57 protein-coding genes, 3 tRNA genes and 8 pseudogenes (2 of these 68 running past the window's edge) are annotated in these 57,436 nt (G+C 39.8%); 29 read left to right on the top strand and 39 right to left on the bottom strand.

Going from position 1 to position 57,436, the window contains the following annotated elements; genetic code table 11:
• The 3 genes in view from rbsC to rbsD are tightly spaced (at most 15 nt apart) and all read right to left on the bottom strand, a layout consistent with a single transcriptional unit that may run on beyond the window.
• Nucleotides 1-533 carry the 5' portion of a ribose ABC transporter permease gene (rbsC, locus tag QQS40_RS06485; RefSeq protein WP_273403741.1) on the bottom strand. 433 nt of this gene lie to the left of the window's left edge, so only the first 533 of its 966 coding nucleotides appear in the window; it begins with the start codon at nt 531-533; the stop codon falls past the left edge of the window.
• Nucleotides 534-548: 15 nt separating this feature from the next.
• Nucleotides 549-2,045 (bottom strand): ribose ABC transporter ATP-binding protein RbsA, encoded by a 1,497-nt coding sequence (rbsA, locus tag QQS40_RS06490; protein WP_289901267.1) that lies wholly within the window; start codon nt 2,043-2,045, stop codon nt 549-551.
• 9 nt (nt 2,046-2,054) lie between these two features.
• Entirely contained in the window at nt 2,055-2,474 is a 420-nt protein-coding gene (gene rbsD, locus QQS40_RS06495) for a D-ribose pyranase (RefSeq protein ID WP_285266986.1), read from the bottom strand.
• A 226-nt stretch (nt 2,475-2,700) separates the two neighbouring features.
• Here rbsD and recO point away from each other — a divergent pair.
• The 3 pseudogenes from recO (at nt 2,701) to QQS40_RS06510 (ending at nt 4,308) form a co-directional block, all read left to right on the top strand.
• Nucleotides 2,701-3,417 (top strand): annotated as a pseudogene (gene recO, locus QQS40_RS06500) (DNA repair protein RecO).
• Nucleotides 3,417-3,566 (top strand): annotated as a pseudogene (locus QQS40_RS06505) (TRAM domain-containing protein); the annotation flags it as partial. The pseudogenes recO and QQS40_RS06505, both read left to right, overlap by 1 nt.
• A 95-nt stretch (nt 3,567-3,661) precedes the next feature.
• Nucleotides 3,662-4,308: pseudogene (locus QQS40_RS06510) on the top strand (IS1595 family transposase).
• 101 nt (nt 4,309-4,409) lie between these two features.
• On the opposite strand, the gene QQS40_RS06515 reads toward QQS40_RS06510, so the two are convergent.
• The 5 genes from QQS40_RS06515 to dnaQ all read right to left on the bottom strand — a co-directional run bounded on the left by QQS40_RS06515 (nt 4,410) and on the right by dnaQ (nt 8,382).
• Entirely contained in the window at nt 4,410-5,498 is a 1,089-nt protein-coding gene (locus QQS40_RS06515) for a tetratricopeptide repeat protein (protein ID WP_329504408.1), read from the bottom strand.
• A gap of 222 nt (nt 5,499-5,720) precedes the next feature.
• A complete protein-coding gene (gene der / locus QQS40_RS06520) occupies nt 5,721-7,241 on the bottom strand; it encodes a ribosome biogenesis GTPase Der (RefSeq protein ID WP_329504410.1) in 1,521 nt (506 codons plus the stop codon).
• A 111-nt stretch (nt 7,242-7,352) separates the two neighbouring features.
• Nucleotides 7,353-7,429: transfer RNA gene (locus QQS40_RS06525), tRNA-Asp, on the bottom strand.
• Nucleotides 7,430-7,456: 27 nt separating this feature from the next.
• Nucleotides 7,457-7,533, bottom strand: a tRNA-Asp gene (locus tag QQS40_RS06530).
• Nucleotides 7,534-7,620: 87 nt separating this feature from the next.
• Entirely contained in the window at nt 7,621-8,382 is a 762-nt protein-coding gene (gene dnaQ, locus QQS40_RS06535) for a DNA polymerase III subunit epsilon (RefSeq protein WP_329504412.1), read from the bottom strand.
• A gap of 59 nt (nt 8,383-8,441) precedes the next feature.
• Between dnaQ and rnhA the strand changes: the two genes are divergently transcribed.
• Entirely contained in the window at nt 8,442-8,903 is a 462-nt protein-coding gene (gene rnhA / locus QQS40_RS06540; protein ID WP_005699219.1) for a ribonuclease HI, read from the top strand.
• 23 nt (nt 8,904-8,926) lie between these two features.
• Here the strand turns inward: rnhA and tesB are convergent, their stop codons facing one another.
• The 3 genes from tesB to pth form a co-directional block, all read right to left on the bottom strand.
• Nucleotides 8,927-9,787: an acyl-CoA thioesterase II gene (tesB, locus tag QQS40_RS06545; RefSeq protein ID WP_297568581.1), complete on the bottom strand. Its 861-nt coding sequence runs from the start codon at nt 9,785-9,787 to the stop codon at nt 8,927-8,929.
• Between the two features lie 57 nt (nt 9,788-9,844).
• Nucleotides 9,845-10,936, bottom strand: coding sequence for a redox-regulated ATPase YchF (gene ychF / locus QQS40_RS06550; RefSeq protein ID WP_329504418.1), 1,092 nt, complete (start codon nt 10,934-10,936; stop codon nt 9,845-9,847).
• 67 nt (nt 10,937-11,003) lie between these two features.
• The gene (gene pth / locus QQS40_RS06555; RefSeq protein WP_329504421.1) at nt 11,004-11,588 is read right to left on the bottom strand and encodes an aminoacyl-tRNA hydrolase; all 585 of its coding nucleotides are present in this window, start codon (nt 11,586-11,588) and stop codon (nt 11,004-11,006) included.
• A 394-nt stretch (nt 11,589-11,982) separates the two neighbouring features.
• On the opposite strand from pth, the gene QQS40_RS06560 reads away from it, so the two are divergent.
• The gene (locus tag QQS40_RS06560; protein ID WP_295742513.1) at nt 11,983-13,347 is read left to right on the top strand and encodes a diaminobutyrate--2-oxoglutarate transaminase; all 1,365 of its coding nucleotides are present in this window, start codon (nt 11,983-11,985) and stop codon (nt 13,345-13,347) included.
• A 97-nt stretch (nt 13,348-13,444) separates the two neighbouring features.
• On the top strand, nt 13,445-14,980 hold the full coding sequence (ddc, locus tag QQS40_RS06565) for an L-2,4-diaminobutyrate decarboxylase (RefSeq protein ID WP_329504426.1): 1,536 nt from the start codon (nt 13,445-13,447) through the stop codon (nt 14,978-14,980).
• A gap of 44 nt (nt 14,981-15,024) precedes the next feature.
• On the opposite strand, the gene QQS40_RS06570 is transcribed toward ddc, so the two are convergent.
• Nucleotides 15,025-15,441: an EamA family transporter gene (locus tag QQS40_RS06570; protein ID WP_329504428.1), complete on the bottom strand. Its 417-nt coding sequence runs from the start codon at nt 15,439-15,441 to the stop codon at nt 15,025-15,027.
• A gap of 81 nt (nt 15,442-15,522) precedes the next feature.
• On the opposite strand from QQS40_RS06570, the gene QQS40_RS06575 reads away from it, so the two are divergent.
• From QQS40_RS06575 to QQS40_RS06615, 9 genes and pseudogenes are all read left to right on the top strand, one after another.
• Complete coding sequence (locus QQS40_RS06575; protein ID WP_329504430.1) at nt 15,523-15,849, top strand: RnfH family protein; 327 nt, start codon at nt 15,523-15,525, stop codon at nt 15,847-15,849.
• A 3-nt stretch (nt 15,850-15,852) separates the two neighbouring features.
• Complete coding sequence (locus QQS40_RS06580) at nt 15,853-17,064, top strand: ribosomal protein uL16 3-hydroxylase (RefSeq protein WP_329504432.1); 1,212 nt, start codon at nt 15,853-15,855, stop codon at nt 17,062-17,064.
• On the top strand, nt 17,064-18,383 hold the full coding sequence (gene xseA / locus QQS40_RS06585; protein ID WP_329504434.1) for an exodeoxyribonuclease VII large subunit: 1,320 nt from the start codon (nt 17,064-17,066) through the stop codon (nt 18,381-18,383). The genes QQS40_RS06580 and xseA overlap by 1 nt, the downstream gene beginning before the upstream one ends.
• Before the next feature lie 160 nt (nt 18,384-18,543).
• Nucleotides 18,544-19,167 (top strand): ADP-ribose diphosphatase, encoded by a 624-nt coding sequence (gene nudF, locus QQS40_RS06590; protein WP_329506737.1) that lies wholly within the window; start codon nt 18,544-18,546, stop codon nt 19,165-19,167.
• A gap of 7 nt (nt 19,168-19,174) precedes the next feature.
• Nucleotides 19,175-19,999 carry a 3',5'-cyclic-AMP phosphodiesterase gene (gene cpdA / locus QQS40_RS06595; protein ID WP_329504436.1) on the top strand — a complete coding sequence of 275 codons (825 nt, stop codon included), beginning with the start codon at nt 19,175-19,177 and terminating at the stop codon, nt 19,997-19,999.
• A gap of 150 nt (nt 20,000-20,149) precedes the next feature.
• Nucleotides 20,150-21,574 (top strand): tRNA (N6-isopentenyl adenosine(37)-C2)-methylthiotransferase MiaB, encoded by a 1,425-nt coding sequence (gene miaB, locus QQS40_RS06600; protein WP_005698299.1) that lies wholly within the window; start codon nt 20,150-20,152, stop codon nt 21,572-21,574.
• 314 nt (nt 21,575-21,888) lie between these two features.
• Nucleotides 21,889-22,209 (top strand): annotated as a pseudogene (locus tag QQS40_RS06605) (DNA N-6-adenine-methyltransferase); the annotation flags it as partial.
• A gap of 56 nt (nt 22,210-22,265) precedes the next feature.
• On the top strand, nt 22,266-22,451 hold the full coding sequence (locus QQS40_RS06610; RefSeq protein ID WP_149785882.1) for a type II toxin-antitoxin system HicA family toxin: 186 nt from the start codon (nt 22,266-22,268) through the stop codon (nt 22,449-22,451).
• A 150-nt stretch (nt 22,452-22,601) separates the two neighbouring features.
• Entirely contained in the window at nt 22,602-23,009 is a 408-nt protein-coding gene (locus tag QQS40_RS06615; RefSeq protein WP_128787541.1) for a type II toxin-antitoxin system HicB family antitoxin, read from the top strand.
• An 18-nt stretch (nt 23,010-23,027) separates the two neighbouring features.
• Here the strand turns inward: QQS40_RS06615 and QQS40_RS11225 are convergent, their stop codons facing one another.
• Together QQS40_RS11225 and QQS40_RS11230 are read right to left on the bottom strand one after the other, a co-directional pair.
• Entirely contained in the window at nt 23,028-23,159 is a 132-nt protein-coding gene (locus QQS40_RS11225; RefSeq protein ID WP_420485566.1) for a hypothetical protein, read from the bottom strand.
• Nucleotides 23,160-23,183: 24 nt separating this feature from the next.
• Nucleotides 23,184-23,270: pseudogene (locus QQS40_RS11230) on the bottom strand (hypothetical protein); the annotation flags it as partial.
• Here QQS40_RS11230 and QQS40_RS06625 point away from each other — a divergent pair.
• Nucleotides 23,232-23,690, top strand: a pseudogene (locus tag QQS40_RS06625) (hypothetical protein); the annotation flags it as partial. The pseudogenes QQS40_RS11230 and QQS40_RS06625 sit on opposite strands and share 39 nt — an antisense overlap.
• 548 nt (nt 23,691-24,238) lie before the next feature.
• On the opposite strand, the gene QQS40_RS06630 reads toward QQS40_RS06625, so the two are convergent.
• Nucleotides 24,239-24,314 (bottom strand) — tRNA-Lys (locus QQS40_RS06630).
• A gap of 291 nt (nt 24,315-24,605) precedes the next feature.
• Here QQS40_RS06630 and QQS40_RS06635 point away from each other — a divergent pair.
• Entirely contained in the window at nt 24,606-25,382 is a 777-nt protein-coding gene (locus tag QQS40_RS06635; RefSeq protein WP_005653466.1) for a hypothetical protein, read from the top strand.
• Here QQS40_RS06635 and QQS40_RS06640 read toward each other — a convergent pair.
• Together QQS40_RS06640 and mobH are read right to left on the bottom strand one after the other, a co-directional pair.
• Complete coding sequence (locus tag QQS40_RS06640; protein ID WP_005653468.1) at nt 25,377-26,189, bottom strand: tyrosine-type recombinase/integrase; 813 nt, start codon at nt 26,187-26,189, stop codon at nt 25,377-25,379. The genes QQS40_RS06635 and QQS40_RS06640 overlap by 6 nt on opposite strands.
• Before the next feature lie 90 nt (nt 26,190-26,279).
• Nucleotides 26,280-28,187: a MobH family relaxase gene (gene mobH / locus QQS40_RS06645; RefSeq protein ID WP_012564951.1), complete on the bottom strand. Its 1,908-nt coding sequence runs from the start codon at nt 28,185-28,187 to the stop codon at nt 26,280-26,282.
• 236 nt (nt 28,188-28,423) lie between these two features.
• Here mobH and QQS40_RS06650 point away from each other — a divergent pair, with 236 nt between their 5' ends.
• Nucleotides 28,424-29,128, top strand: coding sequence for a phosphoribosyltransferase (locus QQS40_RS06650; protein WP_020910024.1), 705 nt, complete (start codon nt 28,424-28,426; stop codon nt 29,126-29,128).
• Between the two features lie 328 nt (nt 29,129-29,456).
• On the opposite strand, the gene QQS40_RS06655 is transcribed toward QQS40_RS06650, so the two are convergent.
• The 4 genes from QQS40_RS06655 to QQS40_RS06670 form a co-directional block, all read right to left on the bottom strand.
• Nucleotides 29,457-30,137 (bottom strand): helix-turn-helix domain-containing protein, encoded by a 681-nt coding sequence (locus tag QQS40_RS06655; protein ID WP_223877905.1) that lies wholly within the window; start codon nt 30,135-30,137, stop codon nt 29,457-29,459.
• Nucleotides 30,138-30,444: 307 nt separating this feature from the next.
• Nucleotides 30,445-30,732: a hypothetical protein gene (locus QQS40_RS06660; protein WP_044509710.1), complete on the bottom strand. Its 288-nt coding sequence runs from the start codon at nt 30,730-30,732 to the stop codon at nt 30,445-30,447.
• 581 nt (nt 30,733-31,313) lie between these two features.
• Entirely contained in the window at nt 31,314-31,616 is a 303-nt protein-coding gene (locus QQS40_RS06665) for a type II toxin-antitoxin system YafQ family toxin (RefSeq protein WP_239496027.1), read from the bottom strand.
• The gene (locus tag QQS40_RS06670) at nt 31,564-31,908 is read right to left on the bottom strand and encodes a type II toxin-antitoxin system RelB/DinJ family antitoxin (RefSeq protein ID WP_112080958.1); all 345 of its coding nucleotides are present in this window, start codon (nt 31,906-31,908) and stop codon (nt 31,564-31,566) included. The genes QQS40_RS06665 and QQS40_RS06670 overlap by 53 nt, the downstream gene beginning before the upstream one ends.
• A gap of 633 nt (nt 31,909-32,541) precedes the next feature.
• Here QQS40_RS06670 and QQS40_RS06675 point away from each other — a divergent pair.
• Nucleotides 32,542-33,132 carry a recombinase family protein gene (locus QQS40_RS06675; protein ID WP_112080959.1) on the top strand — a complete coding sequence of 197 codons (591 nt, stop codon included), beginning with the start codon at nt 32,542-32,544 and terminating at the stop codon, nt 33,130-33,132.
• Between the two features lie 73 nt (nt 33,133-33,205).
• The gene (locus QQS40_RS06680; protein WP_112080960.1) at nt 33,206-33,652 is read left to right on the top strand and encodes a hypothetical protein; all 447 of its coding nucleotides are present in this window, start codon (nt 33,206-33,208) and stop codon (nt 33,650-33,652) included.
• 35 nt (nt 33,653-33,687) lie between these two features.
• Here the strand turns inward: QQS40_RS06680 and QQS40_RS06685 are convergent, their stop codons facing one another.
• The 6 genes from QQS40_RS06685 to QQS40_RS06710 form a co-directional block, all read right to left on the bottom strand.
• On the bottom strand, nt 33,688-34,449 hold the full coding sequence (locus QQS40_RS06685) for an N-6 DNA methylase (RefSeq protein ID WP_329504457.1): 762 nt from the start codon (nt 34,447-34,449) through the stop codon (nt 33,688-33,690).
• A gap of 103 nt (nt 34,450-34,552) precedes the next feature.
• A complete protein-coding gene (locus tag QQS40_RS06690; protein WP_020910028.1) occupies nt 34,553-35,506 on the bottom strand; it encodes an ArdC family protein in 954 nt (317 codons plus the stop codon).
• A 130-nt stretch (nt 35,507-35,636) separates the two neighbouring features.
• Complete coding sequence (locus QQS40_RS06695; RefSeq protein ID WP_005667862.1) at nt 35,637-35,795, bottom strand: hypothetical protein; 159 nt, start codon at nt 35,793-35,795, stop codon at nt 35,637-35,639.
• A 3-nt stretch (nt 35,796-35,798) separates the two neighbouring features.
• Nucleotides 35,799-36,047, bottom strand: a complete 249-nt coding sequence (locus QQS40_RS06700) for a hypothetical protein (RefSeq protein WP_005687602.1) — start codon at nt 36,045-36,047, stop codon at nt 35,799-35,801.
• Between the two features lie 2 nt (nt 36,048-36,049).
• Entirely contained in the window at nt 36,050-36,283 is a 234-nt protein-coding gene (locus tag QQS40_RS06705) for a hypothetical protein (protein WP_005653503.1), read from the bottom strand.
• Nucleotides 36,284-36,367: 84 nt separating this feature from the next.
• Nucleotides 36,368-36,724 (bottom strand): hypothetical protein, encoded by a 357-nt coding sequence (locus tag QQS40_RS06710; protein WP_044509376.1) that lies wholly within the window; start codon nt 36,722-36,724, stop codon nt 36,368-36,370.
• 380 nt (nt 36,725-37,104) lie between these two features.
• Between QQS40_RS06710 and QQS40_RS06715 the strand changes: the two genes are divergently transcribed.
• From QQS40_RS06715 to QQS40_RS06730, 4 genes are read left to right on the top strand one after another with little or no spacing between them, the layout of a single operon-like run.
• Complete coding sequence (locus QQS40_RS06715) at nt 37,105-37,542, top strand: TIGR03757 family integrating conjugative element protein (RefSeq protein ID WP_005687600.1); 438 nt, start codon at nt 37,105-37,107, stop codon at nt 37,540-37,542.
• A complete protein-coding gene (locus QQS40_RS06720; RefSeq protein WP_011271853.1) occupies nt 37,539-38,480 on the top strand; it encodes a TIGR03756 family integrating conjugative element protein in 942 nt (313 codons plus the stop codon). Before QQS40_RS06715 ends, QQS40_RS06720 begins: the two co-directional genes overlap by 4 nt.
• A 14-nt stretch (nt 38,481-38,494) precedes the next feature.
• A complete protein-coding gene (locus tag QQS40_RS06725; protein WP_005687597.1) occupies nt 38,495-40,495 on the top strand; it encodes an integrating conjugative element protein in 2,001 nt (666 codons plus the stop codon).
• A gap of 15 nt (nt 40,496-40,510) precedes the next feature.
• A complete protein-coding gene (locus QQS40_RS06730; RefSeq protein WP_005667853.1) occupies nt 40,511-40,918 on the top strand; it encodes a hypothetical protein in 408 nt (135 codons plus the stop codon).
• A gap of 44 nt (nt 40,919-40,962) precedes the next feature.
• Here QQS40_RS06730 and QQS40_RS06735 read toward each other — a convergent pair whose 3' ends face one another.
• The 3 genes from QQS40_RS06735 to QQS40_RS06745 form a co-directional block, all read right to left on the bottom strand.
• Entirely contained in the window at nt 40,963-41,142 is a 180-nt protein-coding gene (locus QQS40_RS06735) for a hypothetical protein (RefSeq protein WP_005667851.1), read from the bottom strand.
• Nucleotides 41,143-41,365: 223 nt separating this feature from the next.
• Nucleotides 41,366-42,226, bottom strand: a complete 861-nt coding sequence (locus tag QQS40_RS06740) for a broad-spectrum class A beta-lactamase TEM-1 (protein ID WP_000027057.1) — start codon at nt 42,224-42,226, stop codon at nt 41,366-41,368.
• Nucleotides 42,227-42,273: 47 nt separating this feature from the next.
• Nucleotides 42,274-42,831: a recombinase family protein gene (locus tag QQS40_RS06745; RefSeq protein ID WP_001235713.1), complete on the bottom strand. Its 558-nt coding sequence runs from the start codon at nt 42,829-42,831 to the stop codon at nt 42,274-42,276.
• Nucleotides 42,832-42,994: 163 nt separating this feature from the next.
• On the opposite strand from QQS40_RS06745, the pseudogene QQS40_RS06750 reads away from it, so the two are divergent.
• The 3 genes and pseudogenes from QQS40_RS06750 to QQS40_RS06760 form a co-directional block, all read left to right on the top strand.
• Nucleotides 42,995-43,201: pseudogene (locus QQS40_RS06750) on the top strand (DUF4158 domain-containing protein); the annotation flags it as partial.
• Between the two features lie 193 nt (nt 43,202-43,394).
• Complete coding sequence (locus QQS40_RS06755) at nt 43,395-44,657, top strand: IS1380-like element ISEcp1 family transposase (RefSeq protein ID WP_000608644.1); 1,263 nt, start codon at nt 43,395-43,397, stop codon at nt 44,655-44,657.
• A 255-nt stretch (nt 44,658-44,912) separates the two neighbouring features.
• The gene (locus QQS40_RS06760; RefSeq protein WP_000239590.1) at nt 44,913-45,788 is read left to right on the top strand and encodes an extended-spectrum class A beta-lactamase CTX-M-15; all 876 of its coding nucleotides are present in this window, start codon (nt 44,913-44,915) and stop codon (nt 45,786-45,788) included.
• 46 nt (nt 45,789-45,834) lie between these two features.
• On the opposite strand, the gene QQS40_RS06765 is transcribed toward QQS40_RS06760, so the two are convergent.
• Nucleotides 45,835-46,167 (bottom strand): WbuC family cupin fold metalloprotein, encoded by a 333-nt coding sequence (locus tag QQS40_RS06765; RefSeq protein ID WP_001393253.1) that lies wholly within the window; start codon nt 46,165-46,167, stop codon nt 45,835-45,837.
• Between the two features lie 25 nt (nt 46,168-46,192).
• On the opposite strand from QQS40_RS06765, the pseudogene QQS40_RS06770 reads away from it, so the two are divergent.
• Nucleotides 46,193-48,976: pseudogene (locus QQS40_RS06770) on the top strand (Tn3-like element Tn3 family transposase); the annotation flags it as partial.
• A 157-nt stretch (nt 48,977-49,133) separates the two neighbouring features.
• Entirely contained in the window at nt 49,134-49,463 is a 330-nt protein-coding gene (locus tag QQS40_RS06775) for a hypothetical protein (RefSeq protein ID WP_005667844.1), read from the top strand.
• A gap of 55 nt (nt 49,464-49,518) precedes the next feature.
• Here the strand turns inward: QQS40_RS06775 and QQS40_RS06780 are convergent, their stop codons facing one another.
• The 8 genes in view from QQS40_RS06780 to QQS40_RS06815 are tightly spaced (at most 15 nt apart) and all read right to left on the bottom strand, a layout consistent with a single transcriptional unit that may run on beyond the window.
• Nucleotides 49,519-51,012, bottom strand: coding sequence for a conjugal transfer protein TraG N-terminal domain-containing protein (locus QQS40_RS06780; RefSeq protein ID WP_011271852.1), 1,494 nt, complete (start codon nt 51,010-51,012; stop codon nt 49,519-49,521).
• A gap of 8 nt (nt 51,013-51,020) precedes the next feature.
• Nucleotides 51,021-51,344: a hypothetical protein gene (locus QQS40_RS06785; protein ID WP_011271851.1), complete on the bottom strand. Its 324-nt coding sequence runs from the start codon at nt 51,342-51,344 to the stop codon at nt 51,021-51,023.
• Nucleotides 51,345-51,353: 9 nt separating this feature from the next.
• A complete protein-coding gene (locus QQS40_RS06790) occupies nt 51,354-51,797 on the bottom strand; it encodes a hypothetical protein (RefSeq protein WP_005687593.1) in 444 nt (147 codons plus the stop codon).
• Nucleotides 51,769-54,639: a conjugative transfer ATPase gene (locus QQS40_RS06795; protein ID WP_011271849.1), complete on the bottom strand. Its 2,871-nt coding sequence runs from the start codon at nt 54,637-54,639 to the stop codon at nt 51,769-51,771. Before QQS40_RS06795 ends, QQS40_RS06790 begins: the two co-directional genes overlap by 29 nt.
• 15 nt (nt 54,640-54,654) lie before the next feature.
• Nucleotides 54,655-55,062, bottom strand: coding sequence for a TIGR03751 family conjugal transfer lipoprotein (locus QQS40_RS06800; RefSeq protein ID WP_005653518.1), 408 nt, complete (start codon nt 55,060-55,062; stop codon nt 54,655-54,657).
• 9 nt (nt 55,063-55,071) lie between these two features.
• Nucleotides 55,072-56,472 carry a TIGR03752 family integrating conjugative element protein gene (locus tag QQS40_RS06805; RefSeq protein WP_011271847.1) on the bottom strand — a complete coding sequence of 467 codons (1,401 nt, stop codon included), beginning with the start codon at nt 56,470-56,472 and terminating at the stop codon, nt 55,072-55,074.
• A gap of 10 nt (nt 56,473-56,482) precedes the next feature.
• Nucleotides 56,483-57,352, bottom strand: coding sequence for a TIGR03749 family integrating conjugative element protein (locus QQS40_RS06810; RefSeq protein WP_011271846.1), 870 nt, complete (start codon nt 57,350-57,352; stop codon nt 56,483-56,485).
• A protein-coding gene (locus tag QQS40_RS06815) for a PFL_4703 family integrating conjugative element protein (RefSeq protein WP_047922049.1) crosses the window boundary here: on the bottom strand, nt 57,352-57,436 show its final stretch. The gene runs 560 nt beyond the window's last position; the window shows 85 of its 645 coding nt (coding positions 561-645); the start codon falls outside the window, past its right edge; it ends in the stop codon at nt 57,352-57,354. Before QQS40_RS06815 ends, QQS40_RS06810 begins: the two co-directional genes overlap by 1 nt.

Genomic DNA, 57,436 nt, shown 5'->3' on the forward strand with positions numbered 1-57,436 from the left:
ACAATTGCCATTAACCAAATTGGCACAGGAATCCCCAACAAATAGCCTGTTCCTAAGAATGCAAACTGATCGGCGGCATCAGAAAAGCCCGTACTAATTGGACGACCATCGGTATAAACCATGGTCACACCACGTAATAATGTCATCGTCACTAAGGTTGCGATAAAAGCTTGAACTTTCCCTTTTGCCACAATGGCACCACTAATACCACCAAGCAATGTACCTAATACTAAAACAGCGGGAATCACCAATAAAATCGGATATTCACTGCCCACCAGTGATGCGGCAATCGCGCCGGTTAATGCCAATACAGAGCCGACAGATAAATCGATCCCTGCAATTAAAATCACGAATGTCATTCCCACCGCAATAATTGCGTTCACCGACGTTTGACGAAGAATATTGAGAATATTATCAATCGAGAAAAAATCAGGGTTGATAAATGAAACAATGGCAATCAGAACTAATAACGCCACAATAGAACGTTGTTCGAGTAAGAATTTGCCTAATTTGAACGTATTTTGCGTACTCATAAAAACTCCGTCAGTTTAAACCGCACTTTTACCAATTGCAGCGGCAAGTAATTTTTCTTGTGTCGCGTCTTCGCGAGAAAATTCACCACTAATTCGTCCTTCTCGCATCACTAATATGCGATCTGACATTCCCAACACTTCAGGCATTTCTGATGACACAATGATGATACTCAAGCCATCTTGTTTAAATTTATTAATGAGTTGGTAAATTTCTTTTTTCGCCCCAACATCAACACCACGTGTTGGTTCATCTAAAATTAAAACATTAGGACGGGTCATCAACCCTTTTGCAATCGCCACTTTCTGTTGGTTTCCCCCTGAAAGTAAACCAATTTGCTGATCACGACTTGGGGTTTTGATATTAAACATTAAGATAAAATCATCTACCGCAAGTTGCTCCGAATCGTGGCGGATACGACCAACTTTTGAAAAATGATCTAAGGCAGTCAGTGACATATTTTCTTTTACCGACATCCCTAAAATTAAACCATCACCTTTACGATCTTCTGAAATATAAACAATGCCATTATTCAAGCCGTCTTGCGGACAATCATTTGAAATCGTTTTCCCATTTAACCGCACTTCACCGTTTTCTTTAGGTAAGGCACCATAAAGCACTTTCATTAATTCTGTGCGCCCTGCGCCCATTAAGCCTGAAATCCCTAGAATTTCACCCGCACGCAATGTAAAGCTCACGTTGTGCACACCACTACCAGAGAGTTGGTTAACTTCTAAACGGACTTCGCCTTCAGGAACATCAACATGGGGATATTGCTCATCAAGACGACGCCCAACCATCATTTCAATCAAACGGTCTTCAGTTAACTCCGCAACAGCCACTTCACCGATAAATTGACCATCACGTAAAACCGTCACATCATCACAGATTTCAAAAATCTCTTTAATACGATGCGAAATATAAACAATGCCTCGTTTTTCCGCTTTTAACTCACGAATAACATTAAATAGTGCTTCTGTTTCCGTATCTGTTAAGGCATCCGTTGGTTCATCCATAATGATGACTTTGCTTTCAAAACTTAAGGCTTTCGCAATTTCCACCATTTGTTGCTCACCAATGGACAATTCTGAACAAAGTTGATGGCTACTATGGGGGACATTTAGACGTGCTAATAGCTTATCCGCTTCTGCGTGCATTTTTTTCCAATCGATAGATCCAAAAGGCGTAGTAAATTCACGACCTAAGAAGATATTTTCAGCAATGGTTAAATTACCCACCAAATTTAATTCTTGGTGAATAATGCTGATGCCCGCTTCTTGCGAGTTTTTAGGACCTTTGAACATGACTTGTTGACCAAGATATTCAATTGTTCCTGCATCTTTACTATAAATCCCTGTCAGCACTTTCATTAATGTTGACTTACCCGCGCCATTTTCACCCATTAATGCCATAGCACGCCCAGCATAAACAGATAAACAAGCATTACTTAATGCCTTCACACCAGGGAAAGATTTATCGATACCACTAATTTTTAAGAGTGTTTCTCGTTCCATAACATCGTCCTAAAATGGCACACCAGACACTAAAATAACGTTCGCATAAGGTGAACATTCCCCTGAACGCACAATCGCTTTGGATTCGTGGCTCATTTTTTTGAAATCGTCGTGGGAAATATATTCCACAGGAATGTTATTGCCTTGAATGTTTTCCAGTTCAGCTAAATGCTCCAAAAGTGCGGTCAAAATTTGTGGATTTTTTTGTTTAATTTCTTCCGCCAAAATGGCACGTTCCACAAACATTTCACTTGTGGTGGCATAAAGCGTATCAAGAAAACGAGGAATGCCTTGGGTTAACGCTAAATCAATGCGCCCCACAAATTCAGGAATAGGTAATCCCGCATCACAAATTGTGACCATATCTGTATGCCCAAGGGTCGCAATAGCATGAGAAAGTTGAGCATTTAAAATTGTTGTTTTTTTCATTTTTGCGCTCCATCATGTTTATCTTTCATTCATCGAAACGTTTCGATGAAATTTGTATGCAAAAGATAACGAGAAAAAAATAAAAAGAGAAATACTTTTGTTTAATTTTGTGAAATAGATCACAAATTTTTAGTTATAACTTATTAGAGATAATGCTAAAAGTGCGGTCAAATTTCTGCTAGAATAGCGCGACTTTTTAATAGGATAATTGACAACCTACGTAACGATTGAAAATTTCCAACGCGGATTTGTTTTGCATCGTAAAGCATATAGGAAACGAGTTTGTTAGTCGATCTGTTTACGGAAGAAACAGGGCGTTTAACCGTGCTTGCAAAAGGCGCGCGAGCCAAACGTTCTGCGTGGAAAAGCATATTGCAGCCTTTTACACCATTGCTGTTACGGTGGACAGGAAAAGGCAGTTTAAAAACATTGACTAAAATTGACTAAAGCAGAACCCGCAGCGATTACCTTACCTTTACAACAGACGGCATTATTTAGTGGGTTTTATGTCAATGAATTGATTTCACGCGTCATTGAACCAGAAACCTCTCATTCGCTCTTATTTCAATGTTATTTGCAATGCTTAACTCGTCTAGCAACGGACACTTCGGTTGAACCGGCACTACGCACCTTTGAGTTTCAATTGTTGCAAACATTGGGATATGCTGTGAGTTTCACGCATTGCGCGGGTTCAGGTCTTCCTGTGGAGAGTGAAATGACTTATCGTTACCGAGAAGAAAAAGGATTTATCGCGTCTTTAATTAAAGATAATTTAACCTTTTATGGCAAAGAGTTACTCGCTTTTGAGACGAAAAATTTTCAAGATCCGTCAGTATTGCAGGCAGCAAAACGTTTTACACGTATCGCGCTAAAACCTTACTTGGGGAATGCGCCCTTGAAAAGTCGAGAATTATTCACACAAAACATATTACATTTGAAATAATGGCATTATTCTACACTCCCCCAAAAACCACAAAAAAATCACCGCACTTAATCGCGGAAATTGTGGATCTTGATTATCAAGGTTTAGGCGTAGCAAAAATCCAAGGAAAAACGTGGTTTGTGGAAAATGCGTTGCCAACGGAAAAAGTCTAAATTCGTGTCACGGAAGAAAAATGCCAATACGGATTAGGCATAACACAAAAAATGGGGCTGACGTAGATTAGCAAGTGTGCTAGTCTATAAGAATGAAGATAACTCATTGTAAATTAAATAAATCTATACAAAATAAGCTCCTTGAATTTCTTGTATTAGAAGTTACAGCCCGAGCAACGGCTGATTTACTCGGTATCCAAGCCAATTCAGGGATTTTGTTTTACAGAAAAATTCGTGAAGTCATTAGCTATCATTTAGCCTTTGAAGCCGATGAGGTTTTTGATGGTCAAATTGAGCTTGATGAAAGCTATTTTGGCGGTCCTCGTAAAGGAAAACGAGGTCGAGGTGCAGCAGGAAAAGTTGCTGTATTCGGTTTGTTAAAGCAACAAGGAAAAGTATTTACGGTAGTGGTAGAAAATACCAGAACAGAGACATTAATGCCTGTTATTGCGAGGAAAATCAAGACTAACAGCTGGGTTCATACCGATACTTATCGAAGCTATGATGCTCTTGATGTGAGCAAATTTCACCACTAACAATCAATCATTCCGAACTATTTGCGGTGAAACAAAACCACATAAATGGAATAGAAAATTTCTGGAGTCAGGCAATACTCCGAAAATATAATGGCATCGACCGAAAAAACTTTCCTTTACTCTTGAAGGAATGTGAATTTCGGTTTAACTTTGGATCACCAAAAGAACAACTTAAAACATTGCGAAAATGGAGTGGTATTTAGGGCTAATCTACGTCAGCCCCTTTATTTTTCAATAAAGTGCGGTCAGATTTTCAAGCAAATTGCTTTTAAAATCTGACCGCTTTTTTAATGCTTGTTAACGATTAATCCTTGCGCGGTGGCCAATAGATCTCTTCTTTTTTAACGATACCACGTTTGAGGATATCGGCGGCTAAGGCAGCAGTGTCAGGCGGATTTTGGTAGAACGCCGCGTCTTCCTTGCTCATTGCGGAGTAGATGCCTTTCCAATGGGTTTTGGCGGGTGGCAGGGGCAGGACTTCGTCTAGGCGCGGGAAGGTGTAGAAGGGGTTGCCGCTTTTAGTGCCTGTGCCTAGAAGAGCTTTATTCAATTCAGTATAAGCTGCTTCACGAACAGGATCGGCAGGAGTGGCGTTAAATTGATGCATAATCTCCTTATCTTTAGCATAAATCATAGACATTCCTAAGGCTGCTTTGCCTCCACCCTCTCCTCCTTGTCGTACCGCATTATGCATTAATAACAGTGCTTCTTTTAGATTGCCATAGCGTATGATCTTTACCATATACAATTCTCTCATGGCAGCAGAAAAAACCTGTCTAGCTGCACAACCAAGCAGCAGTTCACGTGTGCTGTAATCTTTAAATTGTTTATCGTAAATCCGCGCTAATTCGTATTGAGCCAGCGGCACACCCAAATCCACCGCTTTTTGCAGGTAAGCAAGACCAAGTTTCGGGTTGTGGCGGTAGCCCGCATTTCCTTCATACAGCGCATCAAACAACCAGTAGTTTGCCATCGCCCAATTTTTGTCTAAACCGTAATGCAGCCATTTGCGGGCGCGACTGGGCTGGGGAGCATACAAAGTACCACTTGCACCATGTCCATTGGTATAAAGTAAATAAAGGTTGTTGATTGCCTGATAATGCCCCTTCGACGCAGCCGCTTCATATAGGGTAATCATATCTTGCGCTTGACGTGTATTCTTGCGCCAACCTTCAGCATGAATCAGAGTGGCAGCGCGATACCAACGGTGTGATTCTGCATCAGGCGGTGATGGTGGTGTCCAAGTGGCGCAGGTGTATTCTGTGCGTTTGGGATCAAATGCTTTGGGTGCAGAAAGCGTTTGAGTATCGTTACGGTCTGATGCTGAAAATGAATTTACTCCGCAAGCAGTAATTAGCGGGATAAGTAAGAAAATGATATTACGTTTTTTCATATTTGAATGTGCTTTGGATGGATTAAAATTTAGTCTAAACATTCTTTTAAATAATGTAAATTATATTTTAACAATACCACCTGAAAATTAAAACTTTCATCAAAAAAACAAATTGATAACTTTATATTACTCATTTTTTAATGTGGTTTTTATGTTGTTTTTATAATAAAAAAGAGCGGTCAAAATTCACAGTGATTTTTGATCGCTCTTTGTTTGTTAAGATTAGCGTTTCGCTTTTTTGATAAACTTCATCAAGCGTTTACGTTTACGTAATTGGTTTGGTGTGAGTTTATTTTTTCTACCCGCGAATGGGTTTGAACCTTCTTGGAATAGCAAGCGGATTGGCGAACCAATAATTTTCAAACTCTTACGATAATAATTAGATAAATAACGTTTGTACGAATCCGGTAATTTATCCATTTGGTTACCATGCACCACGATAATTGGTGGGTTATAACCACCTGGGTGAGCATATTTTAATTTAATGCGACGACCGCCAATCATAGGTGGTTGATGCTCATCCGTTGCCATTTGTAAAATACGGGTGAGAAGGGAAGTCGTCATTTTTTGCGTCGCACAAGCATAAGCTTCTTTAATCGAATCAAAAAGATTCCCCACGCCACTGCCGTGTAAAGCAGAAATAAAATGCACACGGGCAAAGTCGATGAAATCAAGACGGCGATCTAATTCGGATTTGACGCGATCTTTCACATCTTGATCTAAGCCATCCCATTTATTTACGACGATCACGAGCGAGCGTCCTGCATTTAAGATAAAGCCAAGTAGAGAGAGATCTTGATCTGAAATGTTTTCACGCGCATCAATTGTGAGTAACACCACATTTGCATCTTGAATCGCTTGTAATGTTTTGATGACAGAGAATTTCTCAACGGCTAAATGCACTTTACCACGTTTACGCACACCTGCTGTATCAATCAAGGTGTATTGTTGCCCATCGCGTTCCATTGGAATGTAGATACTGTCGCGTGTTGTGCCTGGCATATCGTAAACCACCACGCGATCTTCACCTAAAATACGATTGGTTAATGTGGATTTACCAACGTTTGGACGGCCTACAATCGCAATTTTAATATTTTTATCTTGTTCTTCTTCAAGTTCTTCGTCTAATGCTTCATCAATTAATGAAGTATCTTCCTCTGAATCGAAGTCAAATTCGTTATCCCATTCATCTTTTTCTTCTTCATCAGAAGTGCGGTCATTTTCTGCTTCGTTTTCTTGTAATTTTTCCGCTAAAGGTGCAAGTACTTGCTCCATTAATTGAGTCACGCCACGGCCTTGTGATGCGGCGATTTGTTCAATTTCACCTAAGCCTAATTGATAAAATTCCGCACAGTGTGAGTCTGCATCAATACCGTCAGTTTTATTTGCTACAACCACGGTTGTTTTATTAGTACGTTGGCGTAAGTAATTGGCAATGCCAATGTCTGCAGCCGTTAAACCTGCACGCGCATCCACTAAGAAAAGCACGACATCGGCTTCTTCAATCGCTAGTAAGGATTGTTCCGCCATTTTTTCTTCAACGCCTTCTTCAGTGCCATCAATACCGCCGGTATCGATCACAATGAAATCATAGCCAGAAATATTGGCATGACCGTATTTACGATCTCGAGTTAAACCAGGGAAGTCAGCGACAAGCGCATCGCGGGTACGGGTTAAACGGTTGAATAGAGTGGATTTACCTACGTTTGGTCGACCCACTAAGGCAACGACAGGAGTTGTCATAAAAATATCTCTGTAAAGTGTAAATTTGGTTAATTATAGCGAATGTTGGCTGACAGGTAAAATTCGGGCATAAAAAAAGCACCTTCTGGTGCTTCATTATCTCGGCTTAATTGGCGGAATGGACGGGACTCGAACCCGCGACCCCCTGCGTGACAGGCAGGTATTCTAACCAGCTGAACTACCACTCCGTGAGTATATTAAGACAAGTTTTAAATTGGCGGAATGGACGGGACTCGAACCCGCGACCCCCTGCGTGACAGGCAGGTATTCTAACCAGCTGAACTACCACTCCGCTAAGTGCTGGGTATAATAATGATGAACGTTAAAACCGTCAATCTTTTTTTTCTTTTTTATGTTTATCTGATTAATAGATAACCGATTAATGTGAGGTTTCGTCACCCGTACGAATAGACCAAAAACATTTGCCATCGCTTTTTTTATTGACCAATTTAAGGAAATCTAAATGGGCTTGTAGTTCATCATCATTGGGTTGTAACACTTTTAAATTTGGTGAAAAATTGACCGCACTTTGAAGATCTTGCATATTGGGGCCAGCTTGGATAATTGAACTATCCGCATGCTCTTCATCAAATAGACTGGTTTGACCGCCCGTCATGGATAAATAAACGTCGGCCAAAATCTCAGCATCCAGTAACGCGCCGTGGAGTGTTCGTTTGCTGTTATCAATACCTAAACGATCACACAACGCATCTAAGCTATTACGTTTTCCAGGATACATTTGGCGAGCCATTTGCAACGTATCAGTAACGAGGCAAATGTCGGTCGTTTTGATATCTAACCCAAGTTTACGGAATTCATAGTCCATAAAGCCCACGTCGAAGGGGGCGTTGTGAATCAGCAGTTCAGCACCACGAATGTATTCTATAAAGTCCTGTGCAATTGTTTTGAAATCCGGTTTATCCGCCAGCATTTCATCCGTAATACCGTGAACTTTAATAGCATCGGGATCAACTAAACGATCCGGCTTAATATAAATGTGAAAATTATTGCCCGTGTATTTACGGTTGATCATTTCCACAGCACCAATTTCAATAATGCAATGTCCTTCGTAATGTGCGCCAATTTGGTTCATACCGGTGGTTTCAGTATCCAGTACAATTTGGCGATCCGGATTTATCATTGTTCTACCTATTTGTTTCCTTTAAAATACCGTCTATTTTACACAAGCTCGAATTAGTTATGCAAAAACAGATTGAAATTTTTACGGATGGATCTTGCCTCGGCAATCCGGGAGCCGGTGGCATAGGGATTGTCCTGCGCTATAAACAGCATGAAAAACATATTTCAAAAGGGTATTTCAAAACCACCAATAATCGCATGGAATTACGAGCAGTGATTGAGGCTTTAAATAGCTTAAAAGAGCCTTGCCATGTAACGCTTTATAGCGATAGCCAATATATGAAAAATGGCATCACACAATGGATTTACAATTGGAAGAAAAACAATTGGAAAGCGAGTACGGGCAAAGCGGTAAAAAACCAAGATTTATGGATTGCGTTAGATCAGGCGATTCAAACCCATAACATTGATTGGCAGTGGGTGAAAGGCCATTCAGGCCATCGTGAAAATGAAATTTGTGATGAATTAGCCAAACAAGGCGCAGAAAATCCGACCTTCGAAGATATCGGTTACGAAGGCTAGTCTGCACCTTATTTTAAGAGCGGTTATTCTTGATAACGAATTAAACCTTCCTGCTGTGTGGTGGCAATTAATGTGCCATCTGCAGCAAAAATTTGTCCTCTCGCTAAACCACGCCCAGCAAAAGCATTATTACTTTCAATGGCATGTAAGTGCCAATTATTTAAATTGAAAGGGCGGTGGAACCAAATGCTGTGGTCGATTGTGGCGACTTTCATCCCTTTCTGTAAAAAGCCTTTCCCATGTGGGTGAAGTGCGGTCAAAATACAGTGGAAATCAGAAAAATAGGCCAAGAGGCATTGTTGAGTCTGCAAATCCAGTGGTGCCTCTCCATTGGTTTTAAACCAAGCATATTGTTCGGGTGGGAGTTCGCGACCATCAAATGGATTGTTCAAATATCGGCTATGAATCTGAAATGGTCGCTCTTGAGCAAATTTTTCACTCAAGCTTTCGGGCAAAGTCTGTGCTACTTTTAACATGATTTCATGTTCATCAATGCATTGTTCAGGGCCTGGCACTTGCGGCATGGCTGATTGATGGTCAAAGCCTTCTTCGGGTACTTGAAATGAAGTTGTGACATGACAAATCACATTTTTATGTTGAATGGCCTTTACGCGTAACGCAGAGAAATTGCGTCCTTCACGTAAAGTTTCTACATCATAAATAATCGGGTGTTGACTGTCGCCAGGTGCTAAAAAGTAAGCATGGCAAGAATGGAGTACACGCTCCGCTGGGGAAACTTGCATCGCGGCAGAAAGAGATTGCGCCACGACTTGGCCACCAAACACTTGGCGAAAACCTAAGTCTTCACTCGCACCACGAAAGATAAGATCATCAATTTTTTCTAGTTTTAACAATTCGATGAGTTGATTTAATTTATCTGACATTGTTTTTTCCTTTTATAAATACAAAAAGACCGCATAATCATGCGGTCTAAAGCGTTTTTATACGTTAAAGCGGAAGTGCATAACATCACCATCTTGGACGATGTAGTCTTTACCTTCTAAGCGCCATTTACCTGCTTCTTTTGCACCGTTTTCACCTTTGAATTGGATGAAGTCATCGTAAGCAACTACTTCTGCACGGATGAAGCCTTTTTCAAAGTCTGTGTGGATTACAGCCGCTGCTTTAGGGGCTGTTGCACCAACAGAAACTGTCCATGCGCGTACTTCTTTCACACCCGCAGTGAAATAGGTTTGAAGATTTAATAAGGCATAACCCGCACGAATTACACGGTTTAAACCAGGTTCTTCAATACCAAGATCTTGTAAGAATTCGATTTTTTCATCATCATCAAGCTCAGCAATTTCTGCTTCAATCGCCGCACATACAGGCACCACAACAGAGCCCTCTTTTTCTGCAAACTCACGTACTTTGTCTAAATATGGGTTATTTTCAAAACCGTCTTCATTTACGTTCGCAATGTACATGGTTGGTTTTAATGTGAGGAAGTTATAGCTTTTAATCGCCAATAATTCATCTTTATCTAACTCAACAGAACGAATCATACCTGCTTCAGAAAGTACAGGAAGGATTTTTTCCATCACAGACAGCTCAAATTTTGCGTCTTTATCGCCACCTTTAGCTCGTTTTTGTAAACGTTGAATAGCACGTTCGCAGCTATCTAAGTCAGCAAGGGCTAATTCGGTATTGATAGTTTCGATATCGCTTAATGGATCGATTTTACCCGCAACGTGCACGATGTCATCATTTTCAAAACAACGAACAACATGACCAATTGCATCCGTTTCACGGATGTTAGCTAGGAATTTATTACCTAAGCCTTCACCTTTACTTGCACCCGCAACCAAACCAGCGATATCCACAAACTCCATGGTGGTGGGTAATACGCGTTCAGGTTTAACAATTTCCGCTAGCGCATCTAAACGCGGATCCGGCATTGGTACCACGCCAGTATTCGGTTCGATGGTACAGAACGGATAGTTTGCCGCTTCGATACCGGCTTTGGTTAATGCATTAAAAAGGGTAGATTTACCGACATTTGGCAAACCAACGATACCACATTTAAATCCCATGATGTTTTCCTTATTGTGAGCGTAAGTGCGGTTAAAATTTATGGTGTTTTTTCACCGCACTTTTGAGTTAAATTTTAAAACTGTTTAAGCGATTGGTGGCTTTCACCATACCTTCTTTGAAAAGCAATTCAATGCAATCGGTGGCTTCGTCTAACGCTTTATCGAGTACTTCTCTTTCTGCTGGCGAGGGTTTGTTAAGCACAAAGCCTGAAACTAAATCACGGTGTCCAGGATGGCCAATACCAATGCGTAAACGATAAAAATTGTTGCTGTTACCAAGCTGAGCCACGATATCTTTTAGACCATTGTGTCCGCCATGTCCGCCACCTTGTTTTAATTTTACGGTGCCCGGCGGTAAGTCTAATTCATCGTGTAGCACTAAAATTTCTTCTGGTTTGATGCGATAAAAATTAGTAAGTGCACCTACCGCTTTTCCACTTAAATTCATAAACGTCGTTGGCACTAAAAAACGGACTTCTTTGCCGTTAATCAGTGTTTTTCCTACATAACCGAAGAATTTATTTTCTGCATTAAGCGAAAGATTAAAGCGACGAGCCAAACGCTCAATCAGCCATTCCCCCGCATTGTGGCGGGTTTCCGCATATTTATCGCCAGGGTTTCCCAGCCCCACGATGAGTTTAATTTCAGACATAGTTTTCTGCTTGAATAAAAATAGTGGCGTATTGTAGCGAAAAAGGGCTAATTTCTCAATCATCGCTGTAAAGAACCCATATTTTGAGTTCGGTTGTACTTGATGAAATCCGACGAGTTAATAAAAATTTATGCTATTTTAACGTTTGGCTTTCTTTTTTGTAAAAGAAATGTAAAATGCGGCAACGTTTTAAATATGACCCATATTTAAGATGTGTTTCCAACCTAGCCAACCTCTTTGGGCAATTAGGGTAAAAACAAAAAAGCTGAAACGCTTTTTTTAATAAGTAGCGAGTCAAATGCCCCATGGCGTCTGTTTTTTAGCAACAGAAAGTTTAGGCTTCCCGCAAGGCACCCGACTTATTTTTTTCACCTCTTTTAGAAGGTTTTAATCAATGACAATTACCACTCCTGTAAAAGCAATTCTTGCTTCCAATAAACACTTTTTAGATCGCCAAGATGCAATGGAATCAAACGTTCGTAGCTATCCGCGTAAATTACCGTTTGCTTATGAAAAAGCAGAAGGTTGCTGGGTTACTGACGTTGAAGGCAACAAATACCTAGATTTCTTAGCTGGCGCAGGCACTTTAGCATTAGGGCATAATCACCCTGTGTTAATGCAGGCGATTCGTGATGTGTTAGATAGCGGTTTGCCTTTACACACACTGGATTTAACGACCCCATTAAAAGATGCATTCACTGAAGAATTATTGTCATTCTTCCCGAAAGATGAATACATTTTACAATTCACTGGTCCATCAGGCGCAGATGCAAATGAAGCGGCAATTAAATTAGCGAAAACTTACACTGGTCGTGGTAACGTGATCGCGTTCTCTGGCGGTTTCCATGGTATGACTCATGGCGCATTATCACTCACGGGTAACTTAAGTGCGAAAAATGCCGTGCAAAACTTAATGCCAGGCGTGCAATTCTTACCTTATCCGCATGAATACCGTTGCCCATTCGGCATTGGTGGCGAAGCTGGGGCAAAAGCCGTTGAACATTACTTTGAACACTTTATTGAAGATGTTGAAAGTGGTGTGGTAAAACCAGCAGCGGTTATTTTAGAAGCGATTCAAGGCGAAGGTGGTGTTGTGCCAGCGCCAATTAGCTTCTTACAAAAAGTCCGTGAAGTAACCAAAAAACATGGCATTTTAATGATCGTAGATGAAGTGCAAGCGGGCTTCTGTCGTTCAGGTAAAATGTTTGCGTTTGAACATGCGGGCATTCAACCTGATATCGTTGTGATGTCAAAAGCAGTAGGCGGTAGCTTGCCATTAGCCGTGCTTGCAATCAAAAAAGAATTTGATGCTTGGCAACCAGCAGGCCATACCGGTACTTTCCGTGGTAACCAATTAGCGATGGCAACAGGTTATGCTTCACTAAAAATCATGCGTAATGAAAACTTAGCGCAAAACGCTAAAGAACGTGGCGAGTACTTAACCAACGCATTACGCGAATTAAGCAAAGAATACCCATGTATCGGTAACGTGCGTGGTAAAGGCTTAATGATGGGAATTGATATTGTTGATGAACGTCAAGCCAAAGATGCAACAGGCGCATACCCACAAGATGGCGAACTTGCGGTCGCTATCCAAAAAGCCTGCTTTAATAATAAATTATTGTTAGAGCGTGGCGGACGTGGCGGTAATGTTGTGCGTGTACTTTGTGCGGTAAACATCAATCAAGCAGAATGTGAAGAGTTTATTAAACGCTTTAAACAATCTGTTGTAGATGCATTAAAAGCCGTACGTGGTTAATCAAGAGCGGTCAGATTTTGCAAATGTTTTGCGAAATTTGACCGCTTGCATTCCCCCTCTTTGTCAAAGAGGGGGAATTTTTTAGGAAAGAATGGTTATGTCAGATCTTAAACAACATAAACAATCCCTTTTTTGTCGCGATGAGCAGTCGATTAAAGACTATGAAAATGCGATGAATAAAGCCGTGCAAGCGGTTTCAAATTGGTTGAAAAATGACAAAATGTACACGGGTGGCTCAATCAAACAAATGCGTGCTTTGATTGATGGATTCAAACCAAGCCAAGCTGGTGTAGGCGTAGAAAATGCGCTGGATCACCTCGTTGAAATTTTCTTAAATCCAAGTTTAAAAGTACATCATCCCCATTCATTGGCGCATTTACATTGCCCAACGATGGTCACTAGCCAAATTGCGGAAGTGTTAATCAATGCCACAAACCAATCTATGGACTCTTGGGATCAAAGCCCGGCTGGTTCAATTATGGAAGAGCATTTGATTGAGTGGTTACGCCAAAAAGTGGGCTATGGACAAGGCACTTCTGGGGTGTTTACCTCGGGCGGTACGCAGTCTAACTTAATGGGCGTGTTATTAGCGCGTGATTGGGCGATTGCTAATCACTGGAAAAATGAAGATGGCTCAGAATGGTCGGTGCAACGTGATGGTATTCCAGTTGATGCCATGAAGAAAGTCAAGGTTATTTGTTCAGAGAATGCGCATTTTTCTGTGCAAAAAAATATGGCGATGATGGGAATGGGCTTCCAATCTGTGGTTACCGTGCCATCGAATGCCAATGCACAAATGGATGTCAACGCACTTGAACAAACATTGGCGCAATTAAAAGCAGAAGGTAAAATAGTTGCTTGTATCGTGGCGACGGCAGGCACTACCGATGCTGGTGCGATTGATGATCTAAAAGCGATTAGAAAACTGGCAGATGAATACCAAGCATGGTTACACGTTGATGCCGCTTGGGGCGGTGCATTATTGCTCTCTCAAGAATTCCGTCATTTCTTAGATGGCATTGAGCTAACGGATTCAATTACGCTCGATTTCCACAAGCACTTCTTCCAAACCATTTCTTGTGGGGCATTCTTGCTTAAAGATCAAGCGAACTATCGTTTTATTGACTACAAAGCAGATTATCTCAATTCAGAATATGATGAAGAGCACGGCGTGCCAAACTTGGTGGCAAAATCTCTACAAACAACGCGTCGTTTTGATGCCTTAAAATTATGGTTTACTGTCGAAGCATTAGGCGAAGAACTCTACGCTTCAATGATTGACCATGGCGTCAAATTGACCAAAGAAGTAGAAGGTTATATCAATGAAGCCGAAGAGTTAGAAATGCTCGTGCCAACGCAGTTCGCATCAGTGCTATTCTGTGTAGTACCAAAAGGCTATCCAGCAGAATTTTTAGATGCCTTAAACCAAAATGTGGCGGATGAACTTTTTGCTCGTGGCGAAGCGAATATTGGTGTCACTAAAGTTGGCGATAAACAATCGCTAAAAATGACGACATTAAGCCCGATTGCTACGCTTGAAAATGTAAAAGCATTGTTGGCTCAAGTCTTAGCTGAAGCAAACCGCATTAAAGATGCGATTGCAAACGGCACCTACGTACCACCGATTGACTAGTTTTTTATAGGAGGAAAAGGCCGATTTAAACGGTCTTTTCTTTTTTATAGTATAAGTATTAGAACTCCACTTAAGATTAATAGACTTCCCATAACTAATTTCATACTTAAAGGTTCGCCTAATAAAACTACACCTAAAATAATAGCAATAACCACACTGAGTTTATCAATGGGTGCAACCCAAGAGGCGGGCGCCATTTGCAAGGCACGATAATAACAAAGCCAAGATAGGCCCGTAGCAACACCAGAAAGAATTAAAAAGGTGAGTGGTTTTGCTGCAATATGTTGTGGCAGTTGCCATTCGTTACGTGCGCTAATGATACCCGCTGTAACGAGTAAAACCACAATTGTACGGATAAATGTCGCAAGATTGCTGTTAATGCCTTCAACCCCTAATTTGCCTAAAATGGCGGTAAGTCCAGCGAAAAAGGCTGAACCAATAGCAAAAAATACCCAATTCATGATGTGCTCCTGATTTTATCGTTAATATTGACCGCACTTTTCCGCTATAATAACGGAAAACTCATTAAGACAGAATAAGACATGAAACAAATTAATATTGAAATTGCTTATGCCTTGCCGGATCGCTATTATTTGAAGTCCTTCAAAGTGGATGAAGGCACAATGATTCAAACGGCTATTTTACAATCGGGCATTTTACAACAGTTTACCGAGATCGATTTGCGTGAAAATAAAGTGGGGATTTATTCCCGTCCAGTAAAACTGAACGATCAATTAAAAGATGGCGATCGTATTGAAATTTACCGCCCATTATTAGCCGATCCTAAAGAAATTCGTCGTAAACGTGCAGCAGAGCAAGCCAAAGCCGCACAAGAAAAAGCTCAACAAGAAAAACAGGAAAAGGAGTAAAAAATGATCGCACTTTCCAACCAATATTGTCTGCCTGATGGCATTACCCCTGAAATTTTCCTGCGTGATTATTGGCAGAAAAAACCATTGATTATTCGTAATGGCTTGCCTGAAATTGTTGGCCAATTCGAGCCTGACGATATTATCGAATTAGCACAAGGCGAAGATGTGACGGCACGTTTAGTGAAAACCTTTTCAGATGATAATTGGAAAGTGTTTTTCAGTCCGTTATCTGAAGAAGATTTTGCAGATGTGCCAGAGAAATGGTCGGTGCTCGTCCAAAATTTAGAGCAATGGAGTACTGAATTAGGTCAGCTTTGGAATAAATTTGGCTTTATCCCACAATGGCAACGCGACGATATTATGGTGTCTTATGCACCTAAAGGCGGTTCCGTTGGTAAGCATTATGACGAATATGATGTATTCTTGGTGCAAGGTTATGGTCATCGCCGTTGGCAGTTAGGTAAATGGTGTGATTCTTCTACAGAATTTAAACTGAATCAGCCGATTCGTATTTTTGATGATATGGGCGAATTGGTGATTGATGAAGTGATGAATCCAGGTGATATTCTTTATATTCCGGCTCGTATGTCACATTACGGTGTAGCAGAAGATGATTGCTTGACCTTTTCTTTTGGTTTGCGTTATCCGAATTTAGCAGATATTTTCGATAACGTGAATAAAGCGTTTTGTCATCAAGATCCTGAATTGAATTTAAGCGAATTCCAATTACCGTTACGTTTAACGCAAGCAGAGCAGCGTACGGGCAAATTGGCTGATGAAAATATTCAGGCAATGAAAAAGCAATTCTTAGCGAAATTGGCAGAGTCTGAAGCCTTTGATGCCTTGTTCAAACAAGCAGTAGCCAGTGCAGTGAGCTCACGTCGTTATGAAATGTTAGTATCCGATGAAATGTCCGATCCTGACGAAGTGCGGTCAATTTTAGAAGAGGAACAAGGTGTATTAATGCAGGACAATAACTGCAAATTGCTTTACACCAAAAATCCGCTCCGCATTTATGCTAATGGCGAATGGTTAGATGAAGTGAATGTCATTGAAACGGAAGTGTTGAAACGCCTCTCCGATGGTGAAGCGCTAGATTGGGCATTCTTAAATAATTTAGTGAATGATACAGAAGATCCTGAAAGTACAATGGAATTATTGCTCGATTCGATTTGTAACTGGCTAGATGATGGTTGGGTGTTGATTGAATAATGTTTGAAAACATTTATTCCGTTTCCCAACTGAACAGCGCCGCCCGCCAAATGTTGGAAGGGAATTTTTCACAGATTTGGCTTACAGGGGAGATTTCTAATTTCACTCAACCTGTGTCAGGGCATTGGTATTTAACGCTAAAAGATGAAAATGCCCAAGTTCGCGGTGCGATGTTCCGCATGAAAAATTTGCGTGTGGGGTTTCGTCCGCAAAACGGCATGCAGGTCTTGGTACGAGCGAATGTCAGTTTATATGAGCCTCGCGGTGATTATCAGCTGATTATTGAATCTATGCACCCTGCTGGTGAGGGATTGTTGCAACAGCAATTTGAAGCGCTAAAAATGAAATTGGCGGCAGAAGGGTTGTTTGCACAAAACTTGAAGAAAAGCTTGCCGGATTTTGCTAAAGCCGTAGGTATTGTGACCTCTTCGACTGGCGCAGCTTTACAAGATATTCTGCATATTTTGGCTCGTCGAGATCCCAGTTTAAAAGTGGTGATTTATCCAACGGCAGTGCAAGGCAAAGAAGCAACGGCTGAAATTGTCCAAATGATTGAACTCGCTAATGCGCGTCAAGAAGTAGATGTATTAATTGTCGGCCGTGGTGGTGGTTCTTTAGAAGATCTTTGGTGCTTTAATGAAGAAGAAGTTGCGCGTGCGATTTTCCGTTCAAATTTACCGATTATCAGTGCAGTTGGTCACGAAACGGATGTTACTATTGCCGATTTTGTGGCAGATTTACGCGCACCGACACCCTCTGCAGCGGCGGAGTTAGTGAGTCGCAATCAGCAGGAATTACTACAACAGTTAGCCTATAAACAACAGCGCTTAGAGATGGAGTTGGATCGTATTTTTAGTCATCAACAACAACGTTTACAACGGTTACGTTTACGCCTGCAAAACCAACATCCGCAAAATCAATTGTTGATGCAGAAAGCCAGAACGGCGCAATTACATCATCGTTTAGTCTTAGCGATGCAGCGCCAAATGGATAAAACGCAGCAAAAATTGACCGCACTTTCAGCGCGCTTAAAACAAAATCCGTTGCCTTATCGATTGCAAAAACAATCACAGTATTTAGCTCAGTTACAAGTGCGGTTAAATTTAGGGGCGAATCGTCAAGTTACGGAATGCCAAAATAAATTGGCGACATTGTGTGGCAAGTTAGATGGATTAAGCCCATTAAAAGTATTAGCGCGAGGGTATTCCATCACGGAAGATGTCAAAGGACATGCTATTGTGAGTGTGAAACAAGTCAAAATAGGCGACACCATTAAAACGAAGGTGGCAGATGGGGAAATAACCAGCCGCGTTTGTTAATTTAAATAAATTTTTAATGTAAACCTATGATGAATAAGAAATCATCATAGGTTTTCTTTTTTTGTGACCGGCTTCAAAGTTTCAACAAAAAAATAGAGGGTTCAGTTTTTTTTATTTTTTTATGGGAGTATTATGCGACCTTAATACTAGGAGAGTAATGATGTCAGAAATTCAACAGTTTAGTCTGCACGATATAGAAGTTCTTAATGAAGAAACTGTTTATAAAGGTTTTTTTACACTTAAGAAAGTACAGTTTAAACATAAGCTTTTTGCTGGTGGCGAAAGTGGTGTTGTGACACGTGAATTATTAGTCAAAGGTGCTGCTTCTGCAGTGATTGCTTACGATCCGAAAGAAGATGCGGTGGTTTTAGTGGAACAAGTACGTATTGGTGCATATCAACCTGAATCAGCTCGTTCTCCTTGGTTATTAGAATTGATCGCCGGCATGGTCGAAGAGGGTGAACAACCTGAAGAAGTGGCTTTGCGTGAAAGTGAAGAGGAAGCTAGTGTATCTGTTCAAGATCTCACACATTGTTTAAGCGTGTGGGATAGCCCAGGTGGTGTCGTCGAACGTATTCATTTGTTTGTCGGTCGAGTAGATAGCTCACAAGCTAAGGGACTTCATGGTTTAGCTGAAGAGAATGAAGACATCCGTGTTCATGTGGTGAAACGTGAGCAAGCCTATCAATGGATGTGCGAAGGTAAAATTGATAATGGCATTGCAGTAATGGGCTTACAATGGCTTCAATTAAATTACGCCCAATTGCGGCAGCGCTGGCAATAGGAGTCCCATGAGCAATACATTTGAATGCGAACCCGCGAGTGAGATCGTCAAATTATTACAAATCACCGATCCTCATTTGTTTAAGGATACAAGCAAAGACTTATTAGGTATCAACACGCATGAAAGCTTTTCTCAGGTGTTAAAAGAAATTCAGGCAGAGTCTTTTAATTATGATGTCGTGCTTGCGACAGGTGATTTGGTACAAGATAGTAGCGACGAAGGTTATCTACGATTTGTTGAAATGGTTAAACCGTTAAATAAATCAGTATTTTGGCTTCCAGGTAACCATGATTTTCAACCTAAAATGGTCGAGCATTTAAGCCAATCACCTATTAACGCATCAAAACATTTACTTCTTGGCAAACATTGGCAAGTGATTTTGTTAGATAGCCAAGTTTCTGGTGTGCCTCATGGCGAATTGAGTGCTTATCAGCTAGATTGGTTAAAAACAAAATTAGCCGAAAATCCAGCTCGTCATAGCTTAGTCGTCTTACATCACCATCTATTGCCAACGAATTCAGCATGGCTTGATCAGCATAACTTACGTAATGCGCATGAATTCTCAGAGGTTCTTGCTCAATTCAACAATGTAAGAGGGATTTTATACGGTCATATTCATCAAGAAGTCGATGGCTATTGGCAAGGTTATCAAACCATGGCAACACCAGCGACTTGTATTCAATTTAAGCCGGACAGCAACCATTTTGCTTTAGATACCTTACAACCAGGTTGGCGTGAAATTGAGCTACATCCAGATGGGCGAATTGAAACAAGGGTGAAGAGAATCAAACACAAAACGTTCTTGCCAAATATGGAGGAAGAAGGATACTAAACAAAGTGCGGTTAAAATTCAGGTGATTTTAACCGCTCTTTTTCTATACCGAAATGGGTAAAAGTCCATTTTACACTAGCCAGAATTCCCACAACTCTGTACAATAGCCGACCGATTTTATCTTTTAACTAATCTTTATTTTTAAGCAATATGACGCAAAAATTACATATTAAAACATGGGGCTGTCAGATGAATGAGTACGATTCATCAAAAATGGCCGATCTTCTCTTAAATACACATGGTTTAGAATTAACGGATATTCCAGAAGAAGCCGATGTGTTACTTCTTAACACCTGTTCTATTCGTGAAAAAGCACAAGAGAAAGTGTTCCATCAATTAGGTCGTTGGAAAGAATTAAAAAAACAAAATCCAAACTTAGTGATTGGTGTGGGCGGTTGTGTAGCATCACAAGAAGGTGAGCATATTCGTCATCGTGCACCTTATGTGGATATCGTATTTGGTCCGCAAACTTTACATCGTTTGCCAGAAATGATTAACCAAATCCGTGGCGGCAAAAGTTCGGTGGTGGATGTAAGTTTCCCTGAAATTGAGAAATTTGACCGCTTACCAGAGCCTCGCGCAGAAGGCCCAACAGCGTTTGTGTCTATTATGGAAGGCTGTAATAAATATTGTACTTACTGCGTGGTGCCTTATACCCGTGGTGAAGAAGTGAGCCGTCCTGTTGATGATGTATTATTTGAAATTGCGCAGTTGGCCGATCAAGGTGTACGTGAAATCAATTTATTAGGCCAAAACGTAAATGCGTATCGTGGCCCGACATTTGATGGCGGTATCTGTACATTTGCGGAGTTATTGCGTTTAGTGGCGTCTATTGATGGTATCGACCGTTTACGTTTTACCACCAGTCACCCAATCGAATTTACTGATGATATTATTGACGTGTATCGCGACACACCAGAATTAGTAGATTTTGTACACTTGCCGGTGCAAGCTGGTTCTGACCGTATTTTAACCATGATGAAACGTGGTCATACCGCGTTAGAATATAAATCGATTATTCGTAAATTACGTGCAGTGCGTCCAAATATTCAAATCAGCTCAGATTTCATTGTGGGCTTCCCTGGTGAAACCAATGAAGAGTTTGAACAAACAATGAACCTAATCGCACAAGTGAATTTTGATATGAGCTTCAGCTTTATCTATTCTGCGCGTCCAGGTACACCTGCAGCAGATATGCCAGATGATGTAACCGAAGAAGAGAAAAAACAACGTCTCTATCTTTTACAAGAGCGTATTAACCAACAAGCGGCACAATATAGTCGCCGTATGCTTGGTACAGAGCAACGCGTGTTGGTGGAAGGGCCATCTAAGAAAGATATTATGGAATTAACAGGACGTACGGAAAACAACCGTATTGTAAATTTCCAAGGCTCACCAGATATGATTGGTAAGTTTGTCGATATCAAGATTACCGATGTTTATACTAACTCTCTACGTGGCGATGTGGTGCGTACTGAAGATCAAATGGGATTACGTATTGCACAATCTCCACAAGAAGTAATGAATCGTACTCGTAAAGAAGATGAATTAGGCGTAGGACGTTATCACGGCTAATCATATTAAGAATATAGATAAGTAACCGTACGAAAGTGCGGTTATTTTTTTATGTGTTTTTTAGAAAAGAGAGTAGGAAAGTCTTTATCCTGAATTTTAGGCATAAAAAAACACCAATTAAGATGCTGATTTAAAGTGGTGGGTCGTGAAGGATTCGAACCTTCGACCAACGGATTAAAAGTCCGCTGCTCTATACGATAACGCATTGCGCGTTCGTGCTTGGGCGAGCCGTTGGGGCATTCGTCAGTTCCAATTCTACGGTGGCGCATCAATTTCCGTTTAGCGTGAATTGCGCCGATTAATCAGCGGTCAAGCCGTTGCCGTTTGTGTTGCGCGCCATCCAGCAAAGCGTGTTACATAACAAGACGGTGGTAATGTTGCTTAATGTAGATGGTTCGACAAAATGGTTTGATATGTGTGTACGCAACGCAAAAGAAATCGTGTATATCACTAATTCACGAATCCCTTTCATCAACAATGAAACTGGCGAAGAAACAGACCAAAATAACAAGCCACAAATGCTTGTACTATTTGAGCCAAAAGCCCCTTACGGCAGTTTGAAGTCATCTTATGTGTCTATGCACGAAATGAAAGAAAAAAATAACTCCAATAACTCTAAAAATGCTTGCTTTTAATTTTTTTTGGGGTTATAATACCCCTAAATAAACAATTTTACGAGGTAAAAGATAATGTGAACAGTAAACAATTAATAAAGCAAATTGAAGAAGATGGCTGGTATCTTGTTGAAATAAAAGGGAGCCATCATCAATTTAAGCATGATAAAAAAATAGGGCGAGTCACAGTTCCACACCCTAAAAAAGATTTACCGCTAAATACAGTTAGATCAATATTGAAACAAGCAGGGCTTAAAAAGTAAGCCCTACTTTTGCAAGATTTTATTTTTTATATTGCAATTTATATATCGCTATTTTTATCTATATTTGTTTTATTAATTGTTTATTACGTCTATTATCTTAGATACTAGTTTTATTTGTTTTACATTTCTTTAAATCTATAAGGCTTTTATATGTTATACCCAATCGGAATAGAAATGGGCGATGAAAATCACGCATACGGTGTGGTTGTGCCTGATGTACCAGGCTGTTTTTCAGCTGGTGATACATTAGAAGAAGCATTCATCAACGCAAAAGAGGCAATTGCCTTCCATATTGAAGGCATGTTAGAAGATGGAGAGGAAATCCCACAGCCAACATCTCTGCAAGAGCATGTTAAAAACCCAGAGTATGAAGGCTTTACGTTTAGTTTTGTGGATGTAGATTTAACGCATCTAATGGGGAAAGCTGAAAAAATCAATGTAACCTTGCCTAGTCTTCTAATTAAACGCATTGATAATTTTGTGGCAACACATCCCGAATATAAAAACAGAAGCAACTTTTTGGCACAGATTGCTACAAATAAGTTACTTGCTGCATAAAAATAAAAGCCGCTATTTCTAGCGGCTTTTTTCATCATCTAATATTTTTCTCAAATTGGCTTTTTCTTCGTCCGATAATTTACCCAAAACAAGCTCAAGCAATTTGTCTTTTGTCAGCTTACTGGCGCGTGTGGTATGCCCAAACTCCATATTCATTACAAAGCGGTGTCCGCATAGGGGATTCTTGCATGCACAATAATATCGAGTAAATTCACTGTGTAAACCGATCAGAAGATTACAGATAAATCCTTTGAACGACACATCGAAACAGATAGTGAAGTAAAACAAATTGGTACATCGACAAAAACAGTAGATTCAGATAGTACGCAAACTATAGGCGGAAATAAAACTGTTAGCGTATTGGGTAGTATCAATGACACGACTGCAAGCAATCGTACTGTAGGAACAGGTGGCACGCTACAAGAAAAAATCGTTGGATTGGCGCAACGTGTTTCAGACGAAAAGAATAAATTTGTGGCGCCGCTAAGTTATGTGGGTACTGAAGGGCAAAACATATTTAGACTGTTGGAAGATACTATTCAACTGTTGGGAGAAGTTGTAAGCACCTTAGCAACGCACACACACGCTGGTTCACCTTCGCCAGATCAAGCAAGCATATTCAACCAGCAGGCAAACAAAGCAAAAACAATAAAAGGCAAACTCACGCCGATTATTGAATAGCTACCGCACTTCACATAAAACCAAAGCCGCACAATGTTGCGGCTTTTCTTTATGTTTCCGATATGTATATCAGAGACATTAACCACGGAAAATCTAAGTGATTGTTATAACAAATAAATCTACGTAATAAGCAATATAAAACAATTCCACGGAAATTTTTCACGTAAAAACACAAGGCACGGAAAATCCACTTCCTCCCCCGCTGAATTTGCGTTAAAAATTTACATTTTTTCAGTTAATTTTCAGATTGTAAAATTGGGTAAGTAGTTGAGGTAAAAGAGATCATTTTACTGAAAGAATAGGGATCTTAACTGTAAAATTTACGGGGTTTTACAGTGTTTTTCACTTAAAAGAGATCTGTGTAAGTTTGTAGGAGATTACAGTATATTGATTTATAAGGTGTTTTTATCTTTTACGTGATAGTTAATAAGAAATTTTTATTTCATTTTTAATGATTGGCGGCATCGCCACTGAGATAAATAATTTATAAATGAAAGTGTAAAAAAATGGAAATTTAACCGCCACTTTATCGCCACTTAAGAAAGAATTGGTGGGTCGTGAAGGATTCGAACCTTCGACCAACGGATTAAAAGTCCGCTGCTCTACCGACTGAGCTAACGACCCAACTAGATGATTTTAAAGTAAATTTTAAAATCTTTTGACTGGTGTTTAAATGGTGCCCGAAGCCAGACTTGAACTGGCACGCCTCGAAAGGCGAGGGATTTTAAATCCCTTGTGTACATCATTAAAATTAAAACTATATTTTCTGATCAATTTCGTGTACCTAGCCAATACACTACGATCGATCCACTAACGCTATGTGGACAAGTGAGATCTTACATAAAAAATACTAGTTTGTAAAGCCTGAATGTTTTATTCTGAAAATTATTTATCAATCTCCAAGTAGGAAACTATATGAATCATAAAACATGTGCTTTGTGCGGAAAATATACTACATTAAGAGATAGTCATTTTATTCCAAAATTTGTTTACAAAGTTTTGAATAACACTAAAAAGGCTGATACAAACATTACGATAAAAAATGAAAGTGGGAAATTGATCCCCTTATCTAAACAAATAACTAGCCACAGACTTTGCGGTGAATGCGAAGCTCGTTTTTCAGAAAATGGAGAAAGATTTTTTTCACAAAATGCATTCCCTCAAAGAGAGGTACTAGATAAAATTAATATGGGAACTGAACTATTATATGATGACGCTCCCCCTCTTCTAAAAGATATTGCTTCTAAATATCAAGGAAAAAATTCTTTTTATTCTCTTAATCAAGAGGGGGAGAAAAAGCTTTTGTACTTTGTTATTAGCATTCTATGGAGAGGTGCTTTAACTTGGCCTATGTATCAAAGTATCAAGTTTCCTGAGCATATTCTTAATGAAATGAAAGATTTTTTGCTTAATGATATTCCGCTCAAACATCTAAAAGTATTCGTTGATCTAACTCCTCATGGAGTATTCTCAATACTTAAACCTCACATACACCCAGATTTCCCATCATGTTATCGCTTTAATTTATTATATTATATGTTTCATATAGTCATTGTTAATGATAACAAAGGAACTCCATTATCCTATGGGAAAGCTGGAATGCTAGTTAAGAAGTGTATAAATGATATGAGATCTATGTATAACTATAGCGAAAAAAGTCCGAAAGTACCTCATAAACTTTCATGGTTATAAACAATCAATATGTTTTCTAAGAGAGCTTATATCACTTTCAATATATGACAAAGTAACCTTAATATCTTTATGCCCTAGAAGTTGTTTTACAACATATAAATTTTCTGGGTTCTTCATTAAGTTGGTTGCAGCTGTATGTCTAAATCTATGGGGTGAACTATTCACCCCTGTATGCTTTGATATAACCTTGAACAAATAACTTATCTGATCTGCTGTCATTTCTTTCCCTCTACGTTTAACCGCTTTTGAAAAAAGATTTATATTAAAAAGCTGAGCATCTGCCGATTGTTTCATTTTTTTCAACTCGTTTAATAGATTATCAAGGTATGGATAAAGTGTGTGAGAAATCGGAAGTATGTGATATTCATGGTTCTTGTTTATTTCTGGTGAAATATGAATAACCTGATTTAGCAAGTCTATATCCCTGATTCTCAGTTTATTTAATTGAGAGCGGCGAATTGCCGTATAACGAAATGTCATTATTAGAGCCCTAGTGAACCATAACGGACGAAGTATTGCGGGGAGATATTTTGATTCTTTAATACCAAAACTTAACCTATCTAAATCAGAAGGGCTGTAGACCTTTCTTTTCCGTTTTCCCTCCCTAATAAATAAACCATCAAAAGGATTTTTTGTGAACGGAAGAAACTGGTTTTCAATGCCAAATTTGAAGATGGTTTTTAGCTGGCGAACATAACTATTCCAAGTTACTTCAATAATTGATTTACCAACAACTGCTTTACGCCATTGAAGTATCAATAATTTTGATACTTCATCTGGATATTTTAAATTACAGTTATGTTGCAATTGTCTAACTGCTTTTTCATAACTCTTTATTGTATCTATACGCAGGTGACGGTATAAAAAAATTTATCAAGTAACATATCAAATGTAAGTCTATTCATTGTAATTCTCCTCAATAAGCGATAAATGCAAATTATCAATTGGAATTTTACTACCGAAAAAATAATCGGTTTTATCAACCAAATACCCAATCAACTGAGACGTTTTTCTTGGACCAACAACTTTGCAGCGCCAAAAATTTACACTGTCTTTATTCGACTGATGGTATTTCTTGTGTAATTTAAGATCTTGAAAGCTGTATTGCAAACTTTCTATATCTTTTTTGGTAAAGTTAGCAATACCTTTACTATTAAAATACATCTGGAATATTCCTGGAGTAACTAAAAATAACTTTCCTTGTACAATGTGTAATTTGGCACTTGAATTATTAATTGTGAGCGTATTCCCTAGAATGCCGGCTTTTAACCATTCTACAAATGATTCACCAGAGATGGTTTTACTATCTCTAGATGTAGAAGTATCGGGAGGAACATCAGAATTTTGAAGACCTTTTGCAACTTGATTATTTTGAATCACGTCTTCTTTGTTTTCTTTTTCATCAGCTGGAATCAGTGTTTTCTCTGTTGGCGAGAATAAATCCATCATCAAGTCCATCATATCTTCATTTTTTTGAACTTGTTCCGTTTCTATTGGTTTTAGTTCAGAAATGTTATCAAACGAAATAGATATAGAAGTATTTTCACTATCAATATTGTCTATTCCTGCATTTGTATTAGATACCGATTCCTCTATCTTTGTATTTGATATTTCTTCAGCTTCAATATCAACTCGACCTAAAAATACGCTAGGTCTATCAGCTAAATTTTCCCAGGCTACTTCGGGCTTTATTCTGAGTAGAGAAAATGCTTTAGGCGGACACCAACCGGAGTCAGCTTTAATTCTACAATGCCAAATTGCAGTACCATCATTCGTACTTTCAATAATCCCTAAGGATTGCATTTCACTAAATAGTTTAGGATTATCTGCTGGAGCTGAAATTCCCTGTTCTAAAAGATAAGCACGAATTTGATCTGCTGTTGGTTTGCTCATTAACCATAGTGCATCTTCTGTTAACCAACCGTCAGATGGACCTTTTGGAGTATTAATTTTAAATTTATGTTCCAGTAAATAACGTAATGCCATAACAATTTGCTTCGCAAATGAAGTTCCAGGTTTTTGAACCAGTTTTGATACATCACCGCCTAAAGCGAGAGTTACGCTGTTTTGGTCCGCTTTTTGTACAATTTCTGACAATAAACCAGATTTATCCTTATGGTTAGCCATGGCATACATTAAAGAGGCAAAAGCTTCAGGATATCCAGCCAACCATTCAAATGCCTCTTTAGGTATTAAATAGCTAGCAAGATAACTCCCCATTACTGGATGAAGCTCATAATCACGCCCTTTAATGTATTTGAATTTATAAGGCAGCGTTGGTATCCCTAGCCAAGGAAACCAACGCGAACCATCTTTCAACTGAATTTCTATATCGACAATAACTTTACCTATATCATGCACAAGTGCTGCATAAATAACTGCAGCAGTCCAAGCATCTCGTTGCCGTGATTGTTCTTCAGGGGCAGCATTCTGAGGTAATACATAGCTTTGCCGGAGTTTTGTCGCAAATGAAAGGACTTCTAGACCATGATCTAACATTCCACCTAAATGGCTATGATGATGGGCCTCAGATGCTGGTAATAATTGAACCATTTCAGCATAACGTTCAATAGGTTTTTTATAGAGCTCATTAAACATATCTTGCGTCATTGATACTTGTTGCCAAAGTAAATTTAAGTATTTTTGGCGTAATTCAGAATTGAGTAATTCTGACGCAGTAAAGGGGGTTATCCATCCCTCATCATCCACTTTGAATGTTGATGAATTGAGATTTTTTAGAGAGGATGTGATATTAAGGGAATCTTGTTTTTTCCCTCTGATTTTATGAAAAATAGATGAAAGCATAACTCAGAACCTTTTTTGTAAAAGAATATTGATTTATGCATCGATCTCAATAAATAAATAATTCTAAATCGGAGATAAATATTAAAGCCATTTTGAAAGCCTTTTGGCCTTTTCAGGTAAGACCTTTCCCTTGGAAAGGTTACCTTTATTACATTACCCTTAATCCCGTTAGGGATTCCTTTAACCTTTTGTTTTTTTTGCTACAATAATAAGAATTACAAAAAAAGAAGAAAAATATGAAGTTTGAAATTAAAGATAACCGGGTTGTTATAGCTTCTTACCCTAGCAAAGAAACAATGTTAAAACATAATGGAGAAATAACTATATACTCTATAATTAGGCGTTATAAAGAACGAAGAGGGAAATGCAGACCTATCGGTGATAATTGCCCTATGTTGTATGCCATGAAAGGAGCTGAAGGGTTAACAACAGATATTGAAACTATCAATGCTGTATATGAATACGCTAAAAAGCTGATTGATGAATATCCATTTGAAGAACATATCGAACAACCATTTGATGTGATCATACTCATGCCATCTAAACATAGTATTGGGCGTGATTTAGCTTGTTTATTACAGAAAAAATTTAACATAAATATTATTGATAATTTTCTCAGGAAAAAAACGCCTAAAACATTGATTGAGGATGTTATAAGTGATAACACAATTCCCCCAGATAAAAAACAGTCCTTAATTACTGCATTAAAGAGAAGCGAAGGGGGATTATCAATAAAAGACATAGCACCGAAGAATAGATGCTACTTACATATTTTTTGTGGTGATCATGTAAAATTACCAGCTGATGCGAAACATGTATTACTCGTTGACGATATATCTTCTTCAGGAACAACATTTGAAAGCGCGGCAGCAGTGATTAGACAATATTGCAAACAAGTTGAAATGATCTCAGCAGTTACATTATTTGCACCGATTAAATGAGTTTTAAGTAACGATTAGCCATTGTAATTAATCATAAGAGTTAATCATAAGAGTTAATCATAAGAGTTAATCATAAGAGTTAATCATAAGAGTTAATCATAAGAGTTAATCATAAGAGTTAAAATTAGATTGACATTTAATTAGTAAATACTTAACATTAAGCACATCTAAGAGATTAGATTGACAGGGCAAATGTCCCCTCGGTCATAAAACATAGCAGGGACCCGCAGAGTGCAACTTCGGCCAGCTTATAATGAGCAAGTAGAGGGAGTTCTAGGCAGCGGCTAGAAAAATAATGAAACAATGGGGAGCTTAGCTCCCCATCATTTTATCTATTAGAATATATCAGTTCATTATAATTTTTTAGGTAATATTGGTTAGGTAAATTAACCTTCTCTCCATTAACGTTATCGTATCCTCTATCAACTCTGCTGAGTAGTTCATTTACCAGCATGAATGATAATGTCTTTTTTATAAACCCTTTTGGAATTCCTGTTTTTTCAGTTATCTTGAGATAAGATGCCATTGAATACTTAAACTTTTTATCTCTTATTGCAGAAAAATAAATAAATAATTTTAGTGCATACAATTCAATTTGTGAACGCAACGAGAAGCTTCTACAAAATATGCCTTCTAGCTCATGAATTGGGATTTTACACCACGTTTTATCTTCATTTTGATTCACTATATATTGGTTTGTTCTTCCAATTCTCTTAATTGAAATAATATTATTGGATTCCAATACTTTTAACCCCATGCTTATAGATTGCCTACTAATGCCTAGACTCTCTGAAAATTCTTTATAAGTCAAATTTGTTATTAACTCATCATTAAATTCATCTTTTTGTGCCTTACTTACGATAATTAAAAATGTCATTAATGCAGCAATATTTGCTGCATTCATTTGATTTTGGTTATTAGATGAGTATCTAAATTTTTTTAGACCACCGTCAATAACCCATCTACTCGGCATTTTGGACCAATATTTCATTTTTTTTTGTACACCCATAAAAATAGACTCATACATAAGAACATAAATCCAATACCAATTGAAAGATAGGTTAATTCAGTTACAAAGGTAGATAAATGATCTAAATTGAAGTTTGATAAAACGGTCATGATTAATGATAAAAATCTCTGTATTTGCATATTGATAAAACTCCCGTATAAATTTTTATACGGTATATTTATCTTTATACGACCCCAATATCTAGATATAGTTTTTATTGGATTCTCATATAAATATAATAAAATCAAATTGTTATTAATATATAAACAGTCTTTATTTTAAACTAATTAGTTCATAATGGATAGGTTTATCCACTATACATTTCATCCAGGCTATCATAATCGCTAGATTCATTCTCTGATTCAGTTGTATCTTCGTTTAATTCTGATTCTAATGTTCTTTGGTCTTCATCACCTAAAAATTTCCAGTAGTTACAAATCAACTCCTTTTCGCCATATTTTTCCCATACTCCTGGATAAAAGTATTCTGCTTCGACGTGACAAATCCCTCCTTCGTGTGGGTCTCTTATATTAGCTATAGATTCAAGGCTTCGAGTTGCAATAATACACGTGATATAGAGTAGATAGCGTTTCATATTTGGGGCAGTATTTGAAAATTTAACCAATTCTAAACATCCGATTTTCTAGTAAGTAGTTTTATTTAGAAAGTCTTTTAAAAATAAAAACAGATTGTCAGTGAATACGAGAGGTAAAATGCTATGATTTAGTGCAGAAACTTTGATTTATGTTTTTGGACTGTCTAAAAACTTGCTTTGTTAAAGTTTTGGGACTATACTGCATGGGTAGTCTAAAAAGTTTTAAGTTTTGAATGTATAAGGAGATGGAAGTGTAAACTGGAATTTTTATCAATAGAAAATTTGCTGAATGTGATATAAGCAACTTAAAAATTTTAGTTAAAGGTAACATCCAAAACTTGAACGTAGGAATAAATGGCAGCCAAACTATAAAAATACTCCATACCGCTATGAGTACTGGTTCCGTAGATCAACAAGAAATGTAAGTGGCAATGTATCAGGTTCAGTCAAAAGTATGTCTTGAAATATCCAAGTATTAGGTAATGTCCAAGGTAATGCTAGTTCAATGTCGGGTTCTATTTTTACAAACTAAAACGCCCAGCAAGGAATTTTGCTAGGCGTTTTAGTCTATTTGTATGAATTTATTTGAATAGGGCTGCGTGCGTTCCTATTCTGATTAATCTAAGTTCTTTTTTGTTTTCTTTCTCCAAAATTTGATAGATAAGTACAAGATCGTTAAGTATATGACAATCTCGGTAACCTTTCATCTCACCCTTTAAGGGATGATCTAAGTAATTTTCCGGTAGAGTGAGATCTCGTTGCAGTAAATACATGACCTCAGAAAATTCTGCTGAACAAAGTTGATTTGGTTCTAATTTTCTGATGTCTTTCTTAAACTCTTTTGTTATGGCGACTTGAAGTGTCGGGTGCTGATGACTGTCCAAATTGGTCTCCTTTTACTTTTTGTAAAACCTCAACAATATTCTCATTTGAGTTAGCTAAGGTGATAATTTCTAATTCTCCGCTTTCAGCTTCTTGCATCGCATTAAGTGTTGCAGCATTTGGCTGTAAGTAAGAAAGGTTTAATGGAACTGTTTTTGTATTAACAATTTCAGTTAAAAATAAATTTAATGCTTGAGATGGGGTGAAACCATAATTTTCCAGAATTTTGAACGCCTCCTGTTTTAAATCCCCAGCTAATCTAAAGCTGAAAGATGATGTGTTTGTTATAGCCATGATAATCTCCTTTAAGTTACTTACAGTTGGATAACCAACTAGATATGTCTTGCATTGAAAGACAGTGCCTATTATATGAAAGAATGTATTTCAATGCAATACATTTGATTGAGGGTAAAAAGATTTTTAGATGTTTATATTGTTAAGCTTAAAATACATATAAGGATAAAAAACGATAATAATGATAAAAAACTAAATGTAGAATTAATGCCAGTAGTTAAAAATAATGGAGCTAAAGGTGGAGATGATTAAGCTAAAGCTGGCGGGAATTATGGTAGCGTACAGATAAAATGCAAATATACTTTCAGGCTACGAAAGGTAAAGTAAATATTGCTCCATTACCACTAGTAAGTAGCTCCTAATCTGATTTAGAAACCTTTCAGCAAGAGTTTGGGTTAATAGAGTGAAATGATTTAGAGGAGAAATTTCAGGAGTCTAGGTCAGAAATAGAAAAGGGCTCGAAGTTACGAAGATAATTCTTTACTTTAGATAAAAGCGAAAATGATTGTGAAGTAAATATAGATGAAATGGATATGTTTACAGATATCCATTTAAATGATTATTTTATTTCCACGAGTCAGAAGGGTTATATAAGAATGAATGATTTCCATTTTTCTAATTAAGGTGAGTGATATGGCATTAATAGGTTTCGCCAGGGTATCAACCCAGCAGCAGGATTTAAGTGAACAGATTCAAGCATTAAAAGAATATGGCTGCAAAAAAATTTTTTCAGGGAAGCATTCCGGTAAAGCTGAGAAAAATAAAGCGCAATTAAATGAATTACTAGATTACATTCGAGAGGGTGATGTTGTTGCAGTAACTAAGCTTGATCGCTTAGGAAGGAGTCTTACTCAGTGTTTGAATACACTTGAACTATTTAAGAATAAAAATATTGGTTTTGTTGCAATACAACAAGGAATAGATACCCGAACCCAAAACAATCCTATGGGGATGGCCTTAATTCAATTGTTAGGTATTTTTGCTGAATTGGAAAGAAGTTTTATTGTCGAGCGTACTCAGGAAGGGAAGCGAACAAAACTTGCTTCAGGTCATAAAAATGCATTAGGCGGCCGCCCACCTAAAGTGACAGATAAAATACGTAAAAAGATTTATGCGGATTTTAAAGCTGGTGATTCTATTTCAACAGTAATGAAACGATATGATTTATCTAAATCAACGGTGGCGAGACTAAAAGGTATTTATAATCGAGAAATGGAAAAATAAGACATTGAACTAAAACAATAAATTAATGTCTATAAAAATAATTATTTATCTAACAATCATAAAAGGAGAAAATATGGCTAATTTTTTAGAATTAGAAATCGTTAAATATCTAGAAAATGAAAATGGTGAAATCGTAGGTATCGAATGGGAAAATGTTTGTATCAATGTCGATAATATTTCCCATTATAAAAAGATTAATAATACACTCAGACGAACTGCAGACATAAAAGAGAATGCGCTATTATTTATAAATGATAAGGGAAAATCACCCTCACTGGATGCTGCGTTATCAAAATCACAGAATGGCGACGCATTTTTAAAAGAAGATTTTAATCATTTTCTTAAAAATAATGTAGATATGAGTGGACTCATTTTTGATGGCAAAGTCCAACCATCTCTTGATGCTATCGAACTTTATTTTAAAGCCGGTGTAAATCCATTAGGTAAGGAATATGAAGGAAAACCGATTATTTCATCTTGCGGACAATTTGCACTCGAAGGCATAACTTTAAAATCTTAGAACAAAAAGTGCTTACCCATAGGTAAGCACTTTTTTTAGTAAAACATAGGTTCATTTTCCCAATCAATGTCAAGCGAGGGGTCTTCTACTGGTTCAGGTTCAATAACTTGATATTCTGCTTCAGTATAGGAATCTGCACTCTCCAATTTTTTGTTCCAATTTCCCAATATGTGAGCTGGTGTGTATAAATGGTAATTCACCTCATCTTTAAGGGTGTTACCAATAATGACTTCTCCCGGTATATGTAAGAGTGTCATTTGTATATAACACATTAATGCTGCAGTAAAATCCAAATCTCTTGCTTGAGCCCACATTTGTTGCTGAGGGTTGAAGTCCTCTTCGCGCAAATAATTATAAGCCTCAATAATCATTACGCCGGAGCCACAAGTTGGCTCTTGCAATGTCAAAAAGCCACGTTTTTTAATTAAACTATGACAATCTGATAGAGTTACTGCTGCCATAAAGTGGGCAATGTGACCAGGCGTGAAATATTGAGCTTTATATTGATCACCTAAATCCAACGACATGAACACTGATCCTAGGAAATCATAGGTTTTATGCTCCAAAGCCTCAACAATAATGTTGAAAAGGCGACTAAGAGCTTGTTTTTCATCCTCATTATAATGCCCAGCTGCACTCTGATAGCGTTGTCTCAACGATTCGTCTGCTTGTGCACCATATAGGATAAGATAGAACTCTAGGGCAAAGATTGTAATAAAGTCGTAAAACACTTCAGAACGTCGATATTGTGGTGCAATCGACTTAAAAAGTGCGGTAAATTTTTTCTCGAAATCCATAGATTACTCCTAAAATAACGGGAGTAATCCCCTTTGAGGATTACTCCCCAAAGGGTGGTTTATGAGAGCTCTAACAAAAAACGTTAGAATGGTTTAATTGAGGCTAAGCCGCTAATTTTGCTTCTTCATTCGATGTTAATTCGAGAGCATTTAACAAGAATTGTGTTGCTTCACGTGCTTGAGAAGATGCTCGGAAAATAGCTTTTTTATCGGCTTTTAATGCGTTAATCCAATGTTCAATATACGCTGCATTTTGTGAAATATTATTGCAAACATTCACGTGCGCACAGGTAAAGGCGCTTGTGAGTTCAGCTATTAATTCTTCAAATGCATATTGTTCAGAACCAAATTTATCAAATTTAGCTACACCGTCACGATTTAATCGGTCTTTATGCCCGGTGGCATGACCGCATTCATGCAGTAGAGTTGCATAGTAGTCGTCAGCTGTATTGAATTTTTTGAAATCCGGCATCACAATGCAATCTTTTCTCGGCATATAACAAGCACGATCTTGTGCTTTGTTATACAGCTGCATACCCATTTTATTGGGTAATACATCTAAATCCGGACGAGCTTGCATTTCAGAAGATTTTTCCGGTTCAGGAAATTCCTCATAGTATTTTTCTAAACCTTCACACTGTTCAATATTAAACACGTGATGGCCACGAATAAATACAGATGACTTCATTTTCGGATCACCGTTTTCATCAAGTACAACATTTCCGCTATCGTCTTTTTCTTCAAACATATTTTGTTTATAGAAAATAATAACCGTACTTTTTTCACCTGTGCGAACTTGACCACCTAGATGATTTGCCCCTTGAAAAGTTACCCACTTGCGTTGAGTAAAGTTTTTTCTAATGGCGCTCATCCAAAGCAGAAGTACATTGATCCCAGAGTATTGACGACCACTTTCACCGTTGCATGGAATAGCCATTTGTGGCCATCTACTATCCCAAGGTTTTTGCCATGGCATCACACCTTGTTCTAATGCTTCGAGAATTTGGTCTGTAATTTGTTGGTATAAATCTTTGGCAGGTTGAGTTCTTTTTTTCATGGTTGTTCTCCAACAAAAAAAGGGAACAACCCCCCGAATGGGAAATTGCTCCCAGTCGGGTAAAAGAAAACCTTGAACACGCCAATGGCATGATCAAGGTTTGTTGTAAAGGTTGCAGGTATTAATTCAGTTATGAATTAACACCAAGGGAATGTGTTTTCTTGCTTTGTGCTTTTTGCTCTTGTTGGCGTTTTAATGATCGCACGCCAATAAAAGCAACTGTTCCCATAAAAAACAGTACAAAGACAATTGCAAAGAGGAACCCATTCCAGTTTAACGTAATATTCATACGTTACGCTCCGTCTGTCTCCATTAAGTTGTTGCAATATTTAGCTAACAACACACCACAGAACCAAGCTATTCCGCCAAATATCATAATGATAATGGCAAGAAGTAGCGGAATATTGTCATTCTGAACAAACATTGCGACAAACGCAATACCTAAGATGTAAGTGCCGATTTTACGAAAATCTTCAGAAACCAGCAGCATTGTTTTTTTGTCCCAATTGGAACTAACAAGCTTGAGTAAACGCTTAATCATGTTTACCCCCTTACACTTAACAAATCTTTACGGTTTGCGTATGGCGAAACTGTAAAGAAGTGATATTTCTGTCCGTATTGACTAGGGATATTCACCATAATACGAGTAGAAGATACATCTTTTCCTCGATTTTCCCAGGCATTTAATGCTTGAGTGCGAACTTCCTCTATTAGAGATTCTGAGTCATTATGTTTGGCTAAATAAGCTAAACAACTGTTATGTAATGTCACTTTCATAAGTTTTCTCCTACAGCAAGGGAAACCTTTACCTCTAAGGGTAAAAATTCCCCTTAGGGTTGAAAATGAATAGCTTATGCAATGTTAATGCATAAGGTAGTAAAGAGTACCCACTGTACCAACAATACCGACAATCAAAAATAAAATGCTAAATAACGTTGTTCGTTTTAACCACGTTCTTTGCACATCATCAATAATTGCCTCATATTCTTCCGCTTGGCTATCTAGCATCATTTGTAATTCGCAAAGCCGACGAGCTTCTTCGTCTTCAATGCTTTGATTGATACCAGATGTTACTTGTTTGTATTTGTCGGTTGCTTTGTTTTTAGCTGCAACGAAAAAACGGCCCAAGTGTTTTCCCACACGGAATGATAATGTTGGAGTTTCAAGAGGGTTACTTGATGGAACATCATAGTGTTCCAATTGAGTGGATGAGGACATAGTCATTCTCCTAATGTGAAATAAAAAATTCCTTGGAAAAATGACATGCCCGAAGGAAATCATTTTCCCTCGGAAGGTCTTTAAGGTGGCATTCCTACGATTGCGTAGAGTATCCTTTCAGAATGCTGGATAACATTTTGGCTATGATTCTACTTGCACTAAGGCAAGGCGTTGCTTCTCAAGAATCGTGCAACTTATAAGAGCTGTTTGCACAGCGACTTATCAAGTCCAATCATACTTAATAAGGCTGTCGAATCTCTATCAAAAATTGTTTTTTGGAAATGGAGAATTTATCTCAAAATCAAAAAGAATTTTTTATATATTCCCCCCTGTCATTTCGTTAATGTTTCAACTATCCAATTTCATCGTAAAGGATGGTTATGTCTATAAAAAAATCACTGTTTCTTTTCGGTTTGTTACCACTATCAGTGTTCGCCCAGGGGCCTAATCCCATAATTACTGTTTATTCAACACAAGATTATCCAATTCTTCACGCAGAGCTTGCAAGCCAGGTGTATTTACTTGATCAAGTTGAGCAATGGGAAAATTTGATTAGTCAGCGATTGAGTGCGAATCCTAGTGTAGCAGCTCAGCAAGCATCTCAGATTTTTCAGTCTGCTGAATGGAAACAGTCTGAAGAGCAATTAAAGCGTTCTTATCAGGGCCTTATAAGTGGTTGGCAAAATGGAATCAAGAAGGTGCCTGCAGTTTTATTTCAATATCCGGGAAAAGAGGATAGTGTCATATATGGTGAAACCAATATTGCTCAGGCATTAAGTTTATGGCAACGAGAGATTACAAAAGAGGGGACAAGATGAAATTGAAAAAAATGACATTATCCGGGCTTTGTATTGCAATTGCGTTGACCAGTATTTCAGGACAAGCTTCGGAGTCCGGTCAATCTTCTTTAAACACTGCATCGATTATGGCATCAAGCGCTTCGACAAGTTGTTTAGATTATAAGGTCGTTGGTACTTGTTTTTGGCTATTTTGTACAAAATTCGGCTGTAAAATCCGGACATCTACGAAAATAAAACACTATATTCCCGAGGTAGTGGTTTCAAGTTATAACCATCAGGCTCAAAATCCTTGGGTGGAAATGAATTTCCTTAGCAATGGGGTAAAAGGTGGAGATTATCAATCACCACACAAAGACTATACGCAAGCAACATTTAAAAATGTTGATGTAATCGGTCATCCGCAGGGAGCGATTAGTCAAATGCTTAATAGTACAGGGTATTACTGCAAAAGTCAGACAACGCCTTTTGTGCCTTATTACTTGAGTGGTTTGGACTTTTTAGCGTGGCGATTTGGTGTTCCGGAAATGGTTTATCCTGAAGCGCTTATTCCAGGTATGAGAGAAATTAGAGCAAATGGAGACACTTGGGGAAATATTTATCCACGAGCGGGTACAGTAACACAAGTTCATGACTATAAAGCTTCAGCTGTAACAGCGCATCGAGTAGCGGATGTTGTGACAAATACTTTCCAACCACATGTATATATACCGATTGCGAAAAAAGATAATCAATCGAATGGTGAGTGGTTTCCCCCTCCAGTGAAAGAAGGGGATGAAAAGACACATAAATGGCAACAGCTTCACCCGGTTACTTCACAGTCTTGTGCTATTTTCCCTGATAACCCGCCAAGTATGCTATCTGAAAATGGTAGTTATGCCTGGGCATTATGGCGCCCTTACAAGTGCTGTAAAAAACGCGGACAAACATTTTTGTATAGTATTGATTGGTCTAATTAATAAAGGAATTGAGTATGAAATTAAATCATGCACTGAAAGCATCTTATATTGCTATATCGTGCGCAATCTTATCCTCAACCATGCCAGTATCAGCTTCTAATAGTAATCCGTTTGGATTTAATAAAGCCGATTCTATTTTGTCTGATATGGTGTTTTATCAAATTGGGGGCGGTGTAGGTTATATGGCTCCCCCGAGTCGAGGTACGATTCCTGCAGCTGAATTTGGGATTGGTTGGAAAGCTAACTTGATGTGCGGTAATTTTGACATTAAGACGAGTATTAAAAATCAGTTAAATGGTTTAACTGAAGGATTTAAAGATCTTTATAGTAACGTTATCGAATCAGCCACAGGAGCTGTGGCGAGTTTACCTGCAATGGTTATTCAACGAGCAAATCCTCAGTTATACGATATTCTTACGAATGGTTTATATCAAGGTAAAATTGATTTTAATAGCTTAAAAACCAGCTGTGAAGAAATGTCTAAGAAGCTTGCAGACGCAACTTTAAATGGTCGTTGGTCTCAAAGTTCGGATATGGAATCCTTTAAAGACATTACTTCAACTGAACCAGATGCTACTCGAGCTAAAAAGAGACTTGAGGAATCTCAAGGTAAGGAAGGTAAAGAGTGGGTCGGGGGTAAAAAACGCGGTGGCCAAGGACAAGAACCAATCAAAATTGTTGAGGATGTTGCAAAAGCTGGCTACAACATGCAAAACAAGCGTAATGTATTAGAATCAGGTCGAATCTCCGGTAGTAGTTGTAGCGGATTACTTTGTCAAACTTGGGATAATCCTAAAGATATGACAGATTGGTTAACGAATGTGATCGGTGAGAAGCAATTAACTACTTGTAAAACAGATTGTGGTACTGCTAGTAGCTCTCGAGCTGGTGTTGGTTTAACACCTGAAATTGAAAAAGAAAATATTAAGACGGTAACTCAATTACAAAAAGCGCTTAACATGAGCACTCCTTCCGTTGAAGTACTTGCAGAATTAAGTTCTACAACAGTTCCTGTAACTCGTGGCTTAATTGAGTCTTTACGAGAAGATCCCGATGCTCAAGTATTAGGGCAGCGTTTAGCCAGTGAAATTGCTGTAGCTAAAACAATGGAGAAAATGCTTCTTGCACGTCGAGCTGTTTTAACGGGTATGCGTGAGCCAAATGTGGCCAACAATAAAGATGCTCAAGAAGAGTTAGAAAAGATCCTCACTTTAATTGACCGAGAAATAGGTCAAATTAGAATGGAGATTGATCTACAAAAATCACTTACCGGGAATTCCGCAGTTGCAATCCTACAAAATAAAGAGCTACGTGAATATAACACTGGAACCGGAAATGTTACACGTGACAGTGTAGATAAACGGATTAGTGATTTAGCTAATGGTACGAATAGCAATGCTGCTGAATTGGCAGATGCTGACAATATCAATATTCCTCGTAACAATGTCACTTTAGAAGTGCCTCAGATGTCAAACTCCCTGTCTTACACCGGGACTGGCGGTACATCCGGAAATAGTAGAGGTAACACTTCTTATTCATCAGTTCCAGCAATTAAAGGGACTGCACTTGATCAAGCTACAGGGTTGTTGAAAAAATTTGAAGGGTTTAGTGATAAAGCATATTGGGATGTCAATGCTTATCGCACTGGATATGGTTCAGATACTATCACAAAAGCGGATGGTACAATTGTCAAAGTAACGAAAGATACTGTAGTTAGTCGCGCTGACGCAGAGCGTGATTTAGCACGTCGAACACAAGAATTTGCAAATAGAGCGAGAAATAACGTATCATCTTCAACATGGGATAAGTTACCGCCAAATGCCCAAGCCGCATTAACATCTTATGCCTATAACTATGGCTCATTAACAAAAGATGTGATTGCTGCAGCCCAGGCATCTGCGCAATCAGGCGATATGAACGCACTAGCAAATGCAGTAAGAAATCGTCAAAACAATAATAATGGTGTAAATGCTAAACGTCGTAACCAAGAAGCAGATTACATTTTAGGAAAATAAATAAAGGATATTTTTATGAAAAAATTACTCACTATTGGAGCGGTAGCTATGTTTGCAACGCCAGCTTTTGCAGCTAATAATATTTTTTCTTGTACAGCAGAGAACGGAAGCCCGGTGTCTGTAACAAAAAATGGTTCAGATTATGAATTCACTTATGGCCAGGTTTCTTTTAAAAATCCGGTAAAACAAGTTTTTGCTAATCAGGATTCTTATGTAGCTACTGGTTCAGGATTTATTACTAGCTCATTAGAAATGAGAAATAATGGCACAAGTTACACGATTCAATTTGTGCAACCACACAATAGTAACAGTATTGAAGAGCCAATGCTTTATATCACCAATGGCAGTAAAATGGATACGGTGAGCTGTAAAGCGGGTAGTGCAACTCAAAACTTTGAACGTCGCAGTATGAAAGCTTCATAAGCGTAAATAGAGATAAAATAAGCGGGATTTTCCCGCTTATTTTTTTAGTGGTATTCACTATTTTTAAAGATTTGTATTAAATTATTTAAAATCTCCTGTTCACATTCATTTCCGTTAATGATGTTCAGTTCATCATCAAGATGAGTAAGCATTTCATCAATTCCTAATTCATTCATTGCTATTTCATTTAAACTAATAAGCCATTCTTTAAAACGAGCTTTCATATCTCCTCCTGGTACGGTTTATTTTTATATTGCAGTGTTAAGGTACATTGAGGGGATAGATAAATCAGTAAAATTAGGGGTCTGACGCTCAGTGGAACGAAAACTCACGTTAAGGGATTTTGGTCATGAGATTATCAAAAAGGATCTTCACCTAGATCCTTTTAAATTAAAAATGAAGTTTTAAATCAATCTAAAGTATATATGAGTAAACTTGGTCTGACAGTTACCAATGCTTAATCAGTGAGGCACCTATCTCAGCGATCTGTCTATTTCGTTCATCCATAGTTGCCTGACTCCCCGTCGTGTAGATAACTACGATACGGGAGGGCTTACCATCTGGCCCCAGTGCTGCAATGATACCGCGAGACCCACGCTCACCGGCTCCAGATTTATCAGCAATAAACCAGCCAGCCGGAAGGGCCGAGCGCAGAAGTGGTCCTGCAACTTTATCCGCCTCCATCCAGTCTATTAATTGTTGCCGGGAAGCTAGAGTAAGTAGTTCGCCAGTTAATAGTTTGCGCAACGTTGTTGCCATTGCTGCAGGCATCGTGGTGTCACGCTCGTCGTTTGGTATGGCTTCATTCAGCTCCGGTTCCCAACGATCAAGGCGAGTTACATGATCCCCCATGTTGTGCAAAAAAGCGGTTAGCTCCTTCGGTCCTCCGATCGTTGTCAGAAGTAAGTTGGCAGCAGTGTTATCACTCATGGTTATGGCAGCACTGCATAATTCTCTTACTGTCATGCCATCCGTAAGATGCTTTTCTGTGACTGGTGAGTACTCAACCAAGTCATTCTGAGAATAGTGTATGCGGCGACCGAGTTGCTCTTGCCCGGCGTCAACACGGGATAATACCGCACCACATAGCAGAACTTTAAAAGTGCTCATCATTGGAAAACGTTCTTCGGGGCGAAAACTCTCAAGGATCTTACCGCTGTTGAGATCCAGTTCGATGTAACCCACTCGTGCACCCAACTGATCTTCAGCATCTTTTACTTTCACCAGCGTTTCTGGGTGAGCAAAAACAGGAAGGCAAAATGCCGCAAAAAAGGGAATAAGGGCGACACGAAAATGTTGAATACTCATACTCTTCCTTTTTCAATATTATTGAAACATTTACCAGGGTTATTGTATCATGAGGCCCTTTCGTCTTCAAGAATTTTATAAACCGTGGAGCGGGCAATACTGAGCTGATGAGCAATTTCCGTTGCACCAGTGCCCTTCTGATGAAGCGTCAGCACGACGTTCCTGTCCACGGTACGCCTGCGGCCAAATTTGATTCCTTTCAGCTTTGCTTCCTGTCGGCCCTCATTCGTGCGTTCTAGGATCCTCCGGCGTTCAGCCTGTGCCACAGCCGACAGGATGGTGACCACCATTTGCCCCATATCACCGTCGGTACTGATCCCGTCATCAATGAACCGGACTGCCACGCCCTGAGCGTCAAATTCCTTTATCAGTTGGATCATATCGGCAGTGTCGCGGCCAAGACGGTCGAGCTTCTTAACCAGAATGACATCACCTTCCTCCACCTTCATCCTCAGCAAATCCAGCCCTTCCCGGTCTGTTGAACTGCCGGATGCCTTATCGGTAAATATACGGTTTGCTTTCACACCTGCGTCTTTGAGTGCTCTGACCTGAAGATCAAGAGACTGCTGACTGGTTGAGACCCGAGCGTAACCAAAAAGTCGCATAAAAATGTACCTTAAATCGAATATCGGACAACTCATGTCTATTATTACAAATTTACGATTTAATAGACATATTAATGTAACAGTTTTACGATGTCCGATAATTTATAACATTTCGTACGGTTGGAAAAATGTTACTAAATGCCCGTCAGGCAGGGAGGCCGATATGCCCGTTGACTTTCTGACCACTGAGCAGACTGAAAGCTATGGCAGATTCACCGGTGAACCGGATGAGCTTCAGCTGGCACGATATTTTCACCTTGATGAAGCAGACAAGGAATTTATCGGAAAAAGCAGAGGTGATCACAACCGTCTGGGCATTGCCCTGCAAATTGGATGTGTCCGTTTTCTGGGCACCTTCCTCACCGATATGAATCATACCTAGATTCTACGTCAGTACTTCAAAAAGCATAATCAAAGCCTTGATAAATATGCATTCCTTCGAAATTCAGCTTTCACCCATTGGGTGAAAGAAAAGTGCTCAAAAATATGTTAAATTATCAGCTTTTATGACTCGATATATGGTAAAATAATAGTAAGAAAAGTAGTAAAAAGGGGTTCTAATTATGATTAATAAAATTGATTTCAAAGCTAAGAATCTAACATCAAATGCAGGTCTTTTTCTGCTCCTTGAGAATGCAAAAAGCAATGGGATTTTTGATTTTATTGAAAATGACCTCGTATTTGATAATGACTCAACAAATAAAATCAAGATGAATCATATAAAGACCATGCTCTGCGGTCACTTCATTGGCATTGATAAGTTAGAACGTCTAAAGCTACTTCAAAATGATCCCCTCGTCAACGAGTTTGATATTTCCGTAAAAGAACCTGAAACAGTGTCACGGTTTCTAGGAAACTTCAACTTCAAGACAACCCAAATGTTTAGAGACATTAATTTTAAAGTCTTTAAAAAACTGCTCACTAAAAGTAAATTGACATCCATTACGATTGATATTGATAGTAGTGTAATTAACGTAGAAGGTCATCAAGAAGGTGCGTCAAAAGGATATAATCCTAAGAAACTGGGAAACCGATGCTACAATATCCAATTTGCATTTTGCGACGAATTAAAAGCATATGTTACCGGATTTGTAAGAAGTGGCAATACTTACACTGCAAACGGTGCTGCGGAAATGATCAAAGAAATTGTTGCTAACATCAAATCAGACGATTTAGAAATTTTATTTCGAATGGATAGTGGCTACTTTGATGAAAAAATTATCGAAACGATAGAATCTCTTGGATGCAAATATTTAATTAAAGCCAAAAGTTATTCTACACTCACCTCACAAGCAACGAATTCATCAATTGTATTCGTTAAAGGAGAAGAAGGTAGAGAAACTACAGAACTGTATACAAAATTAGTTAAATGGGAAAAAGACAGAAGATTTGTCGTATCTCGCGTACTGAAACCAGAAAAAGAAAGAGCACAATTATCACTTTTAGAAGGTTCCGAATACGACTACTTTTTCTTTGTAACAAATACTACCTTGCTTTCTGAAAAAGTAGTTATATACTATGAAAAGCGTGGTAATGCTGAAAACTATATCAAAGAAGCCAAATACGACATGGCGGTGGGTCATCTCTTGCTAAAGTCATTTTGGGCGAATGAAGCCGTGTTTCAAATGATGATGCTTTCATATAACCTATTTTTGTTGTTCAAGTTTGATTCCTTGGACTCTTCAGAATACAGACAGCAAATAAAGACCTTTCGTTTGAAGTATGTATTTCTTGCAGCAAAAATAATCAAAACCGCAAGATATGTAATCATGAAGTTGTCGGAAAACTATCCGTACAAGGGAGTGTATGAAAAATGTCTGGTATAATAAGAATATCATCAATAAAATTGAGTGTTGCTCTGTGGATAACTTGCAGAGTTTATTAAGTATCATTGCAGCAAAGATGAAATCAATGATTTATCAAAAATGATTGAAAGGTGGTTGTAAATAATGTTACAATGTGTGAGAAGCAGTCTAAATTCTTCGTGAAATAGTGATTTTTGAAGCTAATAAAAAACACACGTGGAATTTAGGGACTATTCATGTTGTTGTTATTTCGTATCTTCCAGAATAAGGAATCCCATGGTTAAAAAATCACTGCGCCAGTTCACGCTGATGGCGACGGCAACCGTCACGCTGTTGTTAGGAAGTGTGCCGCTGTATGCGCAAACGGCGGACGTACAGCAAAAACTTGCCGAATTAGAGCGGCAGTCGGGAGGCAGACTGGGTGTGGCATTGATTAACACAGCAGATAATTCGCAAATACTTTATCGTGCTGATGAGCGCTTTGCGATGTGCAGCACCAGTAAAGTGATGGCCGCGGCCGCGGTGCTGAAGAAAAGTGAAAGCGAACCGAATCTGTTAAATCAGCGAGTTGAGATCAAAAAATCTGACCTTGTTAACTATAATCCGATTGCGGAAAAGCACGTCAATGGGACGATGTCACTGGCTGAGCTTAGCGCGGCCGCGCTACAGTACAGCGATAACGTGGCGATGAATAAGCTGATTGCTCACGTTGGCGGCCCGGCTAGCGTCACCGCGTTCGCCCGACAGCTGGGAGACGAAACGTTCCGTCTCGACCGTACCGAGCCGACGTTAAACACCGCCATTCCGGGCGATCCGCGTGATACCACTTCACCTCGGGCAATGGCGCAAACTCTGCGGAATCTGACGCTGGGTAAAGCATTGGGCGACAGCCAACGGGCGCAGCTGGTGACATGGATGAAAGGCAATACCACCGGTGCAGCGAGCATTCAGGCTGGACTGCCTGCTTCCTGGGTTGTGGGGGATAAAACCGGCAGCGGTGGCTATGGCACCACCAACGATATCGCGGTGATCTGGCCAAAAGATCGTGCGCCGCTGATTCTGGTCACTTACTTCACCCAGCCTCAACCTAAGGCAGAAAGCCGTCGCGATGTATTAGCGTCGGCGGCTAAAATCGTCACCGACGGTTTGTAATAGCGGAAACGGAATGGGGAAACTCATTCCGTTTTTGTTTATCGCCTTAGACGGCAAAAGTGCTGTCGCCCACCTGCGCTTGCGCATACCAGGCCATAAGCTCCGTGGTTCCTGGTTCTCCTTCCGCTGGAGCCCAGTGCGCATAGTCATCGGCAGCCACGGGTTGATAGCCACCGTGTTTTACTTCAAAAATTATGCCACCGGTATCCAGCGACAGCACGGCATGCCAGGTTCCTGCGGCCATCTCCAGCACCGTACAGGTTTCCCCCAATATCGCCCGATGGGTGACGGTACCCCGATCGTCAAAATTCAGCACCACGAAACGACCCCTTAATGGCAACAGTAGCTCGAAGGTGTGAGGGTGTCGGTGCGGGCGCACGTAGGTCCCAGGTCATATTCCTTCCGGCGTCCGGCATTTTACCGCCAGACAGCTCGGGATTCGTGATATCACCGTTCTTGCAGAATACGGTCAGAGGGAAAATACCCGCCGTGAGCATGCAGCGCTGATACGTCAGCACTATCAGTATCGTGAATTTGCCTGGCCCTGGACATTTCGCCTTACCCGTCTTTTATATACCCGGAGCTGGATAAGCAACGAACGTCCTGGCCTGCTTTTCGATCTGGCGACAGGGTGGCTTATGCAACATCGTATTATTCTCCCCGGAGCCACTACGCTGACCCGGTTGATTTCAGAGGTAAGGGAAAAGGCGACGTTGCGCCTGTGGAACAAACTGGCACTGATACCGTCAGCCGAACAGCGTTCACAGCTGGAGATGCTGCTGGGGCCAACTGATTGCAGCCGCCTGTCTTTACTGGAATCACTGAAAAAGGGCCCTGTGACCATCAGTGGTCCGGCGTTTAATGAAGCAATTGAACGCTGGAAAACTCTGAACGATTTTGGCCTGCATGCTGAAAACCTGAGTACACTCCCGGCTGTGCGCCTGAAAAATCTCGCACGTTATGCTGGTATGACTTCGGTGTTCAATATTGCCAGGATGTCACCGCAGAAAAGGATGGCGGTTCTGGTTGCCTTTGTCCTTGCATGGGAAACGCTGGCGCTGGATGATGCATTGGACGTTCTGGACGCCATGCTGGCCGTTATCATCCGTGACGCCAGAAAGATTGGGCAGAAAAAACGGCTCCGCTCGCTGAAGGATCTGGATAAATCTGCATTGGCGCTCGCCAGCGCATGTTCGTACCTGCTGAAAGAAGAAACACCGGACGAATCGATTCGTGCTGAGGTGTTCAGCTACATCCCAAGGCAAAAGCTGGCTGAAATCATCACGCTTGTCCGTGAAATTGCCCGGCCCTCAGACGATAATTTTCATGAAGAAATGGTGGAGCAGTACGGGCGCGTTCGTCGTTTCCTGCCCCATCTGCTGAATACCGTTAAATTTTCATCCGCACCTGCCGGGGTTACCACTCTGAATGCCTGTGACTACCTCAGCCGGGAGTTCAGCTCACGGCGGCAGTTTTTTGACGACGCACCAACGGAAATTATCAGTCGGTCATGGAAACGGCTGGTGATTAACAAGGAAAAACATATCACCCGCAGGGGATACACGCTCTGCTTTCTCAGTAAACTGCAGGATAGTCTGAGGCGGAGGGATGTCTACGTTACCGGCAGTAACCGGTGGGGAGATCCTCGTGCAAGATTACTACAGGGTGCTGACTGGCAGGCAAACCGGATTAAGGTTTATCGTTCTTTGGGGCACCCGACAGACCCGCAGGAAGCAATAAAATCTCTGGGTCATCAGCTTGATAGTCGTTACAGACAGGTTGCTGCACGTCTTTGCGAAAATGAGGCTGTCGAACTCGATGTTTCTGGCCCGAAGCCCCGGTTGACAATTTCTCCCCTCGCCAGTCTTGATGAGCCGGACAGTCTGAAACGACTGAGCAAAATGATCAGTGATCTACTCCCTCCGGTGGATTTAACGGAGTTGCTGCTCGAAATTAACGCCCATACCGGATTTGCTGATGAGTTTTTCCATGCTAGTGAAGCCAGTGCCAGAGTTGATGATCTGCCCGTCAGCATCAGCGCCGTGCTGATGGCTGAAGCCTGCAATATCGGTCTGGAACCACTGATCAGATCAAATGTTCCTGCACTGACCCGACACCGGCTGAACTGGACAAAAGCGAACTATCTGCGGGCTGAAACTATCACCAGCGCTAATGCCAGACTGGTTGATTTTCAGGCAACGCTGCCACTGGCACAGATATGGGGTGGAGGAGAAGTGGCATCTGCAGATGGAATGCGCTTTGTTACGCCAGTCAGAACAATCAATGCCGGACCGAACCGCAAATACTTTGGTAATAACAGAGGGATCACCTGGTACAACTTTGTGTCCGATCAGTATTCCGGCTTTCATGGCATCGTTATACCGGGGACGCTGAGGGACTCTATCTTTGTGCTGGAAGGTCTTCTGGAACAGGAGACCGGGCTGAATCCAACCGAAATTATGACCGATACAGCAGGTGCCAGCGAACTTGTCTTTGGCCTTTTCTGGCTGCTGGGATACCAGTTTTCTCCACGCCTGGCTGATGCCGGTGCTTCGGTTTTCTGGCGAATGGACCATGATGCCGACTATGGCGTGCTGAATGATATTGCCAGAGGGCAATCAGATCCCCGAAAAATAGTCCTTCAGTGGGACGAAATGATCCGGACCGCTGGCTCCCTGAAGCTGGGCAAAGTACAGGTTTCAGTGCTGGTCCGTTCATTGCTGAAAAGTGAACGTCCTTCCGGACTGACTCAGGCAATCATTGAAGTGGGGCGCATCAACAAAACGCTGTATCTGCTTAATTATATTGATGATGAAGATTACCGCCGGCGCATTCTGACCCAGCTTAATCGGGGAGAAAGTCGCCATGCCGTTGCCAGAGCCATCTGTCACGGTCAAAAAGGTGAGATAAGAAAACGATATACCGACGGTCAGGAAGATCAACTGGGCACACTGGGGCTGGTCACTAACGCCGTCGTGTTATGGAACACTATTTATATGCAGGCAGCCCTGGATCATCTCCGGGCGCAGGGTGAAACACTGAATGATGAAGATATCGCACGCCTCTCCCCGCTTTGCCACGGACATATCAATATGCTCGGCCATTATTCCTTCACGCTGGCAGAACTGGTGACCAAAGGACATCTGAGACCATTAAAAGAGGCGTCAGAGGCAGAAAACGTTGCTTAACGTGAGTTTTCGTTCCACTGAGCGTCAGACCCCAATTAGTAAAATTTGCGACGTGGATCGCAAAAATCACATTTTTCCTGCTTAAAACGAGGTTTTAATAAAAGAATAATAAGAGTACAATGAGAGTAAGTCAGAGTATTTTAATAGGAGAGAGAATATGGACGCTCAAAAGTTTGGCCATACTGTCGGACAATTTTTTAAGAAAATTGACCGCACTTTGTCATTTCTCCCAGGAAAGCCTCGTAAAGCTGTTGTGACAGCTGCTGCTCTTGCTGCGAGTCCAATTTTGGCCGGAGTTATAATTTCCAAAACCAAGCCTTCTAAAAACATTGAATATTTAGATGAAGAGCCAGTAAGTGATACATCTTTGTTGTCAGAATTACTTGCAAATGATGATTCATCAGAAGAAGGAAAGTGGGATTATGGTTTTCAGGGGTTTGGCTATTATATTAACGGAGTAAAAGTTTACGGAGATGATGACGATTAATTATTTTCGTAAATAAAAAAGTCCATCTGTCTAACAGATGGACTTTTTTTATACGTTATATTTTTTTACTAATTTTATCTCCAAATTGCCCCCCTGATTTTTGGGATGATTCAGTTCCTTTCGCAATGGCAGCGCTAAGCTCGCCACCCACTCGAATTCCAGCCCAGGTCATTGCTCCAAACCATAAACCAGGTAAAATTATAAATAAACTCCCCATCACAAAGTTAGAAATAATGTCATCTTCTGCATTTTCTAAAAAGTGGATGTTTAGCATATTATGAGATGGAGAACTATACATAATTTCTATTAGGTATGAATCAAGCCATCTTGCTAACTCCCACCAAAATGTGGTTGTAATGAGTGCAAAATATACGAAGCTTAATGTCATTACAGTTTTAATAGCAAAGCCACTTAAAATCGTAATAATTGGAATTAAAATAATTACAGCCATAATCATAAAGGCTTGAACCATTGGTAGGGCTTGTCGCATTGCATCTAGGCCTGGGAATATAGCCAAACTTCCAACAGCCGTTCCTACAGTTGAGGTGAGTCGAGTAACCGCATTCCAAAATCCAGCATCCACGCTACCACCGTAACCTTGATACATTTTCCCTTTTGAAACATCTATGTTTTCAGAGCGTAAAAGTGTTCTCAATAAAGCTTCATCTTGGTTGTCGATAGAGTTAAAGAAATCACTCACCTGGGCAGATAAGTTTTGACGCATATCTGTAAGTAAGCGAGATTTTAATCCAGCTCCACTTTCATCCCACCATTGATCACAACTTGGGAAACCACCTTTTCCCGAATTAGGTAATGCCGCATCTCGATTTGCATCATAAGGGAACGTGCTAATAGGTTGCTGAGCCCTAAAACGAGGGTAGAGCTCGCTGTTATTAATAAGCAATTTACCACCTAACCAGGATGTTTCGCGGATTTGTGCCGGACTCAAGGCAAGTTGGCTTGTTTGTAATTTTTGACGAGCCGGGATATAGCATTGTTGCACAAATTGCTGCACTTCAGTTAATAATGCTGGGTTAGTGATTTTTTGATGTTGCACTTCAAATCTAACCTGACGTAAATCACGCTGGCAAGGCAATACTGCAGTCATACCATAAGTTAGACCTTTATCCACTTTGTGCATCAACATCCACCAAATAGGAATTCGGGCTTGTCTGTCTCCAAATGTTGTCGTAAATGGCGCATAGCCTGATTTATCCGGGGAAGCAGGAACTTTATAGCCACATTGAATAGATGAACGTTCATTGTATTCAAGGTTATTCAATGATACCGGGATAAGAGGGGCTAATGTCAAAACAACGATAAGCATTGCTGGAAGGAGTTCGATTGTGAGCCAGCGGATTAATAAATCCCCTTTCTCACCTTCATCATCCCCTTGTTTAGCTACGTCACGCCAAATTTTAAAGATCATTCCGATAAGCGGAAGAAGCCATAACCCTGTTCCAACAAATAACGCAAAAACTCCGTTATTAAGCAACCAACCAAGTAGAGTCAGGAAATATTCAAGATAACTGTCAACTGAGAATGTCATATTTCCCCCTAAGCTAAAGTAATCTGTGTAATCGCTTCAGCAAAAATTAAAATCATCGCAATTAACCATTTTGCTTTTGCCGGCATAGAAGATGGTTGGCGACGAGAAATGGAATAGACCATCAACATAATCGCACCATATAGTAATAATCGTACTGCAAACCATATCCACTGCGTTTTAATAAACCAAGCACGAATATCAACATTCTGAAGATATTGAGTTGCAAAGATGCCAATTGCAGTAAGGGCTAAAAATAAAAATAAAAGGATAGCAATAAAACGGAGTACATTTTTAAGCCATCCTCTTGATTGTGGCTTTTTACCTTGAGACATCAGGACTCCTTATTCATTACCCACAGTCTTATCCCCAAAAACTGGGGATAAGTCAGCAGGGGATTCCCAAATTGCAGCTAATTTCCAAAGCAAATATTGAATTAACCAATATGCATCAACGTGATCGGTTAATTCCACATTAAGTCTAGCTGGCCAGTTTTCGGAAGAAAACACAGGTAATTGGAAACGCCCGGAGATATTAAATAATAAATGCACTTCACCTTTATCTCCTTTAGCGTGTACTTTCCAACTTGATTGAGTAAATACACGCTGAGGAAATGCGCTTAATTGGCAGTTTGAACCAATTTTTGTCTTAATTTTTGCAATGAAATGCAGCACGTAGGCTTTCACCTCATCAGAGGTAAAAGCAAGTGATTGGATGCGAGGCCCAATGTCAAAAATACGATGAAAAGTCATATTAGGATTAGGCTGCGATTGAGTTAAGTTCGTCATTGACTGCAATCCCCCGTTTTTTGTCTAAGTCTTTAGCAACCATCAATGCCGCATCTAACTCAGTACAGTTATGTTCCATCATTAATTGTTTACGTTGTGCTTTCTCGTGTTTTTCAGTCATCCCTAGTGCTAAGTAAAGACTAGGTGGAACAACACGGAATAAGGCTTCCATATTGGTTGCGAGCACCACACCTTCAGTATATTTCTTATCTGCTTTTTTCGCAGATAACAACATCATTTTCTGAGCTTCGGATAAACGACGGAAACGGTTTACCTGTTCGACTTCATCATTAGAAAGGTTAAGTAATTCCCACCATTCAACCATGCTGAGTAATTTATCAGATTCATCAGGGAAGTCAGCCATATTCTGTGTAGCTAACCATAACCAAATACCCAATTTACGCCACATTTTAGAACCTTTAACCAGGAACTTAGCTAGAAGTGGATTTACGGTAATGATATGCGACTCATCCGTAATGTTCACGATAGGGCGGAAACTGTGTTGATATTTTTCACCTAATGAGTTGATATGGTTAATTAGGGAAATATACGAAATCGCTAATTCAGCTTCATAGCCATCACGTGCAAACATCGCCAAATCGACAAGTGTAATATCAGCTTCAGGCCAAATTTCCCCTTCACGGTTAAAGAATCGACCATTTACCCCAGTGCAGAAAATATCCATTGCTTCGGCCATATCTGCAAGACGAGATGCACGTTCCGGGCGAATATCTTGGCGACGACTTAACTCCTCAAGTGCGGCTTTTACATCCCCGGTTAAAACTTGACGAGGTGGGGTCTCTTGTGAAGTTTTCTCTGCAGCTAATAAAATAGCCTGGCGAATAGCCGAGCGGTCAGCACGGCTCATTTTCTCATCTTCCTTCGCTTCTCCCCCGGTGATCATTAAGCGAGCGGTTAATTCCATTTCCGCAAGTAAGTCTCGTTGTTCCTCGCCTTCATCTTCATTATCGTCATCATCTTGAACTTCAAGATCGATATCCATTTCCAATAAACGATGCGCTTCAGAGAAGAGCGGTAAAGCGATGTTACTACTTGGCTCAAGAGATACCCGGTTAACCGTTAAACCGTAACGCTCCGCATAATCTGAAAACAATCCAAAAGAGTTACCTGCTTCTACAATAAACAAGCGAGGACGGTGCACCGCCATCAGTTGTGCCATTTGTGCGGTTAATGTTGCCGATTTACCTGAACCTGTAGGGCCTAAAATGAGCTTATGCGCATTTTTAGTCCGGTCTTTAGGGTTTAGTGGGTCAAAATCTAATGGGCTTCCACCGCGGTTAAAATAGGTGATTCCTGGGTGTCCCGTTCCGGTCTCACGGCCAAATACAGGTAACATATTCGCAATGTGTTGCACCCAATAATATTTGGTATAAAAACGAGATTTTGCATCTAATTGAGGATTAAAATTCATCGGTAGCCAGCGTAAATAGCTATTAAGAGGCGCAACTTCGTTGCCTTCTTTTACCGGCACTAAATTATTACTGAGTAAAACCGTTCTTAATTCTCTTGAGCGAATGCGTAGCTCTTGATCGTCTTTCCCTCTTACATAGAAAACCATGCCAGCTTGATAAAGCTTGTGTCCGTCTTTTAAATATTCCGTTACTGTGAGGGCATCTTGTTTTAAATAGATAGACTCATAGTTATTACCGACAGCTCGACTACTTAATTTGTCTAAATGCGCCTGTAATTTATCTTGAGGATGAATGACTACAGTGATAGCCATAATGGTTGATTCCGGCAATAAATCAAATAGTGCATTAATATTACGACCTCGAGTGACTTCGCCTGTCATGTGGCCAACATCCGGCTGCTTACGAATATTATCAACTACAATGACTTCGTGAGGTTGCTCATTAAAATACCAATAGCCATTTTTACTTTCCGGTGGCGTAAAAAAGAGATTTTCACTAAAATCTTGGTCTTGTAATGGTAGAGCAGATTCATCCTTAGAGAGTGATAAAAGATCATAGCAAGCTTTATCATCGAGTCCGTTAAAATAGCGTGATGGATTTGGATTAAACCATTCTAATAACCAACGATGAATTTGTGTTTCATTTTGGCGTTCCATGGTTAATCCAGCTGTGATAAAAGCACTTTGAACACGATCACAAGCTGTATTTAATTTCTCGATTGTATCTGTCTCATTATTTCCAGCATAACGATAAATAACCATGCGTGTTTTACGCACTTTTCCAGCCCATGCCGTATTTGTTACCCGGTCATCAACAAAAAGCCCACCTGGTTTACCTACTGCTTTTAAGTGACGCTCCATTTCACCAAGCCACTGTTCTGTAAACTCACTACCGCTCGCTTCAGGTGAAGTGGTTTTAATGTACTGTCTCAGATTCTCAACATAACCGCTTAAATCCTTGTCATCCTGGCAATAGAATTGTACAACGTAAGGGTTGGTATCAAGTTCATCGAAACTATCCTGTAAGGCATCTTTAACCAATGTGCGAACGCGATTAAGATAGTCGCTGCTTCTTCCCTCAGTTCCTATAGGCTTAATATCAAATACCGCACCTGCACTTTTAGCATCATCAAAAAGCATTACGCCTTCTTCTTCCAAATATTCCGCATAAGGAAGATTGGAGATAAAAGAGGGATCTCGCCCATAAAGCATTTTAACATGTTGCTCTCTGGTCATTTTTCTATTACGCATAACAGGAGTGATTTCAATCGTCTCTTCTACGTTATTGGTATCATCCTGCTGTGCTTCTTCCGGTGCAATGGATGTTAGGATAGGTTCCTTTTTAGGTTGAGGCTTATCACCCTTTTTAGCAGGGAAGAAAGCCTCTAACACGTCTTGGAATAATGCCATCGTTTCTTACCTCATCTAGTACATTCTTGTACGCTCACCCGGTTGGGCATATTGCACACGTCCATAAAATGGAATTACTGAAGAATAACCTGGTACAGGCATTTGCTCTGAGGAATCAGTTAAGTGCGGATAAACATACATCACTAAATCAGGGTTTGGTAAACGAGGGAAAAGGTTTTTCACCTCGTTTTCTGCTGTACGGGTATAAGTTTGTTGTTCACGAGATGAAACGTAATTTGGTGCATCAATAAGACGGCCATTCGGTGTCCGATAAGATGTAATATTGCTATCATTACCACCTTTATTCCAAATATCTTTCATTGTTGCATCACCAGTTGGCAATAAATCACCTTGAGAAGTTGAGCAGCCAGTCAAAACACTGCTTGCGGCTAAAATCACGCCCATCATCATTAAAACTTTCATTATTGCTCCTTAATCCAAGTTAGATTGTCTTGAGGCTTGTCCGTATTTCACTTTTCGAGACATGCGGTCATAATCAATATCAATTTGTTTTTCGATGTGTACAGCCACTTCTTTACCCGGTGGAACATATACCGCATCAAACATTTGGCCATAACGCTGACGGAACCAGTCTGCTGTTTCTCTCAAACCGCCACCTAACGCTTGACCAAGAATATACTTACCGTTATTACCCGTTACCGCACCAATTACTGCACCGCCATCAACCACTGTTGTTGATTGAGAAGATGATAAGCCTTGTGCAGCTGCTGAAGCCCCCGTTAAGAAGAAGTTGGTCGTTAGATATTCCGGAGCATTTGTTCTGCGTTCTCCAGGAATGCAAGGCACACCATGTGGATCAGATAACCAGCCAATTTTATCGTCAGAATTGTCTGTTGAAACAATGCGGCCATCGCTAAACACAAAAGTTAAGCTTTTCACATCACCACGAACACAAGATAGCGTCCAGTCACCGCTTGCTGTTCCAGAGACAATTGCGCCTTCAATATCCGGCAGTTCAATGCCATTTGCAATTAAGTTATCTCGACCAATAAGCAATTTAAACGGATAAGGCTCGGTTACCTTATTGTCAATCGGCACACGCCCAACAAGCGCAGTCATAGCAACAGAATTAGTTAAAGTAGAGTTAGCTGCAATTGTGAAAAATGGTGTAGCGGTATTAAATATTGCATTATTACCTGTACTAGATTGCAACCCATCATTAGATTTTCGGATGTCATTCACATTGTTATCGAAGGTTTTGGGAAAACCGATTCCTGCACCATTTACACCAATACCTTGTAGAGCATTCCCTTGTCTGTCTGTAGTTGGCATATCACTAGGGTTCACCCAATTAATTCCCCCTCGAGTTTCAACCTGAGGGCCAGTTGTTGCTCCGTTTATTGGTAGAGGAGCATTGGGATTTGCCTGGGCATTTCCATTCCCTACAACTTGATTACCAGCTTGTACAACCTGATCTTTTAACGCATTAATCTCATTAATTAACGCCCCTGTTTCTGCTTGTACCGCCTGTTGAATTTGATAATCCGTATTGTTTGCTTGATTTTTTAACTGCTCATTCTCTTTTACCAAGCGTTCATTTTGTAAAATCACTTCATCAAATCGCTTATTATGCTCTTTCACTTTACCTATAAGTGTTCTTACCGTATCTTTAGATGTGTCACCCTCAATCCCCATTGCTCGTAATTCTTCCGGTGATAAATCTTTAAAAGAGATATCTAAAGTATCTTCTTTCTTGGTTTCTGCTGTATTTGTTGAACTACTACCGGAGAAAAGAAATCCAGCCATCAGCGTCACGACAAGAGCGGTAATCCCACCAATAACATAGAACGCTTTATTTGCTTTCATTTGCATTGTTCGCTCCTTATTTTGTTTGAGTTGTCACTGTTGTGGTGACTTTTTTCAATTTTTTCGGTTTATATGAATTTGACTGAGGGATAACAGAATGATTAGGTGAACCTTCTGTCACAAGATATAACGTTGTGGTATCTTCAGGTGTATCATGCCCCCCAAGCCAATTATGCTGAAATGTTGCTGCATAGAATCGACCTTGAAGCTCTCGAGGATCTAAATCAATGCGAGATTGCCCCTGGTTTTGCAAGCGAACCGCAGTGACAACATACTCATCAAGTTGCCAGCTGAGTAATGGAGTAGCTCGCACAGGCAATGCAGGTAAGAGCGTTTTAAGCGGTGTAGGAAGGCGATGTGAAACTTGGCGCACACCTTCCAAAGGCTCAACTGAACGTAAAGGCGCATAAAACATTTGTGCGGCATAACGTGTTAATGCAGCTGGAGCGGGGAGTGCCGGACGCGCATTTGGCATTGGTTCGTTATATGCATTTGCATCTTGGCCATAAGCAGTTGTTTGTTTTTCAACTTTATTTTCATAAACAAAGCGAATTGGCTCACTTGCATTGGCAACAGAATGCTTCGCTTGCACATCAAGTAAGATTATTTCTCCAGTTGCAACATCCATAAGCTGCAAGCGTGTTTTTGGGAAATCTGCAGTTGCTTTTAAATAAACCGCACCGCCAGTTGATTGAATGCGAAGCTTGCTATCTAATTCAGGTGGATAACCTACTTTTACATTTTTATCTACGAATAGAATACGTTCTTTTTCGATTTGTAAGTCAATAGGTAACGGTTTGCGCGCCCATTTCATTAACACATCGGCAGATGCCGTCATTGGTGAAAAGATAAAAGCCGCGCTCAGTAACAAAGTGAGTTTTTTCATTATTGGTTATCCCCTTCTCTAAATTCTTTTGCTTCTAAACGTAATGGAATTGAGCTGTAGCAGTTAAATCCCAATCCCCAAGGA

The organism is Haemophilus parainfluenzae (assembly GCF_036288925.1).
In the GTDB taxonomy this organism is placed as follows: domain Bacteria; phylum Pseudomonadota; class Gammaproteobacteria; order Enterobacterales; family Pasteurellaceae; genus Haemophilus_D.

Coding starts and splice junctions, on each gene's coding strand:
- tesB (WP_297568581.1), bottom strand. CDS start 9,787: ATGTCAGATAAATTAAATCAACTCATCGAATTGTTAAAACTAGAAAAA.
- dnaQ (WP_329504412.1), bottom strand. CDS start 8,382: ATGATAAATCCGGATCGCCAAATTGTACTGGATACTGAAACCACCGGT.
- QQS40_RS06670 (WP_112080958.1), bottom strand. CDS start 31,908: ATGGCTATAACAAACACATCATCTTTCAGCTTTAGATTAGCTGGGGAT.
- ddc (WP_329504426.1), top strand. CDS start 13,445: ATGTCAGATCTTAAACAACATAAACAATCCCTTTTTTGTCGCGATGAG.
- QQS40_RS06740 (WP_000027057.1), bottom strand. CDS start 42,226: ATGAGTATTCAACATTTTCGTGTCGCCCTTATTCCCTTTTTTGCGGCA.
- rbsA (WP_289901267.1), bottom strand. CDS start 2,045: ATGGAACGAGAAACACTCTTAAAAATTAGTGGTATCGATAAATCTTTC.
- QQS40_RS06695 (WP_005667862.1), bottom strand. CDS start 35,795: ATGAATATTACGTTAAACTGGAATGGGTTCCTCTTTGCAATTGTCTTT.
- QQS40_RS06675 (WP_112080959.1), top strand. CDS start 32,542: ATGGCATTAATAGGTTTCGCCAGGGTATCAACCCAGCAGCAGGATTTA.
- QQS40_RS06700 (WP_005687602.1), bottom strand. CDS start 36,047: ATGATTAAGCGTTTACTCAAGCTTGTTAGTTCCAATTGGGACAAAAAA.
- QQS40_RS06710 (WP_044509376.1), bottom strand. CDS start 36,724: ATGTCCTCATCCACTCAATTGGAACACTATGATGTTCCATCAAGTAAC.
- QQS40_RS06570 (WP_329504428.1), bottom strand. CDS start 15,441: ATGAATTGGGTATTTTTTGCTATTGGTTCAGCCTTTTTCGCTGGACTT.
- QQS40_RS06745 (WP_001235713.1), bottom strand. CDS start 42,831: ATGCGACTTTTTGGTTACGCTCGGGTCTCAACCAGTCAGCAGTCTCTT.
- QQS40_RS06810 (WP_011271846.1), bottom strand. CDS start 57,352: ATGAAAAAACTCACTTTGTTACTGAGCGCGGCTTTTATCTTTTCACCA.
- QQS40_RS06690 (WP_020910028.1), bottom strand. CDS start 35,506: ATGAAAAAAAGAACTCAACCTGCCAAAGATTTATACCAACAAATTACA.
- QQS40_RS06795 (WP_011271849.1), bottom strand. CDS start 54,639: ATGGCATTATTCCAAGACGTGTTAGAGGCTTTCTTCCCTGCTAAAAAG.
- QQS40_RS06725 (WP_005687597.1), top strand. CDS start 38,495: ATGAAATTAAATCATGCACTGAAAGCATCTTATATTGCTATATCGTGC.
- der (WP_329504410.1), bottom strand. CDS start 7,241: ATGACAACTCCTGTCGTTGCCTTAGTGGGTCGACCAAACGTAGGTAAA.
- ychF (WP_329504418.1), bottom strand. CDS start 10,936: ATGGGATTTAAATGTGGTATCGTTGGTTTGCCAAATGTCGGTAAATCT.
- QQS40_RS06715 (WP_005687600.1), top strand. CDS start 37,105: ATGTCTATAAAAAAATCACTGTTTCTTTTCGGTTTGTTACCACTATCA.
- QQS40_RS06705 (WP_005653503.1), bottom strand. CDS start 36,283: ATGAAAGTGACATTACATAACAGTTGTTTAGCTTATTTAGCCAAACAT.
- nudF (WP_329506737.1), top strand. CDS start 18,544: ATGTCAGAAATTCAACAGTTTAGTCTGCACGATATAGAAGTTCTTAAT.
- QQS40_RS06580 (WP_329504432.1), top strand. CDS start 15,853: ATGATCGCACTTTCCAACCAATATTGTCTGCCTGATGGCATTACCCCT.
- QQS40_RS06775 (WP_005667844.1), top strand. CDS start 49,134: ATGGACGCTCAAAAGTTTGGCCATACTGTCGGACAATTTTTTAAGAAA.
- QQS40_RS06790 (WP_005687593.1), bottom strand. CDS start 51,797: ATGACGAACTTAACTCAATCGCAGCCTAATCCTAATATGACTTTTCAT.
- QQS40_RS06800 (WP_005653518.1), bottom strand. CDS start 55,062: ATGAAAGTTTTAATGATGATGGGCGTGATTTTAGCCGCAAGCAGTGTT.
- QQS40_RS06730 (WP_005667853.1), top strand. CDS start 40,511: ATGAAAAAATTACTCACTATTGGAGCGGTAGCTATGTTTGCAACGCCA.
- mobH (WP_012564951.1), bottom strand. CDS start 28,187: ATGCTTTCATCTATTTTTCATAAAATCAGAGGGAAAAAACAAGATTCC.
- QQS40_RS06685 (WP_329504457.1), bottom strand. CDS start 34,449: ATGGATTTCGAGAAAAAATTTACCGCACTTTTTAAGTCGATTGCACCA.
- QQS40_RS06735 (WP_005667851.1), bottom strand. CDS start 41,142: ATGAAAGCTCGTTTTAAAGAATGGCTTATTAGTTTAAATGAAATAGCA.
- pth (WP_329504421.1), bottom strand. CDS start 11,588: ATGTCTGAAATTAAACTCATCGTGGGGCTGGGAAACCCTGGCGATAAA.
- QQS40_RS06615 (WP_128787541.1), top strand. CDS start 22,602: ATGTTATACCCAATCGGAATAGAAATGGGCGATGAAAATCACGCATAC.
- xseA (WP_329504434.1), top strand. CDS start 17,064: ATGTTTGAAAACATTTATTCCGTTTCCCAACTGAACAGCGCCGCCCGC.
- QQS40_RS06755 (WP_000608644.1), top strand. CDS start 43,395: ATGATTAATAAAATTGATTTCAAAGCTAAGAATCTAACATCAAATGCA.
- QQS40_RS06760 (WP_000239590.1), top strand. CDS start 44,913: ATGGTTAAAAAATCACTGCGCCAGTTCACGCTGATGGCGACGGCAACC.
- QQS40_RS06655 (WP_223877905.1), bottom strand. CDS start 30,137: ATGGGTGTACAAAAAAAAATGAAATATTGGTCCAAAATGCCGAGTAGA.
- QQS40_RS06515 (WP_329504408.1), bottom strand. CDS start 5,498: ATGAAAAAACGTAATATCATTTTCTTACTTATCCCGCTAATTACTGCT.
- cpdA (WP_329504436.1), top strand. CDS start 19,175: ATGAGCAATACATTTGAATGCGAACCCGCGAGTGAGATCGTCAAATTA.
- QQS40_RS06780 (WP_011271852.1), bottom strand. CDS start 51,012: ATGACATTCTCAGTTGACAGTTATCTTGAATATTTCCTGACTCTACTT.
- QQS40_RS06680 (WP_112080960.1), top strand. CDS start 33,206: ATGGCTAATTTTTTAGAATTAGAAATCGTTAAATATCTAGAAAATGAA.
- QQS40_RS06805 (WP_011271847.1), bottom strand. CDS start 56,472: ATGCAAATGAAAGCAAATAAAGCGTTCTATGTTATTGGTGGGATTACC.
- QQS40_RS06785 (WP_011271851.1), bottom strand. CDS start 51,344: ATGTCTCAAGGTAAAAAGCCACAATCAAGAGGATGGCTTAAAAATGTA.
- rnhA (WP_005699219.1), top strand. CDS start 8,442: ATGCAAAAACAGATTGAAATTTTTACGGATGGATCTTGCCTCGGCAAT.
- rbsD (WP_285266986.1), bottom strand. CDS start 2,474: ATGAAAAAAACAACAATTTTAAATGCTCAACTTTCTCATGCTATTGCG.
- QQS40_RS11225 (WP_420485566.1), bottom strand. CDS start 23,159: ATGGAGTTTGGGCATACCACACGCGCCAGTAAGCTGACAAAAGACAAA.
- QQS40_RS06635 (WP_005653466.1), top strand. CDS start 24,606: ATGAATCATAAAACATGTGCTTTGTGCGGAAAATATACTACATTAAGA.
- QQS40_RS06650 (WP_020910024.1), top strand. CDS start 28,424: ATGAAGTTTGAAATTAAAGATAACCGGGTTGTTATAGCTTCTTACCCT.
- QQS40_RS06560 (WP_295742513.1), top strand. CDS start 11,983: ATGACAATTACCACTCCTGTAAAAGCAATTCTTGCTTCCAATAAACAC.
- QQS40_RS06720 (WP_011271853.1), top strand. CDS start 37,539: ATGAAATTGAAAAAAATGACATTATCCGGGCTTTGTATTGCAATTGCG.
- miaB (WP_005698299.1), top strand. CDS start 20,150: ATGACGCAAAAATTACATATTAAAACATGGGGCTGTCAGATGAATGAG.
- QQS40_RS06575 (WP_329504430.1), top strand. CDS start 15,523: ATGAAACAAATTAATATTGAAATTGCTTATGCCTTGCCGGATCGCTAT.
- QQS40_RS06660 (WP_044509710.1), bottom strand. CDS start 30,732: ATGAAACGCTATCTACTCTATATCACGTGTATTATTGCAACTCGAAGC.